At 44.0% G+C, this 53,892-nt stretch carries 48 protein-coding genes, 1 rRNA gene and 1 riboswitch; of the genes, 39 read left to right on the forward strand and 10 right to left on the reverse strand.

Features of this window, described 5'->3' with window-relative positions; translation table 11 throughout:
* From rrf to purD, 15 genes are all read left to right on the forward strand, one after another.
* Window positions 1-75: ribosomal RNA gene (rrf, locus tag AC3WTL_RS22245) — 5S ribosomal RNA — on the forward strand; the annotation flags it as partial.
* 548 nt (window positions 76-623) lie between these two features.
* Entirely contained in the window at window positions 624-1,166 is a 543-nt protein-coding gene (locus AC3WTL_RS22250) for a DUF2179 domain-containing protein (RefSeq protein WP_053433027.1), read from the forward strand.
* Window positions 1,163-1,369, forward strand: a complete 207-nt coding sequence (locus AC3WTL_RS22255) for an NETI motif-containing protein (protein ID WP_061792197.1) — start codon at window positions 1,163-1,165, stop codon at window positions 1,367-1,369. Before AC3WTL_RS22250 ends, AC3WTL_RS22255 begins: the two co-directional genes overlap by 4 nt.
* 88 nt (window positions 1,370-1,457) lie before the next feature.
* Window positions 1,458-1,559, forward strand: a riboswitch (purine riboswitch).
* Window positions 1,560-1,698: 139 nt separating this feature from the next.
* Entirely contained in the window at window positions 1,699-2,187 is a 489-nt protein-coding gene (gene purE / locus AC3WTL_RS22260; RefSeq protein ID WP_222499775.1) for a 5-(carboxyamino)imidazole ribonucleotide mutase, read from the forward strand.
* Window positions 2,174-3,328 (forward strand): 5-(carboxyamino)imidazole ribonucleotide synthase, encoded by a 1,155-nt coding sequence (gene purK / locus AC3WTL_RS22265; RefSeq protein ID WP_252220634.1) that lies wholly within the window; start codon window positions 2,174-2,176, stop codon window positions 3,326-3,328. The genes purE and purK overlap by 14 nt, the downstream gene beginning before the upstream one ends.
* 3 nt (window positions 3,329-3,331) lie before the next feature.
* Complete coding sequence (purB, locus tag AC3WTL_RS22270; RefSeq protein ID WP_048010482.1) at window positions 3,332-4,624, forward strand: adenylosuccinate lyase; 1,293 nt, start codon at window positions 3,332-3,334, stop codon at window positions 4,622-4,624.
* A gap of 102 nt (window positions 4,625-4,726) precedes the next feature.
* Window positions 4,727-5,452, forward strand: a complete 726-nt coding sequence (gene purC, locus AC3WTL_RS22275; protein ID WP_048010481.1) for a phosphoribosylaminoimidazolesuccinocarboxamide synthase — start codon at window positions 4,727-4,729, stop codon at window positions 5,450-5,452.
* Entirely contained in the window at window positions 5,440-5,694 is a 255-nt protein-coding gene (purS, locus tag AC3WTL_RS22280; RefSeq protein ID WP_009336741.1) for a phosphoribosylformylglycinamidine synthase subunit PurS, read from the forward strand. Before purC ends, purS begins: the two co-directional genes overlap by 13 nt.
* Window positions 5,691-6,377 (forward strand): phosphoribosylformylglycinamidine synthase subunit PurQ, encoded by a 687-nt coding sequence (gene purQ / locus AC3WTL_RS22285; protein ID WP_197249210.1) that lies wholly within the window; start codon window positions 5,691-5,693, stop codon window positions 6,375-6,377. Before purS ends, purQ begins: the two co-directional genes overlap by 4 nt.
* Window positions 6,361-8,577 (forward strand): phosphoribosylformylglycinamidine synthase subunit PurL, encoded by a 2,217-nt coding sequence (purL, locus tag AC3WTL_RS22290; RefSeq protein WP_492370058.1) that lies wholly within the window; start codon window positions 6,361-6,363, stop codon window positions 8,575-8,577. Before purQ ends, purL begins: the two co-directional genes overlap by 17 nt.
* On the forward strand, window positions 8,562-9,959 hold the full coding sequence (purF, locus tag AC3WTL_RS22295; RefSeq protein ID WP_222499781.1) for an amidophosphoribosyltransferase: 1,398 nt from the start codon (window positions 8,562-8,564) through the stop codon (window positions 9,957-9,959). The genes purL and purF overlap by 16 nt, the downstream gene beginning before the upstream one ends.
* 149 nt (window positions 9,960-10,108) lie before the next feature.
* Window positions 10,109-11,134, forward strand: a complete 1,026-nt coding sequence (purM, locus tag AC3WTL_RS22300; RefSeq protein WP_222499783.1) for a phosphoribosylformylglycinamidine cyclo-ligase — start codon at window positions 10,109-10,111, stop codon at window positions 11,132-11,134.
* Between the two features lie 13 nt (window positions 11,135-11,147).
* Window positions 11,148-11,729, forward strand: coding sequence for a phosphoribosylglycinamide formyltransferase (gene purN, locus AC3WTL_RS22305; protein WP_222499785.1), 582 nt, complete (start codon window positions 11,148-11,150; stop codon window positions 11,727-11,729).
* Window positions 11,730-11,763: 34 nt separating this feature from the next.
* Entirely contained in the window at window positions 11,764-13,299 is a 1,536-nt protein-coding gene (gene purH / locus AC3WTL_RS22310) for a bifunctional phosphoribosylaminoimidazolecarboxamide formyltransferase/IMP cyclohydrolase (protein WP_048010475.1), read from the forward strand.
* A gap of 87 nt (window positions 13,300-13,386) precedes the next feature.
* A complete protein-coding gene (purD, locus tag AC3WTL_RS22315) occupies window positions 13,387-14,655 on the forward strand; it encodes a phosphoribosylamine--glycine ligase (RefSeq protein WP_492370059.1) in 1,269 nt (422 codons plus the stop codon).
* Here purD and AC3WTL_RS22320 read toward each other — a convergent pair.
* A complete protein-coding gene (locus tag AC3WTL_RS22320) occupies window positions 14,633-14,746 on the reverse strand; it encodes an EYxxD motif small membrane protein (RefSeq protein WP_323805933.1) in 114 nt (37 codons plus the stop codon). The genes purD and AC3WTL_RS22320 overlap by 23 nt on opposite strands.
* A 209-nt stretch (window positions 14,747-14,955) precedes the next feature.
* The gene (locus AC3WTL_RS22325; RefSeq protein WP_197212445.1) at window positions 14,956-15,240 is read right to left on the reverse strand and encodes a YgaP family membrane protein; all 285 of its coding nucleotides are present in this window, start codon (window positions 15,238-15,240) and stop codon (window positions 14,956-14,958) included.
* A gap of 200 nt (window positions 15,241-15,440) precedes the next feature.
* On the opposite strand from AC3WTL_RS22325, the gene AC3WTL_RS22330 reads away from it, so the two are divergent.
* From AC3WTL_RS22330 to AC3WTL_RS22370, 9 genes are all read left to right on the forward strand, one after another.
* Complete coding sequence (locus AC3WTL_RS22330) at window positions 15,441-17,183, forward strand: adenine deaminase C-terminal domain-containing protein (protein WP_492370060.1); 1,743 nt, start codon at window positions 15,441-15,443, stop codon at window positions 17,181-17,183.
* 93 nt (window positions 17,184-17,276) lie between these two features.
* A complete protein-coding gene (locus AC3WTL_RS22335; RefSeq protein WP_222499791.1) occupies window positions 17,277-18,332 on the forward strand; it encodes a DUF3048 domain-containing protein in 1,056 nt (351 codons plus the stop codon).
* Between the two features lie 40 nt (window positions 18,333-18,372).
* Window positions 18,373-18,681, forward strand: a complete 309-nt coding sequence (locus AC3WTL_RS22340) for a YerC/YecD family TrpR-related protein (protein ID WP_048010470.1) — start codon at window positions 18,373-18,375, stop codon at window positions 18,679-18,681.
* A gap of 363 nt (window positions 18,682-19,044) precedes the next feature.
* Window positions 19,045-19,731, forward strand: a complete 687-nt coding sequence (gene pcrB, locus AC3WTL_RS22345; RefSeq protein ID WP_048010469.1) for a heptaprenylglyceryl phosphate synthase — start codon at window positions 19,045-19,047, stop codon at window positions 19,729-19,731.
* Between the two features lie 77 nt (window positions 19,732-19,808).
* The gene (gene pcrA / locus AC3WTL_RS22350; protein WP_492370061.1) at window positions 19,809-22,040 is read left to right on the forward strand and encodes a DNA helicase PcrA; all 2,232 of its coding nucleotides are present in this window, start codon (window positions 19,809-19,811) and stop codon (window positions 22,038-22,040) included.
* Window positions 22,041-22,081: 41 nt separating this feature from the next.
* Window positions 22,082-24,088 (forward strand): NAD-dependent DNA ligase LigA, encoded by a 2,007-nt coding sequence (gene ligA / locus AC3WTL_RS22355; RefSeq protein ID WP_226620163.1) that lies wholly within the window; start codon window positions 22,082-22,084, stop codon window positions 24,086-24,088.
* Window positions 24,089-24,103: 15 nt separating this feature from the next.
* Window positions 24,104-25,273 (forward strand): CamS family sex pheromone protein, encoded by a 1,170-nt coding sequence (locus AC3WTL_RS22360; RefSeq protein WP_222499795.1) that lies wholly within the window; start codon window positions 24,104-24,106, stop codon window positions 25,271-25,273.
* 505 nt (window positions 25,274-25,778) lie between these two features.
* Window positions 25,779-27,326 (forward strand): L-glutamate gamma-semialdehyde dehydrogenase, encoded by a 1,548-nt coding sequence (pruA, locus tag AC3WTL_RS22365; protein ID WP_222499797.1) that lies wholly within the window; start codon window positions 25,779-25,781, stop codon window positions 27,324-27,326.
* Window positions 27,327-27,442: 116 nt separating this feature from the next.
* Window positions 27,443-27,994 carry a cysteine hydrolase family protein gene (locus tag AC3WTL_RS22370; protein ID WP_048010916.1) on the forward strand — a complete coding sequence of 184 codons (552 nt, stop codon included), beginning with the start codon at window positions 27,443-27,445 and terminating at the stop codon, window positions 27,992-27,994.
* 62 nt (window positions 27,995-28,056) lie between these two features.
* Here AC3WTL_RS22370 and putP read toward each other — a convergent pair whose 3' ends face one another.
* Together putP and AC3WTL_RS22380 are read right to left on the reverse strand one after the other, a co-directional pair.
* Window positions 28,057-29,526: a sodium/proline symporter PutP gene (gene putP, locus AC3WTL_RS22375; protein WP_261391558.1), complete on the reverse strand. Its 1,470-nt coding sequence runs from the start codon at window positions 29,524-29,526 to the stop codon at window positions 28,057-28,059.
* Between the two features lie 443 nt (window positions 29,527-29,969).
* Window positions 29,970-30,809: an STAS domain-containing protein gene (locus tag AC3WTL_RS22380; protein WP_492370062.1), complete on the reverse strand. Its 840-nt coding sequence runs from the start codon at window positions 30,807-30,809 to the stop codon at window positions 29,970-29,972.
* 304 nt (window positions 30,810-31,113) lie between these two features.
* Between AC3WTL_RS22380 and aceA the strand changes: the two genes are divergently transcribed.
* Together aceA and AC3WTL_RS22390 are read left to right on the forward strand one after the other, a co-directional pair.
* Window positions 31,114-32,403, forward strand: a complete 1,290-nt coding sequence (aceA, locus tag AC3WTL_RS22385; RefSeq protein WP_492370063.1) for an isocitrate lyase — start codon at window positions 31,114-31,116, stop codon at window positions 32,401-32,403.
* Between the two features lie 206 nt (window positions 32,404-32,609).
* Window positions 32,610-33,044 (forward strand): YueI family protein, encoded by a 435-nt coding sequence (locus AC3WTL_RS22390; RefSeq protein WP_048010911.1) that lies wholly within the window; start codon window positions 32,610-32,612, stop codon window positions 33,042-33,044.
* Window positions 33,045-33,222: 178 nt separating this feature from the next.
* On the opposite strand, the gene AC3WTL_RS22395 is transcribed toward AC3WTL_RS22390, so the two are convergent.
* Window positions 33,223-33,579 (reverse strand): cupin domain-containing protein, encoded by a 357-nt coding sequence (locus tag AC3WTL_RS22395; RefSeq protein ID WP_248349431.1) that lies wholly within the window; start codon window positions 33,577-33,579, stop codon window positions 33,223-33,225.
* A 222-nt stretch (window positions 33,580-33,801) separates the two neighbouring features.
* On the opposite strand from AC3WTL_RS22395, the gene gatC reads away from it, so the two are divergent.
* The 5 genes from gatC to AC3WTL_RS22420 all read left to right on the forward strand — a co-directional run bounded on the left by gatC (window position 33,802) and on the right by AC3WTL_RS22420 (window position 39,032).
* Window positions 33,802-34,092, forward strand: coding sequence for an Asp-tRNA(Asn)/Glu-tRNA(Gln) amidotransferase subunit GatC (gene gatC, locus AC3WTL_RS22400; RefSeq protein WP_009335962.1), 291 nt, complete (start codon window positions 33,802-33,804; stop codon window positions 34,090-34,092).
* A gap of 13 nt (window positions 34,093-34,105) precedes the next feature.
* A complete protein-coding gene (gene gatA, locus AC3WTL_RS22405; RefSeq protein WP_248349430.1) occupies window positions 34,106-35,563 on the forward strand; it encodes an Asp-tRNA(Asn)/Glu-tRNA(Gln) amidotransferase subunit GatA in 1,458 nt (485 codons plus the stop codon).
* A gap of 12 nt (window positions 35,564-35,575) precedes the next feature.
* Window positions 35,576-37,003: an Asp-tRNA(Asn)/Glu-tRNA(Gln) amidotransferase subunit GatB gene (gene gatB, locus AC3WTL_RS22410; protein ID WP_252220637.1), complete on the forward strand. Its 1,428-nt coding sequence runs from the start codon at window positions 35,576-35,578 to the stop codon at window positions 37,001-37,003.
* A gap of 381 nt (window positions 37,004-37,384) precedes the next feature.
* Window positions 37,385-37,945: a thioredoxin family protein gene (locus AC3WTL_RS22415; RefSeq protein ID WP_252220638.1), complete on the forward strand. Its 561-nt coding sequence runs from the start codon at window positions 37,385-37,387 to the stop codon at window positions 37,943-37,945.
* 19 nt (window positions 37,946-37,964) lie between these two features.
* The gene (locus tag AC3WTL_RS22420; RefSeq protein WP_492370064.1) at window positions 37,965-39,032 is read left to right on the forward strand and encodes an NAD(P)H-dependent flavin oxidoreductase; all 1,068 of its coding nucleotides are present in this window, start codon (window positions 37,965-37,967) and stop codon (window positions 39,030-39,032) included.
* Between the two features lie 445 nt (window positions 39,033-39,477).
* On the opposite strand, the gene AC3WTL_RS22425 is transcribed toward AC3WTL_RS22420, so the two are convergent.
* Window positions 39,478-40,410 (reverse strand): manganese-dependent inorganic pyrophosphatase, encoded by a 933-nt coding sequence (locus AC3WTL_RS22425; protein ID WP_048011107.1) that lies wholly within the window; start codon window positions 40,408-40,410, stop codon window positions 39,478-39,480.
* A gap of 165 nt (window positions 40,411-40,575) precedes the next feature.
* Between AC3WTL_RS22425 and AC3WTL_RS22430 the strand changes: the two genes are divergently transcribed.
* The gene (locus tag AC3WTL_RS22430; RefSeq protein WP_197249220.1) at window positions 40,576-41,340 is read left to right on the forward strand and encodes a metallophosphoesterase family protein; all 765 of its coding nucleotides are present in this window, start codon (window positions 40,576-40,578) and stop codon (window positions 41,338-41,340) included.
* Between the two features lie 119 nt (window positions 41,341-41,459).
* Here AC3WTL_RS22430 and AC3WTL_RS22435 read toward each other — a convergent pair whose 3' ends face one another.
* The 3 genes from AC3WTL_RS22435 to plsY form a co-directional block, all read right to left on the reverse strand.
* Window positions 41,460-42,485, reverse strand: a complete 1,026-nt coding sequence (locus AC3WTL_RS22435; protein WP_252220640.1) for an STAS domain-containing protein — start codon at window positions 42,483-42,485, stop codon at window positions 41,460-41,462.
* A gap of 108 nt (window positions 42,486-42,593) precedes the next feature.
* Window positions 42,594-43,253 carry a DUF421 domain-containing protein gene (locus AC3WTL_RS22440; RefSeq protein WP_197249222.1) on the reverse strand — a complete coding sequence of 220 codons (660 nt, stop codon included), beginning with the start codon at window positions 43,251-43,253 and terminating at the stop codon, window positions 42,594-42,596.
* Between the two features lie 100 nt (window positions 43,254-43,353).
* A complete protein-coding gene (plsY, locus tag AC3WTL_RS22445; protein WP_048009749.1) occupies window positions 43,354-43,980 on the reverse strand; it encodes a glycerol-3-phosphate 1-O-acyltransferase PlsY in 627 nt (208 codons plus the stop codon).
* Between the two features lie 363 nt (window positions 43,981-44,343).
* Between plsY and AC3WTL_RS22450 the strand changes: the two genes are divergently transcribed.
* From AC3WTL_RS22450 to AC3WTL_RS22475, 6 genes are all read left to right on the forward strand, one after another.
* Window positions 44,344-44,703, forward strand: a complete 360-nt coding sequence (locus AC3WTL_RS22450) for an anti-sigma factor (RefSeq protein WP_197249223.1) — start codon at window positions 44,344-44,346, stop codon at window positions 44,701-44,703.
* 366 nt (window positions 44,704-45,069) lie between these two features.
* Window positions 45,070-45,327, forward strand: coding sequence for a hypothetical protein (locus tag AC3WTL_RS22455; RefSeq protein ID WP_048009747.1), 258 nt, complete (start codon window positions 45,070-45,072; stop codon window positions 45,325-45,327).
* 49 nt (window positions 45,328-45,376) lie between these two features.
* Entirely contained in the window at window positions 45,377-45,994 is a 618-nt protein-coding gene (locus AC3WTL_RS22460) for a TetR/AcrR family transcriptional regulator (protein ID WP_197212643.1), read from the forward strand.
* Window positions 45,995-46,245: 251 nt separating this feature from the next.
* Window positions 46,246-47,181 (forward strand): diacylglycerol kinase, encoded by a 936-nt coding sequence (locus tag AC3WTL_RS22465; protein WP_197212640.1) that lies wholly within the window; start codon window positions 46,246-46,248, stop codon window positions 47,179-47,181.
* 300 nt (window positions 47,182-47,481) lie between these two features.
* Complete coding sequence (rlmD, locus tag AC3WTL_RS22470) at window positions 47,482-48,861, forward strand: 23S rRNA (uracil(1939)-C(5))-methyltransferase RlmD (RefSeq protein ID WP_492370065.1); 1,380 nt, start codon at window positions 47,482-47,484, stop codon at window positions 48,859-48,861.
* Between the two features lie 107 nt (window positions 48,862-48,968).
* Window positions 48,969-50,432, forward strand: coding sequence for a PAS domain-containing sensor histidine kinase (locus AC3WTL_RS22475; RefSeq protein ID WP_197249226.1), 1,464 nt, complete (start codon window positions 48,969-48,971; stop codon window positions 50,430-50,432).
* Window positions 50,433-50,516: 84 nt separating this feature from the next.
* Here AC3WTL_RS22475 and AC3WTL_RS22480 read toward each other — a convergent pair whose 3' ends face one another.
* A complete protein-coding gene (locus tag AC3WTL_RS22480) occupies window positions 50,517-52,430 on the reverse strand; it encodes an alkaline phosphatase family protein (RefSeq protein ID WP_492370066.1) in 1,914 nt (637 codons plus the stop codon).
* A 258-nt stretch (window positions 52,431-52,688) separates the two neighbouring features.
* Between AC3WTL_RS22480 and AC3WTL_RS22485 the strand changes: the two genes are divergently transcribed.
* Window positions 52,689-53,792, forward strand: a complete 1,104-nt coding sequence (locus AC3WTL_RS22485; protein WP_248349422.1) for an SH3 domain-containing protein — start codon at window positions 52,689-52,691, stop codon at window positions 53,790-53,792.
* The last annotated feature ends 100 nt before the right edge of the window (window positions 53,793-53,892 follow it).

Below are 53,892 nucleotides of genomic sequence, written 5' to 3' on the forward strand. Positions count from 1 at the left end.
AACACGGAAGTTAAGCTTCTCAGCGCCGATGGTAGTTGGGGGCTGTCCCCCTGTGAGAGTAGGACGCTGCCGGGCAATTGAAAGAGCACCTGATGGGTGCTCTTTTTTGTGTGTAATTATAGATATCTGAATCAACTGGCCTCTTCCTTTTATTGAAAAATGCAGATATGCGTCACTTTTTTCTGGTTATGCTTCACTTTGATACGTATTTGCATTACTTTTAGGCATATATACGTCAGGCTCAATTTTTATGCGCCACTCCTTATTCCGCCGACTGTTTTACAAGTTAAATCTGTTCTCTTCAAAGACAAATTACCCAAATGTAAGATAAACTTCACGATATGTTAGATAAAAATGAAAACTTGTTAGATAAAAGTCCATACATGCTAGATAATCTCCAAAACCTGCTAGAAAACCTGTTACGAACCTCTTTCCTTCATATAGCCTCAATAAGATCCATAAACAGATAAGCCGTTTCATTCCACACGAAAAAGGATAACCTATACACAAAGAATCAATTTTTGAAAAAAGGTTATCAAAAACCAATTTCTTTTGTACAATAGTGACTTAATGGGGAGAGGACACTCATTTGCCTCTTAATTCCCTATGAAGGAGGACTTGCATTGCTGGAAAACAGTTTTATTATGGTCGCTATTATTCTGATCATTAATATCGTATATGTATCATTTTTTACCATCAGGATGATTCTGACGCTTAAGGGACAGCGTTACCTAGCAGCTTTTATAAGCACCATCGAAGTTGTTATCTATGTCATTGGACTGGGGCTGGTTCTGGATAACCTGAATGAAATACAAAATCTGATTGCTTATGCAGTCGGTTATGGAATCGGCGTTATTGTCGGCATGAAAATTGAAGAGAAGCTGGCTCTTGGCTATATTACCGTAAATGTAATTACAAAGGAATATGACAGAGATCTGCCAAAAGCTTTAAGAGATAAAGGGTATGGCGTCACAAACTGGGCTGCCAATGGACTTGAAGGCGATCGGATGGCCCTGCAGATCCTGACACCAAGAAAATATGAATTGAAGCTTTATCAGACGATTAAAGAACTGGATCCTAAGGCCTTCATCATCGCTTATGAGCCAAAAACAATTCATGGCGGCTTCTGGGTGAAATCTGTTAAGAGAGGAAAGTTATCTCAATGAGCAAAGGCAAGAACAAAATGTCATTCGAAGTTCAGGAAAATGAAACGATTGACCAGTGCCTGGAAAGAATTAAAAAGGCAGGATATATACCTGTTAGAAGGACTGAGAAGCCTATTTTTAAAGAAGTTAAGACAGGCGGAAAGGTCGATTATGAGCCGGCTGGCCGGCAGATTGTTTTTGAAGCAAAACTAGTAGAAGATTAAAACACGAACATTAATTGTCTGACTTTTAGTATTGTTCGATTTTTCAATTGACAGAGTATCAGGTATGTTGTTAATATGGTGGTAGTTAATAAAACGTGAATAAACCCCTCGTATAATAATGGGAATAGGGCCCATAAGTTTCTACCCGGCAACCGTAAATTGCTGGACTATGAGGGAAAGCTGATATGCCCGGCATGTAGAAGGAATGGTTCCTGCCGTTTGCAGGTGTCTTCCTTACGGTTCTTTTTAGCCCGGACAGATTACTTTCTCTCATATTAAGAGAAGGGTCTGTGCGGGTTTTTTATATTGGACGATTTGGAGGAGAAGGAATGAGCGCACAAGCAGCAGTCATAATGGGAAGCAAGTCAGATTGGGAGACAATGAAGCACGCTTGCGGAATTCTGGAAGAGCTTGAAATCCCCTATGAAAAAAAGGTTGTTTCAGCCCATCGGACTCCAGATCTTATGTTTGAATATGCTGAGCAGGCAAGAGACAAAGGAGTCAAGGTAATTATTGCGGGTGCAGGCGGAGCGGCGCATCTGCCTGGAATGGTAGCAGCGAAAACAACACTTCCTGTCATTGGAGTACCAGTGCAATCAAAGGCTCTAAACGGACTGGATTCATTGCTGTCCATTGTTCAGATGCCAGGAGGCGTTCCGGTTGCAACCGTTGCGATTGGAAAAGCAGGAGCCGTTAACGCCGGATTGCTGGCAGCACAAATACTTGGCGCTTTTGATGCAGCCATTGCAGAACGTCTTCAGTCAAAAAGAGATAAAACAAAACAGGAAGTACTGGAAAGCAGTGATGAACTTGTCTAATACAACCATTTTACCAGGACAAACAATTGGAATTATTGGCGGGGGGCAGCTTGGCAGAATGATGGCCCTGGCAGCTAAGGCAAATGGCTTCAGGATTGCCGTTTTGGATCCGGCAGAAGATTCTCCTTGCGGCCAGGTTGCCGATATTAAAATCATTGGCGAATACGGTCATTTAGATTCTATAAAAAAGTTAGCTGACGTCAGTGACGTGGTGACATATGAGTTTGAAAATATCAGTGCGGAAGCTCTTGAGTGGCTATGTGCAAATGCGCATGTCCCGCAGGGGAGCGAGGTGCTGGAGATTACCCAGGACCGGACAAAAGAAAAAGCAGCCATCCAAAAAGCTGGCTGCGTGGTAGCGCCATATGCGGTCATTACTACTGAAAAAGACATTTATGATAATATAGAAAAGCTTGGCTATCCAGCAGTCTTAAAGACATCCAGAGGCGGATATGACGGAAAAGGGCAAGTTGTGATAAAGAGCGGGCAGGATATTAAGAAAGCTGCAGAGCTTCTTGATAATGGCGTGTGTGTTCTTGAAAAATGGATCGCTTTCGAAAAGGAAATATCGGTTATTATCTGCCGGAATATTTCGGGTGAAAAAGCGGTATTCCCAGTCGGGGAAAATGTCCATAAAGAAAACATTCTGCACCAGACCATTGTGCCGGCCATGATCACAGCTGATGCTGAGGAACGGGCAGTAAAGGCAGCAAACCGGCTGGCAGAAGCTTTAAGCCTTGTAGGTACACTGGCAGTCGAAATGTTTCTGACAAAAGACGGACAGATTTACATTAACGAGCTTGCGCCTCGTCCGCATAACTCAGGCCATTATTCCATTGAAGCTTGCGAAACCTCCCAGTTTGAACAGCACATCCGTGCGGTTTGCAATTGGCCGCTTGGCAGTACGGAGCTATTAAAACCGGCTGTTATGGTAAACATACTAGGAGAGCACCAGGAGCCTTTAATTAAGAAAATTCCTGAATTGGATGACTGGAAGATACACTTGTACGGAAAAAAGGATGCCAAATATAAACGCAAGATGGGCCATGTCACGCTTTTGCGGAACTCAGCCGAAGAGGCAATTGAAGAAGCAGAAAAAAGCGGCATTTGGACCCCTGTGAAGGAAAAGATCGGAGGATAAAACATGATTGAACGTTATACGAGACCGGAAATGGGAGCTATCTGGACAGAAGAGAACCGCTTTCAGGCTTGGCTTGAGGTGGAAATTCTTGCTTGTGAAGCTTGGGCGGAATTAGGAGATATTCCGAAAGAAGATGTTCAGAAAATCCGTGAGAATGCTTCTTTTAATATTGACCGCATTAAAGAAATCGAAGAGGAAACACGACATGATGTTGTCGCTTTTACTCGCGCGGTATCTGAATCTCTTGGCGAGGAGCGCAAATGGGTTCATTACGGGCTTACTTCCACAGATGTGGTTGATACGGCGCTTTCCTACTTAATCAAGCAGGCGAATGATATTCTTCTAAAAGATATTGAACGCTTTGTGGAAATCCTGAAAAACAAAGCACAGGAACATAAGCATACAGTGATGATGGGCCGTACGCATGGTGTTCATGCAGAACCGACTACATTCGGTTTGAAGCTTGCACTATGGTATGAAGAAATGAAACGTAATCTTGACCGCTTTAAAGAAGCAGCCGCTGGTGTGGAATTCGGTAAAATCTCTGGTGCCGTCGGAACATATGCAAACATCGATCCGTTCGTTGAAAAATATGTGTGTGAAAAGCTGGGCATCCAGCCAGCGCCAATTTCTACACAAACACTTCAGCGTGACCGTCATGCACATTATATGGGTGCGCTTGCGCTTGTGGCCACTTCAATTGAAAAATTTGCGACGGAGATCCGCGGCCTGCAAAAAAGCGAAACGCGAGAAGTGGAAGAGTTTTTCGCCAAAGGCCAAAAGGGATCTTCAGCAATGCCGCATAAACGCAATCCAATTGGTTCAGAAAATATGACGGGTATGGCAAGAGTGATCCGCGGCTATATGATGACTGCGTATGAAAATGTAGCATTATGGCATGAGCGCGATATTTCTCACTCATCAGCTGAAAGAATCATCCTGCCTGATGCAACGATTGCGCTGAACTATATGCTGAATCGTTTTGGGAATATTGTTAAGAACTTAACCGTTTTCCCTGAAAACATGAAACGCAATATGGACCGTACACTGGGGCTGATTTACTCTCAGCGTGTTCTTCTTGCCTTGATTGACAAGGGTATGACTCGTGAAGAGGCATATGACACTGTTCAGCCGCGGGCCATGGAGGCATGGGAAAAGCAGGTACAGTTCCGCAGCCTGATCGAGCAGGACGAGACCATTACATCAAAGCTATCCGAAGCAGAAATAGATGACTGCTTTGACTATAACTACCACATCAAGCATGTGGATACCATTTTTGACCGTCTGGGTTTATAAAAAAATAAAGAGGTAAAGAGCAGTCTTTACCTCTTTATTAACGGGAAAATTCCCAATCTTCTTAAATTAAGTCCGATATCTAAATAAGGGAGGCTCTCCGCAATGGAAAAAGGAGCATTGTTATACGAAGGCAAAGCCAAAAAGGTATATCAGACAAACGATGAAAATATTGTCTGGATTGAATATAAAGATTCTGCAACAGCCTTTAATGGGGAGAAAAAAGCGAGCATCAGCGGCAAGGGCCGGCTGAATAATGAGATTACCAGTTTGCTATTTTCAAAGCTTCAGGAGCTGGGGATTGATTCTCATTTTATTAAAAAGCTTTCGGAGACAGAACAGCTTGTGAAAAAAGTGGATATCATTCCGCTTGAAACAGTGGTCCGTAATGTTGCGGCGGGGAGCTTTTCTAAGAGATTGGGAGTTGAAGAAGGGAAAGAATTATCAAGACCGATTGTTGAGTTCTACTACAAAGATGATGAGCTTGGTGATCCGCTGCTGACAGAAGATCATATTGAAGTTCTTCAACTGGCTGATAAGCAGGAAGTTACCCTTTTACAAGAAAAAGCACTACAAGTTAATGCCGTTTTAAAAGACTTTTTCAAAGACCTGGGCATTAAACTAGTAGATTTCAAGCTGGAGTTTGGTAAAGATGAATCTGGCAAAATTTTGCTGGCTGATGAGATTTCGCCAGATACCTGCAGGCTTTGGGATATTGAAACAAATGAAAAACTGGATAAAGATGTTTTCCGCAGGGACCTTGGAAATTTAACAGATGCATATGAAAATATTTTAGCGCGACTGGGAGGCCAAACAGTATGTACAAAGTAAAAGTTTTCGTCACATTAAGAGAAAGTGTTCTAGATCCTCAAGGAACAGTTGTAAAAAATTCTCTGCATTCCATGAATTACAGCGAAGTGTCTGATGTGCGCATTGGAAAATACATGGAACTGACAGTGGAAAAAAGCGACCGTCCTGTTGAAGAAGCTGTGAAGGAAATGTGTGAGCGCTTATTAGCTAATGTAGTGATTGAAGATTACCGCTTTGAAATTGAGGAGGCTGTTGCTCAGTGAAGTTTGCTGTGATCGTATTTCCAGGATCCAATTGTGACATCGATATGTACCATGCTGTAAAGGATGAGCTCGGAGCGGAAGCCGAATATGTCTGGCATGACGCGGAAAGCTTAGACGAATATGACGGAATTCTTCTTCCCGGCGGTTTCTCTTACGGAGATTATCTTCGTTCGGGTGCTGTCGCACGCTTCAGTAACGTCATGAAAGAAGTTGTGAAAGCGGCTGAAGCAGGAAAGCCAATTCTGGGCGTCTGCAACGGATTCCAAATTTTATTGGAAGCGGGTCTTTTGCCAGGGGCGATGAGAAGAAATGACAGCCTGAAATTCATCTGCCGCACGGTTGAGTTGAAGGTTGAAAACAATGAAACGATGTTTTCATCCTCATACGAAAATGGCGAGGTAATCAATATCCCAATCGCCCATGGCGAAGGTAACTATTATTGTGACGAAGCAACTTTAGAGGCTTTGAAGGCAAATAATCAGATTGTCTTTACTTATAACGAAACAAACCCTAATGGCAGCCTGGAAAACATCGCAGGCATTGTCAATGAAAAGGGAAATGTACTCGGCATGATGCCGCACCCTGAAAGAGCAGTTGATGAGCTTTTAGGGGGAGCAGATGGCCTGAAACTTTTTCAATCAATCGTAAAACAATGGAGGGAAGCACATGTCGTTAATGCTTGAGCCAAGTCCGGAACAGTTAAAGGCACAAAAGGTATACAAAGAGATGGGATTGTCTGATGACGAATTTGCGATGATTGAAAAGATTATCGGGCGTTTGCCAAATTACACAGAAATCGGTTTGTTTTCGGTTATGTGGTCAGAGCATTGCAGCTACAAAAACTCAAAGCCCGTGTTAAGCAAGTTCCCGACAACAGGAGAGAAAGTACTTCAGGGGCCAGGGGAAGGAGCTGGAATTGTTGATATCGGCGATGGGCAAGCAGTTGTTTTTAAAATCGAAAGCCATAACCATCCGTCTGCAATCGAGCCTTACCAGGGGGCAGCAACAGGTGTCGGCGGGATTATCCGCGATGTATTTTCAATGGGCGCAAGACCGGTCGCGCTCCTCAACTCTTTACGCTTTGGAGAATTGGATTCTCCTCGTGTACGGTACCTTTTTAAAGAAGTAGTCGCAGGCATTGCAGGTTACGGAAACTGCATCGGCATTCCAACAGTTGGGGGAGAAGTGCAGTTTGATTCTTCCTATGAAGGAAATCCGCTTGTAAACGCGATGTGTGTCGGCCTAATCGACCATAAGGATATTAAAAAAGGCCAGGCCCATGGAGTAGGCAACACAGTCATGTATGTTGGTGCAAAAACCGGCCGTGACGGTATCCATGGTGCTACTTTTGCATCAGAAGAATTAACAGACCAATCAGAATCAAAACGCCCGGCTGTACAGGTTGGCGATCCATTCATGGAAAAGCTTCTGCTTGAAGCATGTCTTGAACTGGTCCAGTCTGACGCACTTGTAGGCATTCAGGATATGGGAGCTGCGGGACTTACAAGCTCTTCTGCTGAAATGGCCAGCAAGGCGGGATCCGGAATTGAAATGAATCTTGACTTTGTTCCTCAAAGGGAAACAGGCATGACTGCATATGAGATGATGCTTTCCGAGTCTCAGGAGAGAATGCTGATTGTCGTGAAAAAAGGACGCGAGCAGGAGATCGTTGATTTATTTTCCAAATATGGCCTGGAAGCAGTTTCTGTTGGAAAGGTAACAGATGATAAAATGCTCCGCCTGACGCATCAGGGAGAAGTGGTAGCTGAGCTGCCGGTGGATGCGCTAGCAGAGGATGCACCAGTTTATCATAAGCCATCAAGCGAGCCGGAATATTACCGTGAATTCCAGTCAAGGGAAAATGAAATTCCTAGGGTTGAAGATTATAAAGAAACATTGGTAAAGCTCCTCCAGCAGCCGACAATCGCCAGCAAGGAATGGGTTTATGACCAGTACGATTATATGGTCCGCACAAATACAGTAGTGGCACCTGGATCAGATGCTGCAGTCATTCGCATCCGCGGCACCCGCAAAGGATTGGCCATGACGACAGACTGTAATTCGCGTTATATGTATCTTGATCCTGAAACAGGCGGAAAAATTGCTGTGGCTGAAGCAGCAAGAAATATCATTTGCTCCGGCGGTCAGCCTTTGGCAATCACAGATAATCTGAACTTCGGAAATCCGGAGAAGCCTGAAATCTTCTGGCAGATCGAAAAAGCGGCAGACGGAATCAGTGAAGCATGCCGCACATTAAATACGCCAGTTATCGGCGGAAACGTCTCTTTATATAACGAAACAAACGGAACAGCTATTTACCCAACGCCTGTCATTGGAATGGTCGGGCTTGTAGATGACATTGATCATGTGACAACACAATCCTTTAAAGCATCTGGTGATCTTATTTATCTGGTTGGCGAAACAAAGGATGAGTTCGGCGGCAGTGAGCTGCAGAAGTTAACATATGGCAAGATTTTCGGAAAAGCGCCTGAGCTTGATCTCGAAAAAGAAGAAAAGGCGCAGGAACAAATTTTAAAAGCCATTCGTTCGGGACTTGTAGCATCTGCCCATGATGTGGCAGAAGGCGGTTTAGCAGTAGCAGCTGCGGAAAGCCTGATCGGTTCAAAAGGTCTGGGAGCGGATATCAAGGTAACAGGAAATGCGACTTCAGCTCTATTCAGTGAATCACAATCCCGTTTCTTGCTATCTGTAAAAAAAGAAAACCAGGAAGCGTTTGAAAGTTTAGTAGATGCGAAACTAATCGGTGAAGTAACAGAAGCACCTATACTTTATATCTCCAATGAAGAGGGCCTATTGCTTGCCGAACAAGTTGACGTTCTAAAGCAGGCCTGGAAAGGAGCTATCCCATGCTTGCTGAAATAAGAGGACTGAATGAAGAGTGCGGTGTTTTTGGAGTCTGGGGGCATCAGGATGCTTCCCAGATCACGTATTACGGACTTCATAGTCTGCAGCACCGCGGCCAGGAAGGCACAGGAATGGTTGTTACCGATGGCAAAAAGCTGAAAGGCATTAAAGGTGAGGGGCTTGTAACGGAAATTTTCACAGCAGATGCCATGAAGGAACTGGAAGGAAAAGCAGCAATCGGACATGTACGCTATGCGACTGCCGGAGGAGGCGGATATGAAAATGTCCAGCCTCTCTTGTTCAACTCACAAAGCGGCAGTCTTGCTCTTTGCCATAACGGAAACCTGGTGAATGCGACTGCATTGAAGCATCAGCTTGAAGGGCAGGGCAGCATTTTTCAAACGAGCTCGGACACAGAGGTGCTGGCTCACTTGATTAAGCGTGCAGGGTTTTCATCCCTAAAGGACCGTGTCAAAAATGCGTTATCCATGATTAAAGGAGCTTATGCTTTTCTGATTATGACCGAGACAGAACTGATGGTTGCGCTTGACCCGAACGGCATGAGGCCGCTCTCACTTGGCAAGATTGGCGATGCTTATGCGGTTGCATCTGAAACCTGTGCTTTTGATGTGGTCGGGGCAGAGTTTATCCGCGACATTCTGCCGGGAGAGCTGCTGATTATTGATGATAATGGATTCCGATCCGAAATGTTTGCCATGGCCTCTAATATTGCCATGTGCACAATGGAATATGTTTATTTCTCCCGTCCGGACAGCAATATCAACGGGATCAATGTGCATACTGCCCGGAAAAATCTTGGGAAGCAGCTGGCTCTTGAAGTGCCGATTGAAGGTGATGTTGTTACTGGTGTGCCGGATTCCAGTATTTCAGTTGCGATTGGATATGCTGAAGCGTCTGGCATTCCATACGAGATGGGTCTGATTAAAAACCGCTATGTGGGGCGCACATTTATCCAGCCATCCCAGTCGCTGCGTGAGCAGGGTGTGAAAATGAAGCTGTCTCCGGTACGCGGAGTGGTAGAAGGAAAGAGAGTCATCATGGTGGATGACTCGATCGTCCGCGGAACAACAAGCAGACGGATCGTTACCATGCTGAAGGAAGCTGGTGCGACTGAGGTGCATGTGCTGATCAGCTCACCGCCGATTAAGAATCCATGCTTCTATGGGATCGATACATCGACAAAGGAAGAATTGATCGCCGGCAATCATTCTGTTGAGGAAATTAGAGAAATCATTGGTGCAGATACCCTTACCTTCTTAAGTACAGAGGGAATGGTCAAAGCAATTGGACGAAAAGACGGACAATGCCTGGCATGCTTTACAGGACAGTATCCGACGGAGATTTATCCGAGCACTTTGCATCCTTATGAAAAAGTATAAATATGAAACTTGGCCGGTATTTTGCTCTTTTTGGCCGGTAAATATAAAGAATTGGCCGGTAAATCATCATTTTTGACCGGTAAAAGCACAATGTTGGCCGATAAAATACAAAATCGGCCTTTATTTTTCCAACCAAGAGGTGAAAAGGAATGGCAAATGCATATAAACAGGCCGGAGTAGATATTGAAGCTGGCTATGAAGCAGTTTCCCGCATGAAAAAACACGTACAGAAGACGATGCGTCCTGGTGTGCTTGGCGGTTTAGGCGGATTTGGCGGCATGTTCGATCTTTCAGAACTGAACCTGAAGGAACCGGTTTTAGTTTCGGGTACAGATGGTGTCGGCACGAAGCTGATGCTCGCTTTTATGATGGATAAGCATGACACGATTGGGATTGATGCCGTCGCCATGTGTGTAAATGATATCGTTGTACAGGGAGCAGAACCTCTTTATTTCTTGGATTATATCGCCTGCGGAAAAGCGGCGCCAGAACGGATTGAGGCGATTGTTAAAGGTATTGCGGATGGATGCGAACAGGCTGGATGTGCACTCGTAGGCGGTGAAACAGCCGAAATGCCTGGCATGTACAGTGAAGAAGAATATGATCTTGCCGGATTTGCGGTCGGTGCCTGTGAAAAATCCAATCTGATTAATGGTGCGGACATCAAGGCAGGAGATGTGCTGATCGGTCTTGCATCCAGCGGAATCCACAGCAATGGCTACTCACTTGTCCGAAAGCTGTTTTTCGAGAAAGCGAATTTGTCCTTAACAGATCATGTAGAAGAATTAGGCTGCACTTTGGGGGAAGAACTGCTTCGACCTACAAAAATTTATGTAAAGCCGCTTTTATCAGCTATGAAGCAATTCAAGCTGAAAGGCATGGCACATATTACAGGCGGCGGATTTATTGAAAATATCCCGCGCATGCTGCCTGAAGGTCTTGGCGCCCAGCTTACTGAAAGCAATTGGGAAGTGCCGCCGGTATTTACGGTGATGGAGAAGATCGGTGGACTTGAGCGCAAGGAAATGTACAACATTTTTAATATGGGAACAGGCATGGTGATTGCAGCGGACAAAGATAATGCTGATGAACTGATCGCCTATTTTAATGAAATTGGTGAAACAGCCTATCTGATGGGGACAGTAACGGATCAGGAAGGAATTGAAATTCTGTAACTTGGAGGAAGTCATGAAAAAAATCGCAGTGTTTGCTTCCGGAAGCGGAACGAACTTTCAGGCCATTGCCGATGCTGTAAACAAAGGTGATTTGCAGGCTGAGATCGTCTTGTTTGTCTGTGATCGGCCAGGTGCATATAGCATCCAGCGTGCACAAAACGAACAAGTTCCGCAGTTTGTTTTTTCAGCTAAAGACTATGCTGGCAAAGCAGAGTATGAAAGAGCGATTTTGCAAAGGCTGCAGGAGAGCGGTGCCGAGTATATTATTCTCGCAGGTTATATGAGGCTGATTGGCCCGACGCTTTTGAAACAGTTTGAAGGCAGGATTATTAATATCCATCCTTCTCTTCTTCCCGCTTTTCCAGGTAAGGATGCAATTGGCCAGGCGTTATCTGCCAATGTGAAGGTAAGCGGTGTGACGGTTCATTTTGTCGATGAAGGGATGGATACTGGGCCGATTATTGCTCAGGCGCCAGTTGAAATAAATGCGGGTGAATCGCTGGAAAGCCTTCAAAAGAAGATACATGAAGTCGAGCATAAACTATATCCGCAGGTTTTGCAAAATCTTTTCTATGCTAAAATGGTAGAGAGTTAAAGTATATCACTCAACAGAGTCAGGGGGAGCGAACATGAAGAAACGTGCATTAATCAGTGTTTCCGACAAAAATGGCATAACAGAATTTGCTCAGCAGTTAAGTGAACTGGGTTTTGAAATTATCTCAACTGGCGGTACAAAAAAAGCACTTGAAGAGAGTGGAGTCCCTGTTATCGGCGTAAGTGATGTGACAGGCTTTCCGGAAATTTTGGAAGGGCGTGTAAAAACATTAAATCCAATGATTCATGGCGGGCTGCTGGCTAAGCATGGCGAAACAGGCCATAAACAGCAGCTTGAGGAACATGGGATCCAGCCTATCCAGGTTGTGTGCGTGAATTTGTATCCGTTCCAGCAAACCATCGCTAAACCGGATGTGACAGTGGAGGATGCGATAGAGAATATTGATATCGGCGGCCCGGCCATGCTGCGTGCTTCCGCCAAGAATCATGAATATGTAACGGTTGTGGTGGATCCAGTCGATTATGAAACAGTTCTTTCACAGCTGAAAGAAACCGGAGAGGTTCAAAAGGAAATCCGCCGCAGACTTGCTGCAAAGGTATTCCGCCACACAGCTGCCTATGATGCGATGATCGCTGAATATATGACAGATTTGGCAAATGAAGAAACGCCTGAAAAATTAACGGTTACGTATGAACTAAAGCAAACCTTGAGATATGGGGAGAATCCGCATCAAAAGGCTGCTTTTTACCGTAAACCGCTTGGTTCTGAATTTTCGATTGCGAACGCTGAACAGCTTCACGGCAAGGAGTTGTCTTACAACAATATCAACGATGCAGATGCAGCTCTCCAAATTGTAAAAGAATTCTCAGAGCCTGCAGCAGTTGCTGTTAAGCATATGAATCCTTGTGGAGTGGGAACCGGAGAAAATGTTTTTGATGCTTTTTCAAAAGCTTTCGCAGCTGACCCTGTTTCCATTTTCGGCGGAATCATTGCCCTAAACAGGGAAGTGGATGCAGAAACAGCTAAAAAGCTTTATGAGATCTTCCTTGAGATCATTATTGCGCCATCCTTCTCAGAGGAAGCGCTTGAAATTTTAAAAGGGAAAAAGAATCTGCGCCTGCTAACCATTCCTTTTGAAGGCAAAAAGAAAGCGGAGATGAGATTGTCCGCTATTGAAGGTGGCTTACTGACGCAGGAGTATGATCTATTCACTCTTAAAGATGCCGAAGTAAAAGTAGCAACAAAGAGGGAGCCGACAGAAGAAGAGTGGAAAGCACTGAAGCTGGGCTGGAAAGTCGTCAAGCATGTGAAATCCAATGCGATAGTCGTCAATGATTCAAACATGACACTTGGAGTTGGTGCCGGGCAGATGAACCGCGTAGGCTCTGCCGAAATTGCGCTTGAACAGGCAGGAGAAAAAGCGAACGGAGCTGTAATGGCATCGGATGCCTTTTTCCCAATGAACGATACCGTTGAAGTCGCAGCCAAAGCAGGCATTACAGCCATCATTCAGCCGGGGGGCTCCATCCGTGATGAAGACTCCATCAAAAAGGCCGACGAGTACGGAATTGCCATGGTCTTTACAGGCGTACGGCATTTTAAACATTAAACGAAAAGCGGAAGCGCCTCGATCAGGAAGGCGCTGAGCTAAAATAATACGAAAAGTGGAAGCCGACATTTTACGGAGGTGGGCGTAATGAAGGTATTGGTTATTGGAAGAGGCGGACGTGAACATGCAATTTGCTGGAAGATGAATCAAAGCCCTTCAGTTGAACAGGTTTTTGCGGCTCCGGGAAATCCGGGAATGGAAGATTCAGCACAGCTGGCTGCCATCCAGGAAAACGATCAGGAAAAGCTTGTGCAATTTGCTCAGGAAAATGAAATTGACTTGACTGTAATCGGTCCGGAAGTGCCGCTGCTAGAGGGGCTGGCAGACCGATTTGAAAAAGCCGGGTTAAAGGCATTTGGACCAAAAAAAGCTGCAGCTGAAATTGAAGGCAGTAAGTCTTTTGCCAAAGAGCTTATGAAGAAATATGCTATCCCTACTGCCGAATATGGAGTATTCAGCAACTATGAAGAAGCGAAAGCCTATATAGAAGCAAAGGGCGCTCCCATTGTTCTGAAAGCAGATGGGCTAGCAGCCGGAAAAGGCGTAATAGTGGCCATGACTATGCAGGAAGCATTGTCCGGGATTGAGGAGCTATTATTAAATGAAAAGTTTGGCCAGGCTTCTTCTACAGTTGTAATTGAAGAATTCCTTGAAGGGGAAGAATTCTCTTTAATGGCCTTTGTGAACGGAGAAACGGTCGTTCCGCTGGAAATTGCCCAGGATCACAAGCGTGCTTTTGATGGAGATCAGGGCCCGAATACAGGCGGAATGGGTGCTTATTCACCCGTACCGCATATTGGTGATGAAACAATTGCAAAGGCTGTTGAACAAGTTTTGAAGCCGGCAGCGAAAGCAATGGTTCAGGAAGGCCGAAGTTTTACCGGAATTTTATATGCAGGTCTGATTAAAACAGCAGCAGACCCGAAGGTAATCGAATTTAATGCCCGCTTTGGAGATCCTGAAACACAGGTGATTTTACCGCGGATGAATTCGGATCTGGCGGAGGTAATGCTGGCAGTCCTAAATGGGGAGCAGCCTGAAATCGAGTGGAGTGAGGAAGCAATTGTCGGAGTGGTTGCTGCTTCAAAAGGCTACCCTGAGGCATACGAAAAAGGAGCTGTTCTGCATGGACTGCATTCGCTTAAAGATGTTCTTGTCTTCCATGCCGGCACTGATCGAAACAGCTCAGGTGAGTATGTGACAAATGGAGGCCGCGTGCTGCTGGCAGGCGCCAGAGCGTCTACACTGAAAGAAGCGCAGCAAAAAGTATATTCCGAACTGGAAAACCTTCAGTGCGAAGGTGTCTTCTACCGCAAAGATATTGGCGATAAAGCTATCGCGCACGTCCTTTCTTAGTCTTCCGGATATACACAAACAGAAGTGCTACAATGCTTCCGATTATAGCTGTCAGCACAAATGTCATATCCATTACGTATTCCCAGAACATATTGTCAGCTCCTTTCTATAGTACAGCCCCCAAATAGGGGGCTGTATTTTTTATAACATTGAATTTATATCTTTGCACTTCGAGAACTGTCTAGCTCGAGCGCCTACCCCCTCGAGGTCACAAGCCACTCCTCCCAAAAAGGCAAAGGACGCCTTTCCGGGAGGATCGTCTTGTGCTTGTCGGGGGTGGGCAAGGCGCTTCCGCTTTTCTTAAGACGGGTTATAAGGCAGAATCTCCTCAACAGCCTCATCATTATTACTGTGATTGTCTCTCTTTTCCTGAACCATGTCCTGGCCTCTTTCAAAAAGAGCTGTCAATGGGCAAAAGCGGACAATCCCCTCAGCCACTTTCATGCCTCCAAGCATAGCCATCACCAGATATGAGTCCCGCCAAGGTCTCTTTACAAGCTTTGAAGTGCTCCAGGCCAGTACGGTTAATCCGACTGTTATGCGTATTAAGGCATTTACAATGCCGATATTTGATTTTACATGCATAGGTCCCACCACTTTCACGAAATTTTTACAATCTTTTACTGATTCTTTAATGCGTTAAACAGTGAAATATGTTACTATAGTAAAACAAGAGAAAATGAAAGGGCTTTCTTTATTGATATAAAGCCATTTAACTCATTGTATTCATACTAAAAACAGAGTCTTTATATATAGATATAGATATCAACAAGGGAGGGAGTATAGTGCTGGAACAGCGTTACCGTTGGAAAAACAGGCACTTGCGTGAACATGTTTCCGTATTGGACGGGAAACTTTCACCGACGATATTACTTAAGAACGCGCGTTATCTGAATCAGGCGCTTCGCAAATGGATAACAGGAAATATATGGATTTATGGCGACCGTATTGTTTATGTGGGCGAAAAGCTGCCGGAAAAAACAGATCAGTGTGAGGTCATTGATTGTACAGGACTTACGCTCGTACCCGGATATATTGAGCCGCATGCCCATCCATTTCAATTATATAATCCCCATTCCCTGGCGAGCTATGCATCGCAGTTTGGGACAACAACTCTGATTAATGACAATATGGTGCTTGCTTTACAGCAGGATAAAAAGAAAGCGTTTTCTTTTTTGAAGGAAATGAGAAACATGCCTGCAACAACCTATTGGTGGTGCCGATTTGATGCTCAAACAGAGATCCAGCACGAAGAATCTGTTTTTTCCCATGGAAACGTTAAATCGTGGCTGGAACATGATGCGGTGCTTCAGGGAGGTGAGCTGACAGGCTGGCCGAAGCTATTGGATGGCGATGATATGATGCTTCATTGGATTCAGGAAACAAAGCGGATGAGGAAAAAGATTGAAGGCCATTTTCCGGGTGCATCCGAAAAAACGCTGGCAAAGCTTATGCTGCTTGGTGCTGATTGTGACCATGAGTCAATGACAGGAAAAGATGTCTATAATCGCCTTTTACAGGGATATACTGTATCTCTCAGATATTCTTCCATACGTCCGGATCTGCCAGTTTTATTGGAGGAAATGCATGAAATGGGCATTGATCAATATGATCGGATGGTCTTCACAACAGACGGTTCCTTTTCTTCCTTTTATGAGCATGGAATTATTGACCATATGATCCGCATTGCCATAGATAAAGGAGTGCCGGTAATTGATGCGTATAATATGGCAACCATTAATGCGGCCCGTCATTATGGAATCGATTATTTACATGGCTCCATTGCGACAGGAAGGGTTGCCAATATCAATTTCCTCTCAGATGAAAACGAACCAACTCCTATATCCGTTATTGCCAAAGGGGAATGGGTGAAGAGAGATGGTGAAAACCAGCATGCCTATAAGCCTGTAGCATGGGAAGATTACGGCTTTGAACCGCTGGAGATTGATTGGGAGCTGACGGCAGATGATATGCAATTCTCCATGCCTTTCGGGATAAAGCTCGAGAATGCTGTTATTACCAAGCCATACTCCATCACGATTGACGTATCATCCGAAGAGCTGGAGAAAGATCATGATGAATGTTTCTTCATGCTTGTTGACCGGAATGGAAAATGGCGAATAAATACCATTCTTAAAGGCTTCTCGCAAAGCCTGGATGGAATGGCAAGTTCATTTTCCAATACCGGTGACATCATCTTAATCGGCAAAAGCAAACAGGAAATGCTGAATGCTTTTAACCGGCTGAAAGAAATTGGCGGAGGCATTGTCATATCTGAGGGGGGAAGGATTGTCCAACAGATGGAGCTCCGCTTAAAAGGTGTAATGTCCCATAAAAATGTGGAGGAATTAATGCAGGAAGAGAAACAGCTTGTGCATTATTTGCGTGATCAGGGATACAGACATGAAGATCCAATGTACACGCTGCTCTTTTTCTCTTCAACCCATCTGCCTTATATCAGGATTACCCAGCAGGGAATGTATGATGTCATGAATAAAACGGTACTCTTTCCAACGATAATGCGTTAAAATATGAAAGAGGTATAATAGATAGAGATTAAAACTGCTCAAGGGAGCTAACATAGAATCCGCATCAAAAGCAAAAATCACACGGGGTGGAAAATGTTAAAAAGATGGATAGCTGTATCAGCAGCGGCAATGCTTCTCGTTTCTGGATGCAGTAAAGAAAAAGCAGAGGAGCCGGCAAAGCAGGAGACGGAAAAAGCGGAAGAAGCCACAAAAGGTGTCAGCTCTGAAAAAGAACTTCCATTTCAATATCCGCTCACAGGCTCCGGATCGGAAACCGAAGTAAATGGAAGAGCTGTAGCGGTGATGATCAATAATCATCCGAAAGCCCGTCCGCAATCAGGGCTTAACCAGGCTGATGTCGTCTATGAAATGCTGGCAGAAGGGGACGTGACTCGTTTTCTTGCTATTTTTCAAAGTGAGCGGCCCGAAATGATAGGGCCTGTCAGAAGTTCCAGGGATTATTATATTGAGCTGGCCAAAGGCTATGACAGCCTCTACATTGCTCACGGCTACAGTCCGGAGGCCAAAGAATTGCTGGATCAGGGGTATGTTGATAACCTGAACGGAATGCAGTATGACGGTACATTGTTTAAAAGGGAAAGCTTCAGACAGGCTCCGCATAATTCCTATATTTCTTTTGACAATGTGCTGAAAGGGGCAAAAGAAAAAAATTATGCGATGGAGGATGAGCCGAAATCTCTTGAATTCCTTTCGAAGGAAGAGGTAAAGGCAATTCAGGGAGAGAAAGCAGACTCTGCCATGATCTCCTACCTGGACAATGAATTATTCAATGTCATCTATGAATATGATGCAGAACTTGAGAAATACAAAAGATATTCCAATGGCGAGCTTACAGCTGACTACAAATCCGGGGAACCTGTATTACTCGATAACATTTTCATTGCAGAAGCAGACCATCAAGTGGTTGACAGCGCAGGCCGCCGTGATATTAACTTAACTACTGGAGGAAAAGGATATCTCCTTCAAAAAGGAAAAGTGACAGAGTTGCAGTGGGAAAATATTGACGGGCGAATCCTTCCTGTCTTGAATGGCCAGCAGGCTGGCCTGGTTCCGGGGAAAACATGGATCAACATCGTTCCATCAAACCCGGGCCTGGAGCAAACGGTTTCCTTTGAAGCTAAACAATAATGATTGAAAATACTATTTAAACAAAGGGGTATGCAAATATATGCAAATTGATAAGCTAAGAGGCAAAGAACTGGATCAGTTATTTAAGTCTGTTTTATCTTTAAATGACCTGGAAGAGTGCTACCGATTCTTTGACGACTTATGTACAGTGAATGAAATACAATCCCTGGCACAGCGCCTGGAAGTGGCACGCATGCTTCGTGAAGGAAAAACGTATCATAAAATCGAAACAGATACGGGTGCCAGCACGGCAACCATTTCACGTGTGAAACGCTGCCTCAACTATGGAAATGATGCCTATGAAATGGCATTGGAAAGAATCAAAGAAGAAGAAGCTGAAAAGGCGTAAATATTCGTTTTGCTTAAACCGATGGGGCTGCATCCCGCGGTTTTTTCTTTGTCTTCTATTAATTTTTTCCACCCAATACAACACCCTTTCAGGTCAGTGGATTAAGTCAAAAAACGACTTCATTCACTGGCCTTTCGACGTACAGTATGTACTAGTGCCGACGTTGCCACAGGACGTGGCGTTTTTAGTCGGCCAGCGTTTGTCTGACTTGCACAGGACGTGCTGGCGTCAACGTTCGCCACAGGACGTGGCGGCTTTTAGTTGACGTTCATCCCTTCAAAAGGCGCTTCAGCTTTTATTTTTTATTCCCAATCTTAAATGATATAATGATGAAATGGAATGATAGAATGGAGGCAATTTTGCATGTATGATGTTCGCGAATGGAGCCATGTATTCAAGCTCGATCCGGATAAAAATATATCAGATGAAGACCTGGAGAAAATTTGCGAGTCAGGGACCGATGCGATTATTGTGGGCGGAACAGACGGGGTCACATTGGAGAAAGTGCTGGATTTAATGGCCCGCATCCGCAGATACACGGTTCCCTGTGTGCTGGAGGTTTCGTCCATTGACTCAGTTACACCGGGCTTTGACCTGTATTTTATCCCGACAGTCCTTAACAGCCGGGATGTAAAGTGGGTTACAGGCCTTCATCAGGAAGCTGTAAAGGAATATGGGGATATTATGAATTGGGAAGAAATCCTTGTTCAGGGCTATTGCATTTTGAATGAAGAATGTAAAGCCGCGCAAGTCACCAATTCACGCACAGATCTATCTCTTGATGAGGTTAGGGCATATGCAATGATGGCCGAGAAAATGTTCCGCCTGCCAATCTTCTATCTCGAATACAGCGGAAAGTACGGAGATCCAGAAGTGGTTGCAGAGGTGAAAAATACGCTTGAAGATACCGTATTATTTTACGGAGGCGGCATCCTGAGTGCAGATCAGGCAAAAGAAATGGCTGAGCATGCGGACGTCATTGTGGTCGGAAATGTTATTTATGATGATCTGCAGGCTGCATTGGCCACAGTCGAAGCTGCTCGTGCTTAATTCAGGTTGCTGATGGCTAGAAAACAAGATAAGATAGAATATAAGAACATACGTTTCTATGGTGGTGAAGAGAAGGAATGCAATTTTTAACAGATAAATTATTGAACGGACTAAACCCGCAGCAGCAAAATGCGGTAAAAGCAACTGACGGACCACTTCTTATAATGGCAGGAGCGGGAAGCGGAAAGACAAGAGTTCTTACGCACAGAATTGCTTACTTAATGGTAGAAAAGGGTGTAAACCCCTACAATATTCTGGCAATCACTTTTACAAACAAAGCTGCCCGTGAAATGCGTGACCGTATCCATAACATGATGGGCGGAGCAGCAGATGATATCTGGATTTCTACGTTCCACTCGATGTGTGTGCGGATCTTAAGAAGAGATATTGACCGGATTGGCTATAACCGCAATTTTACGATTCTGGATGCAACGGACCAGCAATCAGTTATTAAATCGATCCTAAAGGATAAAAATCTGGATCCCAAGAAATTTGACCCACGTGCAATTTTGGGTTCAATCAGCTCGGCAAAAAATGAATTGATCACTCCTGAAGAGTATGCGAAAACAGCTGGAGATTATATTCAGCAGGTTGCCAGTGATGTATATACAGAATACCAAAAGAGATTGAGACGCAATCAGGCGCTCGATTTCGATGATCTTATTATGATCACGATTCAGCTGTTCCAGCGGGTTCCGGAAGTGCTGGAATATTATCAGAGAAAATTCCAATATATTCATGTGGATGAATATCAGGACACAAACAGAGCCCAGTATATGCTTGTAAAGCTAATGGCAAGCCGATTTAAGAATCTTTGTGTAGTCGGTGACTCGGACCAGTCTATTTATAAATGGCGCGGTGCGGACATTGCCAACATTCTTTCCTTTGAAAAGGATTATCCTAATGCGCAAACCATCATGCTTGAACAAAATTACCGCTCAACAAAAAGGATCCTGCTGGCTGCGAATGAAGTCATCAGCAAGAACCTGAACAGAAAGCCGAAAAATCTCTGGACCGAAAACGCAGAAGGCAATAAGATTTTTTACTATCGTGCCGATAGCGAACAGGGAGAAGCTCAGTTTGTTGCAGGTAAAATCAAGGAATACATCAGCACCGGCCAGCGAAGCGCTTCGGATATCGCGATCTTATACCGCACCAATGCACAATCCCGTGTAATGGAGGAAGTGCTGTTAAAGTCGAACATAGAATATTCCATTGTCGGCGGCATCAAGTTCTACGACCGCAAAGAAATCAAGGACATCCTTGCTTATCTGCGCCTGATTGCCAATCCGGATGATGATATCAGTCTTCAGCGTGTAATTAATGTGCCAAAGCGAGGAATCGGCTCCGGTTCGGTTGATAAAATCGCCAACTTTGCACAGCTTCATGAAATGAGTATGTTTGAAGCACTTGAATCCATTGAACTGATTGGCTTGAGCCCGAAAATTACAAAAGGGGCCATTGAATTCAGGGACCTGGTTAAAAACTATACACAAATGCAGGAATACCTTTCTGTAACAGAACTTGTGGAAGAGCTATTGGAGAAATCAGGCTACCGTGATATGCTGATTTCCGAGAAATCCATTGAAGCACAGAGCCGTCTGGAAAACATTGATGAATTCCTGTCCGTTACCAAAAACTTTGAAGAAGCAAGCGAAGACAAAACGCTTATCGCATTTTTGACTGATTTGGCTCTTGTAGCTGACATTGATAAATTGGATGATGATGGAGAAAAAGCCGAATCTGTTGTTCTTATGACACTTCACTCAGCAAAGGGCCTTGAATTCCCTGTTGTCTTTTTACTGGGTCTTGAGGAAGGTGTATTCCCGCACAGCCGTTCTTTAATGGAAGAGTCTGAAATGGAAGAGGAGCGGCGCCTTGCTTATGTGGGAATCACGAGGGCCGAAGAGGAGCTTTTCATTACGAATGCTCAAATGCGTACTTTATTCGGACGCACGAATATGAATCCGCCATCCAGGTTTATTAAAGAAATACCTGCTGATTTGCTGGACGGCCTTGAACCTGCTAAAAAACCGTCTCCATTTGGATCATCACCATTTGGTTCTCCGTCTGCTTCAAGAGGAGTACAGCCTCAGCGGAAAGCGGTGATTCGTCCATCTGCATCGAACACAGGAGGAGACGATATTGCCTGGAAGGTCGGCGACAAAGCCCAGCACGGAAAATGGGGAACAGGTACTGTTGTTAGTGTGAAAGGATCCGGCGAGGGAACAGAGCTGGATATTGCGTTCCCAAAACCAGTTGGCATTAAGCGTCTGCTGGCCAAATTTGCACCGATTACAAAGGCATAATTCCGCTGCATTTTCAATGGATTATAGAAAGGGTTGAATGTATGGACCTTCAATTGGCAGAAAAAAAGGTGAAAGATCTGCACAACCTTTTGAATCAGTATAATTATGAGTATCATGTTCTTGATCAGCCGTCTGTTCCAGATGCTGAATACGATAGGCTGATGAGGGAACTGATTGAGCTTGAAGAACAATTCCCTGAACTGAAAACAGAGGATTCTCCCACACAGAGGGTTGGAGGGGAAATCCTCGATATGTTTGAAAAAGTGGAGCATCAGTCGCAGATGCTCAGTTTGGGAAATGCCTTCAACGAACAGGATTTAAGAGACTTTGACCGCCGTGTCCGCCAGGGTGCCGGAGAAAATGTTTCTTATGTATGTGAATTGAAAATTGATGGGCTGGCTGTTTCCCTCCGCTATGAGGATGGATTATTTATTCTTGGTGCCACACGCGGTGACGGCTCCATTGGCGAGAATATTACCGCTAACCTAAAGACTATCCGTTCGATACCTCTCCGGCTGAAAGAGAACGTCACGATGGAAGTCCGCGGTGAGGCCTTCATGCCCCGACGCTCTTTTGAGAAATTGAATAAAGCAAAAGAAGAGAATGGGGAGGAGCCGTTTGCTAATCCAAGGAATGCCGCAGCAGGTTCCTTAAGGCAGCTGGATCCGCGCCTTGCAGCAAAGCGCAATCTCGATATTTTTGTCTATGGCATAGCGAATGCGGGGAATACAGGGATTGTATCCCACAGTGAAGGTCTGGATTTTCTGGATAGCCTCGGATTTAAAACAAATAAAGAACGCAAAAGATGTGAAAGCATTGAGGAAGTAATTGAATATGTACAGGGATGGACCCACAAACGTCCGGATCTGTCCTATGACATTGATGGTATTGTAATCAAAGTCGATTCACTGGAGGAGCAGGAGCAGCTGGGCGCTACGGCGAAAAGCCCACGCTGGGCCATAGCTTATAAATTCCCTGCAGAAGAGGTTGTTACTACACTTAGGGATATAGAATTGAGCGTTGGGCGAACGGGCGTAGTTACGCCAACTGCGCTTCTGGAGCCTGTCCGTGTTGCCGGGACGACTGTCCAGAGGGCTTCACTTCATAACGAAGATTTGATCCGCGAAAAAGATATTAAGATTGGCGATCAGGTGGTTGTGAAAAAAGCGGGAGATATTATCCCCGAAGTTGTGAATGTACTGGCAGACAGGAGAACGGGTGAGGAACAGGATTTTAATATGCCGACACATTGTCCGGAATGTGAGAGCGAACTGGTCCGTCTTGATGGTGAAGTGGCTTTGCGCTGCATCAATCCAAAGTGCCCGGCACAAATCAGGGAAGGCCTTATTCATTTTGTTTCCCGCAACGCCATGAACATTGATGGCCTTGGTGAAAAGGTGATCAGCCAATTATTTGCCGAAAATCTGATTAAAGATGTGGCAGATATCTACAAATTAACGTATGAACAGCTTATCCAGCTCGAACGGATGGGTGAAAAATCTGTAAACAATCTTCTTCAGGCGATTCAAAACTCCAAAGGGAATTCTCTTGAAAAGTTGTTATTTGGCCTGGGAATCCGCCATGTGGGAGCGAAGGCAGCCAAAACGCTTGCCCAGGAGTTTAGCCATATGGAGGCACTTGAAAAAACATCCCGGGACGATTTAACAGCAATAAATGAAATTGGTGAAAAAATGGCGGACTCCATTGTTTCCTTCTTTGAACAGGAGGAAGCCCATGAACTGATTGCCGAGCTGAAAGCAGCCGGAGTCAACATGGCTTATAATGGGCCAAAGCCAGTTTCTGCCGAAAGCTCAGATAGCTTTTTTGCAGGGAAAACGGTCGTTCTGACAGGAAAGCTTGAAATCATGAGCCGAAATGAAGCAAAAGATAAAATAGAGGCGCTTGGCGGCAAAGTATCCGGAAGCGTCAGCAAGAAAACGGATGTTGTAATCGCCGGAGAAGAAGCCGGATCTAAACTGACGAAGGCCCAGGAGCTGGGTGTAGAAGTTTGGAACGAGGAGAGACTGGTTGAAGAATTAAATAAGTAAGAGGGTGTAAGCTCCGTGAAAAAACTCTTAATGCTTGCTTTATCCCTAACCCTTCTGCTTGCAGGCTGTGCGCCTAATTTTAATAAGCAGGAGGAAGTCGTTCAGGAAGATAAGAACGAAAAGGATAAGGCAATCATTCCGAACTATAAAATTTCAGACAAGTATTATCGAACGCTGCTGCCGTTTGAACCAAGTGAGTCCAGAGGTCTTGTGGTCAATAATATAAGCACTAAATATGACATTAATGAATTTGAGACCGGATTAATGCGTGTGGCACAAAACTCATTTGATCCGGATAAATACTTATTCCAGGAAGGCCAGTATTTAAAAAGAGGAACAGTCCAGGCCTGGCTTAACCGCAAATTTACTGACGATCAGCTGAAGGAACGCGAGCTGAAAGCCGAAGACAACATTGGCTTAAATCCAATGATTGCAGATGGCGGAGATATTGATAAAAATAATGAAAAAAGCCCGATATACCTGGCACATATACTTGAGCACAACTATCTGCTGAAAAACGATGATGGAAAAGTGGGTCTTGGCGGAGTTGTGATAGGTCTTGCCATGAACTCTGTTCATTATTATCAGAAAGAACAATATGGCGCGACTTTTGAAACCGATATTAAACGGGATGTTCTTGAACGGGAAGGCAAAAAGATGGCTGAAGAAGTCCTTCAGAGAATACGGCAAATCAAGGGTCTGAAGGATGTGCCGGTAACCATTGCTTTGTTTGAACAGCAGGCAAGAACTTCGGTTGTGCCGGGAAGCTTTTTTGCATATGCTAAGGCAGACAAAGGAAGCAATAAGCTAGGCGGATGGGAAGGGATCAGCGAGAAATATGTCCTGTTCCCTTCAAGCGCAGCTGAAAAAAATCATCGTGATGATTTAACCGCTTTTCTTAACTTTAAACAGGATGTGGAAACATACTTCCCTAACTTTAATGGAGTTATCGGGAAAGCTTTCTATGCCCAAGATCAATTGCAGGAAATCAACATTGATATCCCAATCCAATTTTATGGGAAAGCAGAAGGTATTGGATTTACCCAATATGTAACAGGTCTTGTTGTCAAACACTTCCCTGAATACATCTCAGTCCAGGTAAACATCTCATCAGTCAACGGCCCGGAAGCGATTGTAGTCCGGAAAGCAGACCAAAGCGAGCCTTTTGTCCATATTTATCATTAGAACCAGGTACCCAGAAGTGCATGAGAAGCACCTTCTGGGTTTTTTTGTTTTGAGAGCGATGGCTTTGTTGTGATGGCGAAAAAGGAAAGGGGGGATGGTCGCGAAAGAGTCTTCATGGCGCCCAAAAAGGAAGAGTCTCGAGGAAAATGGTGCCGTAGAGCCAACATGCCGCCCAAAAAGGAAAAAGTACAAGGAAAATGGTCTTCCCCGCCTGAAAAATAAAAATCACTCCCAATACAGCATTAAAAAGTTATATATAACAGTTTTATCCAACCCTGCCCAATAGGGCTTCAACTCCTTATCCTTCTAAGTGAAACCGCAACTCTGCCCTTTAGATGTTAATATATAACATCTACGGAGAATGTTTGAAGATAATGTTATTTTCGTGTTAATATAGTCTTTGGATGAAAACGTTTTAAGAGAATAGCGGACCTTGTTCCAGCATGTAAAGAGCGGGGCGCTAGTATCTGACGTTTGATATTTGTACACTCAGGAGGCGGTAAAAATGGTACAACCTTATAAGCATGAGCCATTCACGAACTTTAAAGAAGAAGAACATCGTGAAGCATATTTAAAGGGTTTACAAACTGTAGAAAGCTATTTGGGCCAGGATTATGATCTATTAATTGGCGGAGAGCGCATTTCTACTGAAGATAAAATTGTATCAATCAATCCTTCTAATAAAGAAGAAGTCGTTGGCCGTGTTTCAAAGGCAAACCGCGATCATGCGGAAAAAGCGATGCAAGCTGCTGTGGAAGCATTCAAAACATGGAGAAAAGTAAAGCCGGAAACACGCGCAGATGTTTTATTCAAAGCTGCTGCGATTATCCGCCGCCGCAAGCATGAGTTCTCTGCTCTTTTAACAAAAGAAGCAGGAAAGCCTTGGAACGAGGCAGATGCTGATACTGCGGAAGCGATTGACTTCCTTGAGTACTATGCACGCCAAATCTTAGAAATCAAAGACGGAGTTCCAGTCAACAGCCGTCCGAATGAATATAACCGTTATGACTACATTCCATTGGGAGTGGGCATCATCATCTCTCCTTGGAACTTCCCGCTGGCGATCATGGCCGGCACAACTGTTGCTGCGATCGTAGCAGGGAACACAGTTCTATTAAAACCAGCTTCTACAACACCGGTTGTGGCAGCTAAATTCGTAGAAGTGATGGAAGAAGCAGGCCTTCCAAAGGGCGTTCTAAACTTCGTGCCGGGAAGCGGTGCAGAAGTGGGCGACTACCTGGTTGACCATAAAGACACCCGCTTCATTTCCTTCACAGGTTCACGTGATGTGGGTCTTCGCATCAACGAGCGTGCATCTAAATTAAACGAAGGCCAAATCTGGCTGAAGCGTGTCATCGCTGAAATGGGCGGTAAGGACACAATCGTTGTCGACAAAGAAGCAGACCTTGAATTGGCGGCTACTTCCATCGTGGCTTCTGCTTTCGGATTCTCCGGACAGAAGTGTTCGGCATGTTCACGTGCGGTTATCGTAGAAGATGTATACGATCAGGTTCTAGACCGTGTGGTTGAACTGACGAACGAATTAACGCAGGGCAACCCTGAAGACCAGAGCAATTACATGGGTCCAGTCATCGACCAGGGTGCATTTGACAAGATCATGAGCTACATTGAAATCGGCAAAGAAGAAGGCAAGCTGATGACAGGCGGAGAAGGGGACAATTCTAAGGGTTTCTTTATCAAACCGACTGTATTCGCTGACCTTGCACCAGACGCGCGCTTAATGCAGGAAGAAATCTTCGGGCCTGTCGTTGGTTTCACAAAGGCAAAAGATTTCGACCATGCGCTTGAAATTGCCAACAACACGGAGTACGGCTTAACAGGAGCAGTGATCACACAGAACCGTGAGCACATCCAAAAAGCGCGTGAAGATTTCCATGTTGGAAACCTATACTTCAACCGCGGCTGTACAGGTGCGATTGTTGGATACCAGCCATTCGGCGGATTCAACATGTCAGGAACTGACTCCAAAGCGGGCGGCCCTGACTACATTCTTCTGCACATGCAGGCGAAGACTACTTCTGAAATGTACTAATAGATCTCCACTCGGAGGCGGGAACAGCAACTTGGTTGCTGTTCCTTTTTTAGTTGGATATTCAGCCCGCTGAGGTATATGATGAAAGAAGAACTGCAGATTGGAGTGATGAAAAAATGCCAATTAAAGCCCTGATCAATATTGATTACACAAATGATTTTGTTGCTGAAGACGGTGCCCTGACATGCGGCAGGCCTGGACAGCTATTGGAAAAGAAAATCTCAGAGCTCACACAAGAGTATATCGCTAGCGGGCATTACACTGTTTTTGCCATTGATGTTCATGATAAAGGAGACATCCATCACCCGGAAACAAATTTATTCCCGCCACATAATATCAGAAACACGGAAGGAAGAAATCTTTACGGCTCATTGCAGGAGGTTTATGAAACGAACAAGGAAGCTGAAAATGTTTATTTCATGAACAAAACCAGGTATTCTGCATTTGCAGGAACCGACCTGGAGATAAAACTGAGAGAACGTGGTATAGAGGAAGTGCACCTGGTAGGTGTATGTACGGACATATGCGTCCTGCATACAGCTGTTGATGCTTATAATAAGGGCTTTAGAATTGTGGTTTATAAAGATGCTGTTGCATCATTTGACCAGGATGGCCACGAGTGGGCCTTAAGGCATTTTGCAAAGACCCTTGGAGCGGAAGTAATATAAATCTTTATAATTATGGGAAAATACCCAAAAACCCTCTCCACATAGGAAGAGGGTTTTTGCAATTATTTTTTAAGGACTGATTTATATCGATCGTACTGCTCCTGAACTTCTGCTGATGGTGACTTATCCAGAAGACTGACAACGATAATCGCCAGAGCTGCAAATAGGAAGCCAGGCGCTAACTCATAAAGGTCAAATAGTCCGCCGGTAAGCTGTGCCCAAACAATTACTGTTACAGCACCAACAATAATACCGGCTAGAGCGCCATTACGAGTCATGCGCTTCCAGAACAGGCTCAGGATGATGACAGGTCCAAAGGCTGCACCAAATCCGGCCCATGCATAACTGACAAGTTCCAATACCTTGCTTTCGGGGTTATACCCTAAGAAGATAGCGATAATGGCAATGCCCAATACAGCAATTCTGCCAACAATCATTTCTTCCTTTTGGGAAGCATTTCTTCTAAAGATGGATTTATAGAAATCCTGTGCCAGCGCACTTGAAGAAACGAGCAATTGTGAGTCAACTGTGCTCATGATTGCTGAGAGAATGGCTGCTAATAGGAATCCGGCTACCCATGGATTAAAGAGTACTTGGGAAAACATAATGAACACTGTTTCAGAATTGGCAAGCGGTGCATCTGCAAAGTACGCTATTCCGGCAAAACCTACAAACAGAGCTCCGAACAGTGACAGTACCATCCAGGTCATACCGATCAACCGGGCTTTAGGAACATCATTTGTTGATTTTAATCCCATAAAGCGGACAAGAATATGTGGCTGTCCAAAGTAGCCCAGCCCCCATGCCAGCAGGGAAACAACGCCCACAAACGTGGCTCCTGAAGCAACATCCAAATGAGTTGGATCTATTGCACTGATCTGATTTAATGTTTCATTCCATCCGCCGAGTTCCTGAATCGCGACAATTGGAATAATAATTAAAGCTAAGAACATTAGTATACCTTGGATAAAGTCAGTCCAGCTGGCTGCCAGGAACCCGCCAAATAATGTGTAGGACAAAATGACTGCAGCTCCGACCCAAAGCGCGAGTGTATAATCCATTCCAAATGAATTTTCTAATAGAATAGCACCGCCCACTAGACTTGAAGAAGTATAGAAAGTAAAAAAGATTAATGTAACGATTGCCGAAACAACACGCAATATTTTTGAAGTATCATGGAATCGGTTTTCAAAATATCCGGGTACCGTTATAGAATCGTTGGCTACTTCCGTGTATACACGCAGTGGTTTGGCCACAAACTGCCAATTTAAATATGCGCCGACAGCCAAGCCGATTGGAAGCCAAATCTCTCCCATACCTCCGAGATATACGGCACCAGGCAATCCGAGCATCAGCCATCCGCTCATATCGGATGCCCCTGCACTCAAGGCTGCAACGCCAGGTCCCAGCCCTCGGCCGCCTAATACATAATCAGATAAATCTTTAGTCATTCTGGCTGCAAGCACGCCAATCAGCAGCATGCCGACCAGATACACAATAATCGCAATTAACGTTGGTATATTTATATCCATACTTACTTATTCTCTCCTTTCAGCAAAATATGAGATGCCTGATAGTACGATTAATAATGGCATTGGAATAAGAAGCCAAAGCCACGTCGCCATAGTGAGATCCATTTGTTCACCTCCATTTTTCTCTTAGTATCCCCATAAAATAATTCGTAGGAAAATCACCTTTTATACAGTGACATACAGTTTTGTGTTTGTTAAAAAAATTGTTTGGGGAAAGGTCCAATTCGGAAAGACGTTTATTATCATAACATAATAAAGGTTGGAGGACAAAAAATCTAAAAAACTATAAAGATACAAATGTATAAAAATTCGATATTTCGCATTAATTTGCTGTTATATCTCATATAACAACATAACTATACATCAAAATTAATAAAATTAAGTTGGTGACCTGAAGGGTTTATAAATAAAAAAAGACCTAATTGTCATAGGTCCCGGAAAAATTACAGATTTAATTTTCTGAACATTTTCTCTAAAGAGTTTTCCGTTGTAATATCCTTAAAGTCAATTCCGAGCTGGATGGCTGTCTGTGCGACTTCAGGACGGATGCCGAGCAAGGTTGACTGAACACCGATAAGTTTTAATGAGCTGATAACCTGGAAAATTTGGTGCGCAACCATTGTGTCGACCATGATGACACCCGAAAGGTCAATGATTAAATGAGTAATCCCCAGCTTTACACTCTGCTGCAAAGTAGATTCCATAATAAACTTGGCCCGTTCTGTATCAATATCCCCAATTAGCGGCAGCAGCCCAACTTTTGAGGAAAGCGAGATAACCGGCGTGCTTAGTTCTTTTATTAATAGAGATTGCGCGCTTAATCGGCTCAGCAATATATCCATAAAGTTTTCGGTGAAGGTTTCCATTACATAATCCAGCGTATAATCAATAACTTCCTGCCAATGAAATATATCTCCTGCTTTAATATCCAAGTCGGCAGTTTCGGCAAAACGTTTTATATGCATCCAATAAACCTTTCGGAATATGGAAAGATTTCTCTGAACATCGACAAGGGAGGTTCTGGATTTAACCCGATCAGCGGACGTCTGCTTTGTCCAGTTGGCTATCGTTTCCTTCATTTCTTCTTCTGTCTGAAGCAGCGATTTTGCTACAGTCCTGAAATACTTTGTATTTTGCTCCTCAACTTTCCTTGCCCTTTCCAGCGGGGCATCGGCGGAATAGTCGGAACCAGCCTTTACGACCTGAAAACTTCTCCAATCCTTCGTCATATCAGGGGCTTTTTCAACTAGATAATTATATAAAGATCGATTTTTATCTTCCATAAATTCTCCTTCATCCATCAGAATGATCAAAAAAACAACTAATCTCTATATCATAACACAGAGAGTGAAGGTGAAAAGGAGCGGAATGTTATATTCAGTAAATTTTAAATTTTTTAATTAAGGGGTTCCCATTCCGGATTAACTGTTATATAATACAAAACATAGATATTTAATTGTCTTATAACAACATAGAGTAATAATATAACAGGATTATATTATTAGTACTGTTATGTTACAGAGTGTTTTGCAGCCGGGATCTTGCTGAAATGATGATTTTTCTAAATTAAAAGGAGGATTTAATCAAATGGCAGATGAAAGAGTGCGTCAGTTGCAGGAAAGCTGGGAAATGGATGAACGCTGGAATAGAGTAGAAAGACCGTACACCGCTGAGGAAGTCATTAAGTTAAGAGGATCAATTGATATCGAACATACATTAGCTCGCCGTGGTGCAGAGAAGCTATGGAAGCTTGTGAATGAAGAAGATTTCGTCAATGCATTAGGGGCGTTAACGGGAAACCAGGCTGTACAGCAGGTTAAGGCTGGGTTGAAGGCCATTTACTTAAGCGGCTGGCAGGTTGCTGCCGATGCGAACCTGTCCGGAAATATGTACCCGGACCAAAGCCTGTATCCAGCCAACAGTGTTCCAAGTGTAGTAAAAAGAATTAATCAGGCCCTTCAGCGTGCTGATCAGATTCATCATATGGAAGGGGATCATTCCATTGACTGGTTCGCTCCAATTGTAGCAGATGCTGAAGCAGGGTTCGGTGGCCAGCTTAATGTATTTGAACTTATGAAAGGCATGATTGAATCGGGTGCCGGCGGAGTACACTTCGAGGACCAGCTTTCTTCTGAGAAGAAATGCGGCCATCTAGGCGGAAAGGTATTGCTTCCAACGCAGACGGCTGTTAAGAATTTAATTTCTGCAAGGCTGGCAGCAGATGTTATGGGAGTGCCGACTGTTATTGTCGCCCGGACTGATGCTAACGCAGCTGACTTGATTACAAGCGATGTAGATCCATATGATGCACCTTTTATTACAGGGGAACGCACTCCAGAAGGATTCTTCCGGACAAAGGCAGGACTCGACCAAGCGATCGCTCGGGGATTGGCGTATGCTCCTTATGCAGATCTGGTATGGTGTGAAACATCTGAACCTGATCTTGATGAGGCCAGGCGCTTTGCTGAAGCCATTCATGAAAAATTCCCTGGCAAGCTGTTAGCGTATAACTGCTCTCCATCATTTAACTGGAAGAAAAAGCTCGATGACGAAACGATTGCAAAATTCCAGGTAGAGCTCGGCAAAATGGGCTACAAGTTCCAGTTCGTTACTTTAGCTGGATTCCATGCGCTGAACCACAGCATGTTTGAATTGGCACGAGGCTATAAAGACCGTGGCATGGCTGCGTATTCTGAACTGCAGCAGGCCGAATTTGCCAGCGAAACACATGGCTACACGGCGACAAGACATCAGCGAGAAGTAGGCACCGGCTATTTCGACCAGGTTTCCATGGTCATCACTGGCGGGACTTCCTCGACAACCGCTTTAAAGGGATCAACCGAGGAAGACCAGTTCACTGAAAAGCAGGAAGCTTAGTTTCTACCCTATGTAATTTGATTTTTTATCTTGTATATTCTCCTAATTTACACCTCTCTTCCTTGGAAGGGAGGTATTTTTTACTTATCAGGCAAGCACAGTACCTCTTTCGAAAACATACATATTATATAGGCTAAATTTGAAATAGGGCATAATACTGAATACAATGAAAGCACTGAGGTCAAATAAGGACGGAGGATGTACAATTGGCTGAAAATATAGATGATTATCTTCAACAGGGGATTCATGGACAGAAACAGACCAAGCCTGATGAGCGCCGCAAATTTCTTGGCTCGCTTCGGGAGAGGGTTATCATTGCCTTGAAGCAGCCGCAGATGAGGGAGGATGGAATCTATCCGCAGGTGGAAGAGGCCCTTAAAGCCAACAGCAAAGCTCATCTTTATCTGAATGGAAATATGAGCTACTCCTATTTATCAAAATATATTAAATTGGCTTCAGGCTATAAGGTCGAATATACAATCGTTACCAACAAAGAACATAATTCTGAGATCGGGCTGGTTCTAGCCTATGATTATGCAATTGATAAACCGGAAATATTTGTGGATAGGAAAACGGTCAAAGCAGAAGCGAAAAAGGCGAAAAAAGGCGGCCTATTTGCCAAACTATTTAAGCGGAAATGAGCAGCGTCTGGCGCGCTGCTCTATTTTTGGGGGTAAAGCATCACAATACCGGCCGAAATGTGGAGTTTACGGGCCAAATTTAAAAAATACCGGCCGAAATACAGGATTTACCGGCTAAATATAATAAAATACCGGCCAAACTTCTGCTTTTACCGGCCAATGCCAATTGTTCCGCTTTCTATTCCAAAGGCTTCAGATACTTATGCGGGTCCAAATCAGGACCTTCAATCACAATTGCAGTCATGCCAAGGTAAGAACCTGATTCATGTTCCTCGCCTTCAGACCAGTAAACAGCGGTTCCTTTTTGGACTGCAACCTGCTCACCGCCAGCGGTTTTAACCCATCCTTCGCCGTCAGCGATGAGAAATAGCTGGGGACATGCTGCCGGATGCATCCCTAAAACACTATTATCCTTAAGATGGATACACCCAACTGTAGCTGTTTTGTTTCTGATAATCGGGCTGATGCTGGCATTGTGGCTGCTAAATTGACTAATTTCCCTGCTGACATCCAAATCAAATCGGAAAAATTCCATAATCTTACCTCCTGTACTTATAATCGCATCCCCATTAATTCGGTTTTACTTTTCATATATCCTCTAGAGAAAGACACAAACACACATTTCTCCCTCAACTCATGGTAAAATAAGCAGAAGATTGCTGAAACAGCCCGCTCTCGCGTGTTGCTTTAACGCGTGAAAGTTTGGTATGATCATAATAATTGTGCATAGAGAGTATCATTTTTGGAGGTGGCATTAATGTCGAGAATTTCAATAGATCAGGTTAAGCATGTTGCGCACTTGGCGCGACTTGCCATGACTGAAGAGGAAGCTGTAGCTTATACGGAACAGCTGGACAAAATGATTTCATTTGCAGAACTTTTGAATGAGCTTGATACAGATCATGTTGAACCAACATCCCATGTTCTTGATATGAAAAATGTATTGAGGGAAGATAAGGCGAATAAAGGGCTTCCACAGGAAGAAGTTTTGAAAAATGCGCCGGAACATCAGGATGGCTATATAAAAGTGCCGTCTATCATTGAGTAGGGAGGGGAAAATGGTGAGTTTATTTGATCATAAGGTATCTGAGCTTCATCAGCTTTTACATAAAAAAGAAATAACGGTTACTGATCTTGTCAGTGAATCGTACAAGCGAATCGGTGAAGTAGAGGACAAAGTACAGGCTTTCTTGACGCTTGATGAGGAAAGAGCCCGAGAAGCAGCAAAAAAAATGGATGACAAAATTGGAACGGACGAAGCAAAAGGCCTTTTGTTCGGAATGCCGATCGGAGTTAAGGATAACATCGTAACGAAGGGACTGCGGACCACAAGTGCGAGTAAAATTCTTGAGAACTTTGACCCGATTTATGATGCAACCGTTGCTTCCAAATTACATAATGCTGAAACCATTACAATCGGCAAGCTGAATATGGATGAATTTGCTATGGGATCATCCAATGAGAATTCAGGTTTTCAGGTAACCCGAAATCCCTGGAATCTTGAAAGAGTTCCCGGCGGGTCTTCCGGCGGCTCTGCTGCTTCTGTTGCAGCAGGAGAGGTTTTATTTTCTCTTGGATCAGATACAGGCGGCTCAATCAGACAGCCTGCTTCTTATTGTGGAGTTGTTGGGTTAAAGCCAACATATGGAAGAGTATCCCGTTTCGGACTGATAGCATTTGCCTCATCTTTGGACCAGATTGGACCAATTACCCGCACAGTTGAAGATAACGCCTATCTGCTTCAGGCTATTTCAGGTGTGGACCCAATGGATTCTACTTCAGCAAATGTAGATGTCCCAAGCTATGCTGAAAGCTTAACTGGCGATATTAAAGGGTTGAGAATCGCCGTACCAAAAGAATATTTGGCTGAAGGTGTAGATGAAGATGTACGCCAGTCAGTTCTGGAATCCCTGAAGGTGTTAGAAAAACTCGGGGCATCATGGGAGGAAGTTTCCCTGCCGCACTCCAAATATGCACTGGCAACGTATTATCTGCTGTCCTCCTCAGAGGCATCGGCAAACCTGGCTCGCTTTGATGGCGTACGCTATGGCTATAGAACAGCGGATCCTGAGAGTTTAATCGATTTATACAAAAAGACCCGTGCAGAAGGCTTCGGGGATGAAGTAAAACGCCGTATTATGCTTGGGACATTTGCTTTAAGCTCTGGCTACTATGATGCTTACTACAAAAAGGCACAAAAGGTGCGCACACTAATTAAACAGGACTTTGAAAATGTTTTTGAAAAATATGATGTCATTATTGGGCCAACAGCACCAACTCCTGCCTTTAAGATTGGTGAAAATACATCTGATCCGCTGACTATGTACGCAAACGATATTCTGACTATTCCAGTAAACCTTGCCGGCGTGCCTGGAATCAGCGTACCTTGTGGATTCGCGGATGGATTGCCGCTTGGCCTTCAGATTATCGGAAAGCATTTTGATGAAAGCAATGTTTACCGCGTAGCGCATGCTTTTGAGCAGGCTACAGAATTCCATAAGCAAAAACCGGGACTGTAAGGGGGGAAATTCATGAAATACGAAACGGTTATCGGACTTGAAGTACATGTTGAGCTAAAAACAGATTCAAAAATATTCTCGGCAAGCCCAAACCATTTTGGGGCGGAGCCAAACTCCAACACAACAGTAGTCGATCTCGGCTACCCTGGAGTGCTGCCTGTCATTAATAAAAAAGCAGTTGATTTCGGAATGAAGGCTGCGATGGCGCTGAACTGTGAAATCGCACCTGTTACAAAATTTGACCGGAAGAACTATTTTTACCCGGATAACCCAAAAGCCTACCAGATTTCGCAATTCGATAAGCCGATTGGCGAGCACGGGTGGATTGAGATCGAAGTCGACGGCTATAAGAAAAAAATCGGCATTACGCGGATTCATCTTGAAGAGGATGCAGGCAAGCTGTCTCATGCTAAAGGTTATTCACTTGTAGACTATAACCGTCAGGGTACTCCTCTGATCGAGATTGTTTCTGAGCCGGATATCCGCACACCTAATGAAGCATACGCATATTTGGAGAAGCTAAAGTCCATCATCCAGTATACTGGTGTTTCTGACTGTAAAATGGAGGAGGGTTCACTTCGCTGTGATGCGAATATCTCCCTTCGTCCTGTCGGCCAGGAGGAATTTGGCACAAAAACAGAGCTTAAGAACCTGAACTCGTTTAACTTTGTCCGCAAAGGGCTCGAGTACGAGGAGAAACGGCAGGAAGAGATTCTAAGTTCTGGCGGAACAATCCAGCAGGAAACATTGCGCTATGATGAAGCAACCAATAAAACGATCCTAATGCGGGTAAAAGAAGGTTCGGATGATTATCGTTATTTCCCTGAACCTGATTTACTTGATATCCATATTGATGAAGAGTGGAAAGAGCGCATCCGTGCAGAGATCCCTGAACTTCCGGACCAAAGAAAGAACCGCTATATTGAAGAACTTGGGCTCCCGGCTTATGATGCAGCTGTCCTGACAGTCACAAAAGAAACATCTGATTTCTTTGAAGCGGCTGTAAATAAAGGAGCAGACGCCAAACAGGCTTCCAACTGGGTAATGGGTGAATTGTCAGCTTACTTGAATGCTGAACAAAAAGAGCTAACCGATATAGCTTTGACACCTGAAGGACTTGCCGGCATGATTAACCTGATCGAAAACGGCACGATCTCTTCCAAAATTGCCAAAACAGTTTTTAAAGAGCTGGTTGAAAATGGCGGGGATCCGGAAACAATCGTAAAAGAAAAGGGCCTTGTCCAAATTTCGGACGAAGGCGCACTTCTTAAGATTATCGGTGAAACACTTGATGCGAATCCGCAATCCATCGAGGATTTCAAAAATGGAAAGCAAAAAGCAATCGGCTTCCTAGTCGGCCAAATTATGAAAGCCACTAAAGGACAGGCCAACCCGCCGCTTGTTAACAAATTATTGCAGCAGGAAATACAGAAAAGATAAAAGGTGAGCTGATGGGAATCCATCAGCTTTTCTTGTATGAATGTATAAACTTTTGAATATCGATAACTGTCTAGCTCCAGCGCCTACCCCCTCGAGGTCACAAGCCAATCCTTCCAAAAAGGCAAAGAGCGCCTTTCCGGAAGGCTCGTCTTGTGCTTGAGGCCCCCAGGATGGGGGTCATGCAGACGTTGCCACAGGACGTGGCGCTCCTAGTCTGCTTTCCTTAGTGAGCAAGGCGCTTGCGCTTTTCCTGTATTCGACAAAAATAATCTCTATTTCCCAGGAAAAGATTTGGTTTTACAAAGTGCTGCAGCAAATGCAGGAATGAAAGCGGATAATAAAGAATAAACACTAAAGATATCGAAAAAAGGGAGTGGGTTTATGGAATTAATGGATTGGTTTGCAAAGGGTCTAAGTACGCAGAATTATATAGAAGCGATGCAAGTTAACAAAGAAGAGATGAATAAAATCTATAATCTTTTTTCATTATCCGATGACGAAAAAACAAGATTGGCAGAGCTTAAGGATGCTGACATGAAAGTAATTGCCCTCACTGAGGATTGGTGCGGTGATGCGATGCTGAATAATCCGATTCTATTAAAAATCGCAGAGGAAACCGGCATGGAAGTCCGTTTTGTTTTGAGGGATCAGAACCTTGAGCTTATGGACCAGTATTTGACTAACGGAACATCCAGAGCGATACCGATTTATATCTTTATTGATAAAGAAGGGGATGAATTTGCTGTTTGGGGACCGCGTGCCAAACAGATTCAGGAACTGGTGGATAGTGAAAGAAGCAAGCTTCCTGCACAGGAAGCTGAGGACTTTAAGGAAAAACAAATGAGCATGTACAGGAAACTAACCTCTTCCTATCAGGAGGATTCGAAGATTTGGCATACAGTTGCTGATAGTATAATAGATGTTCTTGTTTCGGGAAAATAAAGGGGGAAGGGTGTTTTAAATGGGCTGGAACCGAAATTCCATCACTGCGAAACTGGATATAAAATACCCTGTTTTCCAGGCTCCCATGGCTGGAGGGATGACAACGCCGCAATTAATCAGCGAGGTATCAAATTGCGGCGGGCTTGGAAATATGGGTGCCGGCTATATGAGTCCGGATGAAATAAGAGAGAATATAAAACAGATTCAGAAATTGACTGATCGGCCATTTGGCGTCAATCTCTTTGTTCCGGATAGTGAGGCTTCGGCGGATACAGAGGACATCAGCAGCATGGGGGATGTGCTTGAACGATACAGCAGTGAACTTGGTATGGCGGGAAAACCAGCTCTTCCGGATAAGGATTATGCTGCTTTATACAAAAAACAGCTTGATGTTTTGATGGAAGAACGTGTGCCTGCTTGCAGCTTTACGTTTGGCATACCCGATTCGGCCATTATTTCTGAATTGAAGAAACAGGGTACGCTGATTATTGGAACTGCAACGAATGTCAATGAGGCAGTGGAATGGGAAGAGGCGGGCGCAGATATCATTGTTGTTCAGGGGTCAGAAGCAGGGGGGCACCGCGGAACTTTTCACAAGGAAGAAAGCGGGATGATCGGTTCCATGGTTCTCATACCGCAGGCGGCAGATGCAGTAAGCTGTCCTGTGGCTGCAGCAGGGGGAATCATGGATGCACGGGGTATTGCTGCTGCCATGATCCTTGGAGCAGAAGGAGTCCAGCTTGGAACGGCTTTTCTTACATGCAGGGAAAGCGGGGCTCACCGGTTGTATAAGCGAGCTCTAGTAAATGCAGGGAATGACCAGACAGCTGTGACGAAAGCATTCTCAGGAAAGCCTGCAAGAGGGATTCGCAACAGGTTCATGGAAGAAATGAAAGGCAGGCAGGTGTTGCCTTATCCATTGCAGAATGATATGACAGCTCCTATCCGGAAGCATGCAGCGAAGCTTGAGCGGACGGAGTTTATGTCCTTATGGGCCGGACAGGGAGTAGGAATGGCTGAAGAGGTGACAGTGAAGGAACTGATGACCAGGCTTGTTAAGGGGACAGAATTATTATTGGATAAGTAAAAAGCAGTGCCAAGTGTGGCACTGCTTTTATCTTATCGCAGTCTAACGAGCAGTAAGACCCCCACTTCAAGATTCAGAGGAATCAACGGAGGATAAGTGGGGGTCAAACTGCCCGTAAGGCCCGATTGGTGAGATACAGTGAAACTTGCCGACGCGCATGCAGAGGCTTAGTTGAACCAATCGGGTTCGTAGTGTCGATTGATCGAAGCGCTAGCGGAGATCTTAGCGACACTAGAACGCGACTAACAATCAGTGGGGGATAAGGAAAACCCCACTGATTGAAGTTTCACTTTATCGCAGTCTAACGGGCAGTAAGACCCCCACTTGAAGACTCAGAAAGAATCAACGGAGGATAAGTGGGGGTCAAACTGCCCGTAAAGGCCCGATTGGTTCAACTAACAATCAGTGGGGGATAAAGAAAACCCCCACTGATTGAAGTTTCACTTTATTTGCCGGCCAATACGTTTGTAAGAGGCGGTACAATTTGCTTTTTGCGTGAAACAACGCCCTTCAATACGGCACTGTTGTTTTCAAGTGTTACATCATAAGCTTTTTCAACTGCTGCAGCTTCTTTGCCAAGAGAAATGGCAACTGAGTCGTTGTTAAGGATATCAGTTAAAACAAAAACAAAAAGATCCAGCTCTTTGTTGTTAATGTTTTCAGTAATTACAGCTTCCAATTCTTCCTGGCGGCTTAGTACGTCATTCAGGTCCACAGCATTAACCTGAGCGATTTCTGTTTTATAGCTTCCCATTTGGAATTCCTTTGCGTCAAGGGAGATTAGCTCTTTCACACTCTTCTTGCTTAGGTCTGCTCCTGCTTTCAGCATTTCCAGACCATATTCTTCAGCGTTTACTCCCGCAATTTCAGCAAGTTCGCGTGCTGCTGCAACGTCCTGGTCTGTGCATGTTGGAGATTTGAACAGCAGGGAATCGGAAATGATGGCAGAAAGCATAAGGCCAGCAGTTTCCTTGCTGATTTCCACTCCGTTTTCTTTGTACATTTTGTTCAGAATGGTTGCTGTACAGCCAACAGGCTCTGCACGGTAGTAAAGCGGATCGCTTGTTTCAAAATTCGCAATGCGGTGGTGGTCAATAACCTCCAGGATTTTCACATCTCTGATATCATCAGCGCTTTGCTGGAATTCGTTGTGGTCTACAAGAATTACTTCGCCCGCTTCCTTGGATACTGCTTCAACAAGCCGGGGAGCTTCAGTCTTAAAATAATCCAGGGCATATTGTGTTTCCTCATTTACCTTGCCCAGGCGGATTGGCTCTGCATCAACGCCTAATTTGTTTTTTAATTCTGCATAAGCAAGTGCTGAACAGATTGAGTCAGTGTCAGGGTTTTTGTGTCCAAATACAAATACTTTTGACATAATTCCTACTCCTTCTATATGTAATGTTGGTTTTTGCATGCTGTTATTTTACCATATTTCTAATGTAATGGCGGTACGGGGAAAAATCAAATTTTGTTTTTTTCAATTGTTGGAGGAAGCTTGAGTGTTTTGGAGAAATATAAAAAAAGTAAGGAGGAGACAAACATGGGAAAAGTAGCCGTAATATCTGACATTCATGGAAATATCACAGCTCTGGAGGCTGTTCTGGACAATATCCGTGAACGCGGAATAGAGAATATTTTTTGCCTTGGTGACTTAATAGGAAAAGGACCCAATTCTCTTAAAGCTGTTGAATGGATTAAAGAGACCTGTGAAGTGGTCCTCCTTGGGAACTGGGATGACTTTATGCAGAAGCCGCTGGATTTTGAAGAGGGGCAGTGGCATCAGAGACAGCTGGGTGAAGAGGCCCTGTCCTACTTAGGCACGCTTCCGTTCCATCACGATTTTTATATGAGCGGAAAATATATCAGACTCTACCATGCTTCAGCCAAAAGCATTTATCACCGGGTTGTGCCGATGAGGGATTCGTATGAAGAAAAACTGGCTATGTTCGAGAATACAGAGAATATTACTGCCGGAGAGGATGGCAGGATTCCGGATGTTATCGGGTACGGGGATATTCACGCAGCCCTGGTTGAACCGATTCATCCGCAAAAGACACTATTCAATGCGGGAAGCGTCGGGAACTCCCTTGATATCCCTCAGGCTACCTATGCAATTTTGCATGGGGAATACTTATCAAAAGAGGACGCGCCTTTTTCCATCGAGATTGTCAGGGTTCCATATGATATTGAGAAAGAAATCAGTATGGCCAAAGATATGGGAATGCCGAATCTTGAGGCCTACGCGCTGGAGCTGCGCGAAGCGAAATATAGGGGGGCGCCGAAGAAAGTGCAGGCAGAGAAATAGGAGCCACCGGTCCTGAAGGCACATAAAAAATGCTAATCCTCACTGAATTTACGAATGCAGCCATAAAAACAACCCAAAAAGCTGACTTACGTCCAATGCGAAGTCAGCTTTTTGTATGATTAAAAGATTTTCCTGCCTTTTTTGGAAAGAGCGTAATAAATGCCGTGCTGCAGGTTTGTGAAGCAGTTAAATTTAGAGAGGTTAAAATTCGTTTCCGTAATTTTAGTGCCAAGTTCCGGAGAAATGCCAACCAGGATCGTTTCGGTGCCGATCAGATTAGCTGCAGCAGCCAGTTTGCTTAAGAATTCCACCGTATAGGCACTGATGGACTGATTTAACCCGGTCAAGTCCAGGATTAGGCAATCTGCCTGGTGCTTCGGAAGGCTATGAAGAGTTTTATCGACGAGTTCTTCAGAGCGGAATTCATCATATCTTCCCAAAAGAGGAACAACAACAATTCCATCAAGGACAGGAATAACCGGTGAAGAGATTTCTTTAACAAGCTGTTTTAATTCAATCGTCCGGTCCTCCACTAACTTTTCAAGCTCGCTGATTTTTTTTGATTCTTCGCGCCTCGCTAAAGCGTGTATATTTTCCTCAACAGTAACGCTTGAAGGGAAGTAATCCAGCTCTGTATAGTCCTGTCCGGCCAACTGGTCTGCTGCCTTTTTATACCAAAGGCTTGTGCCAAACACAGCGGAAAAGATTCCTGCAAAATGTCCCGGCAGGAATGTTCCAGACTCGTTTTTCCCTTGTTCTTTGTTAATCTTATATTCCCAGCTGTCAAGTGCTCTGACCCTGGCGGTTTTCGCAGCAGGATCTAAATCAGTAATGATATATTTTCCCCAGCCGGCAGAAGCATATATTCTGGGGATGATATTGGCCACTTCTTCTATGGGAAGTCCTAAATCCTTGAAGAATGTTCCTACTACCATTCCCTGCCTGAAGCCGGTGGTCTCAAGTACAATGCTGGAAGTTTCCTTTCCAGAGATCTCTTCAATAGTATCGAAGAAGCTTTTCATGGCGGATTTTATCCAAAATAAGACCGCATCATCGCCTTCAAAATTAAACAGACCTTTTTCAAGGTCCCAATTAAAATCAAAACCATCAATTTTCGTTTCAAGCACTAGGCTATTTTCTGTCATACCATTACCCCCTGATATTGATATGTATAGTTAAATCACTTTTATTTGTCTAGTAAGTAACCAATTTTATATACCCTCAGCTTCAAACCCTAAACCTATTTTAGAAAATTATCTGCGTCTGTTTATATTCAATTTCTTTGACTTTTCATTCACATAAGCGTACATAATCTCTTTCTCATTCAAATGGTTTTTTCGAAGCTGGTCTAATAGCCAATCCTTAGTCTGTCCGAGCAGCTCGAGATTACGCGCTTGAATCCTGCCATCCACAATCACTGCAATCGGGAGCCCCTCATCCTGAATAGGGATCTTTAAATGCTCAACTGTTACAGGCGTATTGGCCACTTTCGGTATGATGCTCACTTCACCGATTGGCTCGAGAATAGCGTAATCAACATCCGCAATCTTGGGGTAGCCTTTGCTTCTTAAGATGGACAGCAGCTGAGACATGGAAAGATGGGACTTCTCCAGATTGTCTTCAAGGATTTCCCCATTTTTAATCAGCATCGTCGGCTCACCAAGAAAAAAACGGTTGCCAATCTGGTTTAAAGTCAAATATGAGAAAAGAATGTGGAGGCCCACAAGAATGGCCAATGCTATTAATGTCGGCAAGTATTCTGTGCTAATGAGAGGCTCAGAAGCAACTGTGCCAACGATAATAATGGCGACAAGGTCATAAGGTGTCATCTGGATAATCGTAGATTTCCCCATCAGTCTCATAATCATGATAGTGATTAAGTAAAGACTCGCTATTTTTAAGATCAAGAACATATGTAAGCTCCTTTGAACGCACTTTATTCAAAGGTTTTGCTTAAAGAGCTGCTTATATGTGAAAAATAATAAAAAACCCGAATGCAGATACGGGTTTCAATCAGGCTCGCTTTTTATCATCTCTTGGAGGGATGCGGTCATCTTTTAAGCGCTTATCATTGATTTTAGGCTCATTATTATCAATAAAGTTCTTAATGTTTGAGCGATGCAGGAAAATCAGAAATAATAAGAAAATAGAAAAGATAAGTTCATGTTCAGTGCCTTCAGTAAATAAGGAATAGACAAGCAAGGATGCACCCACCGATAAAGAGCCGAAAAAAACATACTTGGTCAGGAAAATGACAGCCACAAAAGAAATATAGGCGATTAAAAACATCCAGATATTTGCAGCAATCAATACGCCAGCTGTGGTTGCGATGGCTTTTCCTCCGCGGAATCCTGCAAAGATCGGAAAGCAGTGGCCGGCAACTGCGACCATCCCGACTATTAGCGGATCAGCTTCAGCATTCAGAATGACAGGAATTGCCGCAGCGGCGGCACCCTTGCCCACATCGACCAGCAGAACCACGATAGCCGCTTTTTTGCCAAGAACCCTTAATGTATTAGTCGCACCAGGATTATTGCTGCCATGATCACGAATGTCAATTCCAAAGGCAAATCTGCCAAATAATAAGGCAGTAGGAATTGATCCTATTAAGTATGCTGCCAGGTAAATAAGAAGAGTCATCGTATTCATCCTTTTTCATCAATATATTCAGTTGTTAATTAGAGTTGTCCATTATTTGAAAATTTTTTACTAGCCTCCTCTGCATGTAGTCATCGCTTACAGTTTACCATATAATGGTTTAGTGAAGAGGGAGAATTAATCATTATCCAGAATAGAAAATTCTGTAACTTATTTAGTGAGAGATTATTATAAGTAAGGTATTGAATTATTCCATTCTCTAAATTATGATTGTTTCGGCACTCAAAAAGATAACATGTAATTCGAATAGTTATAAGGATATGTTTGATAAAAATAATACCCTGCAGGATATTATTTGTGTTTCAAAGCACGACCTGTAAGGAACTTTGGAAGGAGATGATTTTCATGGAGCATTTTTCATTGGAGGAATGGCGGAAATATGCAAAAAATGAACTTTCTGAACCTGAGCGTGAACTCTATGAAAATCATCTATATATATGTGATCAATGTCTGGAAGTGTACCTTGAAGCGATGGACGAGGAGGAGGACTCTTTGCCGGCAATGCCGGGGGAAGAGGACTTTACAACTCTTGTCATGGCTCAGATTACAGGCGAAATTCCCGAAGAAGCTTCTAAGGAACAGAGTGGGCTGCCAACTAAAGGCTCTTTGTTTGAGCGCTGGTTTCCTCTTGCCTTTGCCGGCTTTATGCTCATTGGGGGATTAGTAACCATGTACCGGGAGAAAAATCAAATAGATCAGGAGTAACTCTTAACGGAAGTTAGGAGTTTTTTATATTGGCTCTGTTATAGATTATTGTTGTTTTTTTAGCATCCTGTTGATTGGAGCGGAAGGCACGAGATCCTCGAAAATGCATTCGCATGTTCTTCGTGCGGTGTTTACTCAAGGAAGCTTATTCAAAGTCCTGAAGGAGTGCGAATCAAAGGGAGACCCAGCAGGAGCAAAGCGACGAGGAGGCTCCCGGACCGCCCGCGGAAAGGGAGTGCCTAAAGCGGAAGTCAACAGGCCAATTTAATAGAACTATATGAAAAAATTTGAAAATTCATATAAAAATATTTACAATAAAAAGACCGATCAGTTTATTTTTAATTACAAACCTGGGGAGTGGGAGATATGGGAAGAAGGCAGGTTCCGCAGGAAATGCAAAAAAAGAGCAAGAGTGTACATCTTGAGCAATGGATTTGGGATTTGGCAGCGCAAATGCAGCCGTGCCGTTCAGCAGCTATCAGAGATTTATTTCTCGCTAAAATGAAAGAAGACTTGATAAAAGCGGGATTGGCTGAGGAAAATACGGAAATCACGAGTGAACATGCCAGCCTGTATTCAGAAGAAATTCTGAAAAGCAGTGAAATCAGCCGGAAGTGCTGCTGATAAATTAATAACTAAAAGAGAATAAATCAAATGCCTTGGAGGGACAGAATTGCCGCCAATCGTATCAGAGGAATATAAACGGAAAAAAAAGAAAGAGATCCTGTCGGGCGCCTTGGCCTGCTTTGCCAAAAAAGGATTTCAGGCAGCGACCATAGATGATATTGTCGCTTATTCAGGAATCAGCAAGGGAGCTATCTATAATTATTTTAAAAGCAAGGAAGAAATCTATCTGGAGCTGTTGAATGAGCAGACAGAATCAGCTAATGCAAGACTTGCAGAGAAAATATCGATGTTCTCCTCCGCAGAAGAGAAACTTGAATACCTGTTTGACTTGTACAGGGATATGAGTCCATTCAGCCAGGAACGGAAAGATAGAATAACTGTGCAGCTGGAATTTACGCTCCATTCCTCAAGAGATGAGAACCTGAATCGAATCCTGAATGAGCGTGGAAAGAAGTTCTTTTTAAAGCTTATAACAGATATTATGGAGGAAGGACAGAACACCGGGGAATTCCGTTCCGATGCAGATCCAAACCATGTAGCAGGATTGTTTTGGACTTTTATGGACGGGGCAATGCTTCATAGAGTAATTAATGAAGAATATCCATATAGAACCATTATTGACTACGTTAAGAGCCTTGTTTTGCAAGACCTCAAACAGGAGTAATGCTTAACCTCATCCTGGATAATACTGATTTGAAGCACCTGGCCAAGAAATATAACTTAATTACGATACTTTTTTGCTTAATGAGGGTATAATTCATTTGTGCATCTGTCCACTTGTGAAAACACCAGGAAGTGAATAGAATAGAAACGGTTAGCTGTGAAAATTGCTAAGCCGCGGACTATTCGCTATGATGTAAAAAGATGGAATGAAAAGTATTAAGTTTAGATATTTCAATAATAGGATGATGGGCTATGAAAAGAGCAAGAATTATTTATAACCCGACTTCAGGCCGGGAAATTTTTAAAAGACATTTAGCAGAGGTTTTGCAGAAATTGGAGACAGCTGGCTATGAAACGTCATGCCATGCTACCACAGGTGAAGGGGATGCCATTAAAGCTGCCCGGACAGCTGTTGAACGCAGATTCGACCTGGTCGTTGCAGCAGGCGGTGACGGCACGATTAACGAGGTTGTAAATGGACTCGCTGAACAGGATTACCGTCCGCGCCTCGGCATTATCCCAATGGGCACAACTAATGATTTTGCCCGTGCACTCCATATTCCAAGAGATGTGGAAGCGGCAGCGGATATTATTGTAAAAGGAGATACCATTCCTGTTGATATTGGCCGCATTAATGATAAATATTTTATTAATATCGCTGGCGGAGGAAGGCTGACAGAGCTGACTTACGAGGTGCCAAGCAAGCTTAAAACCATGATTGGCCAGCTTGCCTATTACCTTAAGGGAATTGAAATGCTGCCTTCTATCCGTTCAACTGAAGTCAGCATTGAGTTTGACGGGAAAATCTTTGAGGGTGAAGCCATGCTTTTCCTTGTCGGTCTGACAAATTCAGTCGGCGGTTTTGAAAAACTTGCGCCGGATTCCTGTATTAATGACGGACTCTTCTCCCTGCTGATCTTAAAGAAAACCAATCTCGCCGATTTTATCCGGATCGCGACAATGGCAGTCCGGGGTGAGCATGTAAAGGATCCGAATGTCATCTACACGCAGGCAAACCGCATTAAAGTGCGATCCAAGGAGAAGGTACAGCTCAATCTTGACGGTGAATTTGGCGGGCTTCTTCCTGCCGAATTCGTAAACCTGTACAGGCATTTGGAAGTATTTGTTCCTATCGATCAGATTCGTGAGGAAGACCGCCCGACAGATTGGGAAAGCTCCCATGAATAATAGGAGGTCCGCTCTATTACAGAGCGGGCTTTTATTTTGCAGTAACACAAGAAGTTGTGAACGATGCAAATAGAAAAGTATTACTGCAAATAGAAGTGTGAAAGAGCACATAGACAGGAGAATCCTGCAAATGGACTGGGAAAAATGCAAATACAGGATTCGTTTCTGCAAATAGACATGCTGCGGGGTATGCAGGTCCAAAGGATCTGAAAGATATCCATTTCGTATTTAACCCTATTTTGTGATACAATCTGTCTAGTCAAAATAGGTCACGGAATTAAGCTGAAAAGGAAGAAAATGATGAGCAGAACATTACCTGTGCAAAAAAATGATTATATAGATGTGATATTTGAGGATTTGACCCATGAAGGGGCAGGAGTGGCAAAGGTTGACGGCTACCCGTTATTTGTGCCGGATGGACTTCCGGGTGAGAGAGCGAAAGTTAAAGTAATAAAGGTGAATAAGGGATATGGGTTTGGGCGCTTGATTGAGACCTATGAAAGCAGCCCATACCGGGTGGAAGCACCCTGCCCGATTTATAAGGAGTGCGGAGGATGTCAGCTGCAGCACCTGAGCTATGAAGGCCAGCTAATTGCCAAGGAAAAACAGGTCAGAGATGTACTGGAAAGAATCGGGAAACTAGTGGGCGTCAAGGTGCATCCGGTTCTCGGCATGAAGAATCCGTGGCGCTACAGAAATAAAGCGCAGGTTCCGATTGGCGAGCAGGAAGGCGGTCTGATCGGCGGATTTTACCAGCAGCGCACCCACCAGATCATCGATATGAAGGAATGTCTCATTCAGCAGGAAAAAAATGATGAGGTTGTTCAAAAGGTAAAGGAAATTTGCGGCCGCTATGGTGTCCGAGCTTATGATGAAGGCAGGCATAAAGGTGAGCTCCGCCACGTGATGGCGCGCTATGGTCTTGTGACAGGCGAAGTAATGATTGTCCTTGTTACAAGGACGAACGAGCTCCCGAATAAGCAAAAGATTGTGGAAGAGATTGCAGCAAGTATCGAAGGTGTTAAATCCATCGTCCAGAATGTGAATTCGCGGAAGACAAATGTGATCATGGGAGATGTTACACGAGTTCTCTGGGGCGAAGAAGTGATCTATGATTTTATTGGCGATATCCAATTTGCGATCTCCGCCCTCTCCTTTTATCAGGTGAATCCGGAGCAAACGAAGGTTTTATATGATAAGGCACTGGAATATGCAAATTTAAGCGGAGAAGAAAAGGTTATCGATGCGTACTGCGGAATTGGCACCATTTCTCTTTTTCTTGCACAGAAAGCAAAAGAAGTGTTCGGAGTTGAAATCGTGCCGGAAGCCATTGAGGATGCGAAGAGGAATGCGGAATTGAACCGGATGACAAATGCTTCATTCGCAGTCGGGAAAGCAGAAGAAGTAATTCCTGAATGGTATAAAAAAGGGAACACGGCAGATGTGCTGGTCGTTGACCCGCCGCGCAAAGGCTGTGATGAGGCTCTTTTGAAAACCATTTTAAGCATGAAGCCAAAGAAAGTCGTCTATGTATCCTGCAATCCGGGAACATTGGCAAGGGATCTGCGTATTTTAGAGGATGGCGGATATAAAACCATCGAAGTGCAGCCTGTGGACATGTTCCCACAGACTATGCATTGTGAAGCAGTCGCGGGATTAGAATGGAAAGAGGGCAGCTGACCTGAGGGAAAGCTGCTTTTTTTTTTGAGTTCTAAAGAATCCTCATGCTTTTTTTTATATAATTCTGTAAAATATAGTTTATAGAGTTATTTAATGGGGTGAGGTTAATGGTCAATGATTTCCCGATCCTAGGTAATGATGGTGAATCGATTTATTCCAATCCTGATGAATTGCTTGATTTGTTCCTGAATTGTACGGCAGATGGGGTAGCCATCATAGATATGGAAAACCGTTTTATAAGGGTTAATCATATGTATACGGTGATTTTTGGTTATACCGAAGCGCAGGTTATCGGCAGGAAGTTTACCGATTTTCAGAACCCGGAAGAAGTGAAGGGGATAATAAAACTGGTCAAGCTGGGGAAAGTATACAGCAATGTGATCACAAAGCGCTATCATCAGGATGGTTCGATTCTGGATATATCGGTTTCCTATTCTCCTTTCAGAAATTCCAAGGGAAAAATCATTGCCGTTCTGGCTATATTCCGAGATATGACAGAGTTTAAAAGCATGGAGAGGGAATTAAGAAAAACCAGGGAACTGTACGATTTGATTACGAAGAATACAACAGATATGATCAAGGTCTTCACAAGAGAACAAACGGTGATTTATGCATCCCCATCTCACGAAAATGTATTGGGGTATTCGCCGGTGCAGCTTGTGGGGAAGTCCTGTACCACTATCATATATTCCGAGGAAGAGAGAGAAAAGTTTAACAAAGTCTCTCAAAACCTGCTTGAAACAGGAGAGCCACAGCTCCTTGAGACAAAAATGAATACGGCCAATGGTGATGTCGTTTTCGTGGAGACTAGCATTTCCCCTATTTTCAACGACAGGGGCGAAATTGAATTATTTGTGGCAGTAGGCAGAAACATAACAGACAGAGTGAATAATGATGCTGTTTTGCGGAATTTGGATCGCCTTTCCATTATCGGACAGCTTGCAGCAGGGGTTGCCCACGAAATCAGGAACCCGCTGACTTCTCTAAAAGGTTTTTCAAAACTGCTCCAATCAAGCATTAATCAGGAAAAGCAGGATAATTATCTATCCATTATTATGGAAGAGCTGGATCGAATTGATATCATTGTCAATGAGTTCATGTCTTTGGCAAAGCCTCAGGCAATCGAGTTTGAGAAAGGGAACTTAATGTCCATTCTGGAAAGTACGATTAAGGTGCTTCATCCGCAGGCACTGCTTCATAACGTCCAGATACATCTCAAACATAGTGAGAATGATATCATGCTATTATGTTCACCTCCTCAGCTGAAGCAAGTGTTTGTGAACTTTTTAAAAAATGCAATTGAAGCTATGCCGAATGGCGGAAATGTATATATCAGCATGCAGCAAATAGAGCGCGGGCGTGTAAGGATTGCTTTTGCAGATGAAGGAGCAGGCATTGATGATGAAATGCTGAAGCATCTTGGGACACCTTTTTATACAACAAAAGATAAAGGAATCGGTCTGGGGCTCACGGTCAGCAACAAAATAATACAGGAACACCAAGGGCTGATGACTATCGATAGTTTTATAGGTGAAGGAACTACAGTAACAGTAGAATTGGATTGTATATAGTTTGTTCTGCTCATCTCTTTAGGGGTGGGTTTTTTTCAAAAATGAAACACGGCCTTGCAGCATATAGCAAGGCCGTGTTTTTAATTAAAATGCATCTTTCAGAACTTCACCCTCCAAAAAGTCAGGAGCCGGTATCTCCAGCAGTTTATAAACTGTCGGGGCGATATCCAGTGTGGTAATCGAACCAATTCCGCTGTTACTTTTAAAAGAAGGACCCTGTGCAAAGAATACCGCCTTGAGTTCTTTCCGGTCAGGATTGCCGCCATGGCTGCCAAGTTCTATTGCCGGCATTTGGGGGTCTGTTAAGCTGCTGCCCATCATATAGCCACTTGCACCAAGCAGCAATATGTCTCCCTGGTTAGGGTGCTTATTCTCTTTATTGTTATCATAGGCAATCTGATAAGGCTTTTCTTGTTTCCTGAAAAGGTAATTGGAAAATTGCTTTGCCGTTTGATTAAATTGGCTGAACTTTCCTTCGGCGAGAAAATCACCGGCTTCACCTAAATAGCCCTTAAGGATTTTTGTCTTAAATTCGGGTTTGATTTTATATTCGCTAAAGAGCTTCACCACTTGGTCTGCAGCCTTTTCCTTTTCTCTTTTGGTGAGGTTTTCATTCAGATATATTTGGGCAGCTGATCCGCTGGCTACAGCCATTGCTTTGGAGTTCTCCTCATCCACTTTGCCTTTTTTATCTGTTTTTAAGAGACCTGCTTCTTTCAGAAGTGTGTTTGGAGCCAGAATGGTGTGGACTGACTCCATGCCGTGATCAGATACCAAAAGAAGGTGGTCTTCTTCGCTAAGGCTGTCCATCGTCTGTCCTACTACATCATCTGCAAGCTTGTAGGCCCATTCAATGTATTTCGAATGTCTTTGGGAATTTCCCTCTGAATACCCGGGCTGCCGCGGATCTGTCAGCAGAAAATGATGTGATTCATAATCAATCTGAGGTGTGTAAAACATCAGCAGATCGGGCTGGTATTTTTCTTTAATATAAAGAGACACATCAGTTGCCCAGTGGACAAAACGCGAACCAATTTCCTCGTACTCTTCCCGAGTAATCCACTTTTTTTCAAAAGCCTTTGTATCATCCTGGACGGGGAAAAAGCCGAATTCCGATAGCAGCTCCTCTTCAAATCCTTCTGGACCTTCAATGAGGGCTGATGTAACAGCAGTCCGGTAAATGCTCGCTTTCTCAAGGCTGGTATCAGTCTTCAGCTTAAACCAAAATCCTGCAGATTCACCGTCAGCTTCAACAGGAATTGATCCCCATTCATTGGCATTGACGATAACATCTTCGGAGTCTGCACCACGGTTTTCCGAAAAAATGAAGCGGTTATAACTGGTTTTTCCATCATCCGAAGTGTCTAAAGCTAATATATAGATCTCTTTATTCTGTGCTTTTTTCAAAGGAAGCTTCACTATAGCTTCCTTTGCAGGGCTGAAGCTGTTTTCGGTGTGCTTCCAGCTCTCTGTTTTTTTGAACTGAAGCTTATCGAGTGAGCTCTCTGCCCAGGTTTCCCCATAATAAACTGCATAATCAGCCTGTTCGCCTGCATCAGGGTTTGATCCGGGAAACAGCACGGTGGCCGTTGTTTTGCCATTCTTTTTGGCTTCTGCCCAAAGCGGGCTTTTATCAAGCGGCTGATGAAAAGCGCTTTCTCCATTGGCCAATTCCTTGTTGGGATCCTGCCATTTATTGCTGACCATACCGGTTTCCGATGGAGCTGCACCTGAGGCAATGGCCGCATGGGATGGTGCAGTGAGCGAAGGGGTTACGGTTTTGGAATCCTTGGCAGCCACTCCGTTCTTCATAAGTGATTTAAAATGAGGAAGCTTGCCGTCCTGTATAAACTCTTTTACCAGGTCGTTCCTCATTCCATCAAAGGAGACCAGCACAACCTTGTTTTCCTTCCCAATCGTATCCTCTGCATATCCAGAGGAAGGGAATATAATCGATCCTATTAATAAAATTACTATATGAAAATAGTGCTTGTTCATTATGTTTCCTCCAAGATGTAAGTGAATTGGTACAAGAGTTTATTCCCTGCAGCCCTTATAATTAAACTTTTTCAAAAGGGAAGATATACAGATGCCAAATATACTGACTCTGCCAAATAAGCAAATTCAAACTGATTCAATAGAATCAATAAAATTTTTCCAGTCCCAAAGAGGTAGACTTGAAGTTTGCTAATCTTTATTTTTAGAGTAGTCCGCAAAATTCGACAGAAATAAAATCAGGGATATGGAGGAAAGTGTATGGCAATTTTAAAAGGTTCATATGGAAACAGAGCTATATTAAAAGGCACTGTTGCTGCAGCTATTTTGGCAGGAGGAGTCTTGGCGCCGTCAATTCCGAGCCTTTCAAACGTGGCAGTGGCAGAAGCGGCTTCCGCTACCTACACAGTGGATGCAACCAGTCTGAACGTCCGTTCCGGTCCGGGAACAAATTACAGCCGGATTGGCAGCCTGGCTCAAGGAAGCAGTATTCAGGCGATTGAACGACTTGCAAACGGCTGGTACAAAATTAACTACAATGGCAAAACAGGCTATGTCAGCGGCCAGTATGTCAAAACAAATGAAAAGCTTTACCGGGTGGATGCTACGTCATTAAATGTCCGGAAAGGTCCGGGTACAAATTACGGGAAAATAGGGTCCTTGAAGAACGGATCTATATTGAATGTTATACATAAGGAAAGCAATGGCTGGTATAAAATTTCTTACAATGGCGGAACGGGTTATGTAAGCGGTGAGTATGTGAAAGCCAGTGATGCCCGCCTGTCCAAAATTAATGTGCCGCTCATTGCCCAGCGTCCGGAGCTGCCAAGCGGATGTGAAGTCACTTCCCTTGCGATGGCATTAAAGTTTTATGGAGTTAATGTCAGCAAAACCACCCTGGCAAAAAAAATGCCATATGACTCAACCAAGCTGGTAAGAAATGCAGACGGGTCAATTAAAACCTGGGGGGACCCTGATGTCGGATTCGTTGGAACACCTTTTGGCAACGGACACACGATAAATCCGGGGCCGCTGAAAAAGCTGCTTGATCAATATCGTCCTGGTGGTGTAAATCTGACCGGAAAAGATTTCTCGGAAATAGAAAAGGCTGTTTCAGAGGGTAACCCTGTTCTGGCGTGGTTTACAATCAGCCATGAAATGCCGAATAAAAGAACCTGGAAAACGCCTGCCGGCAAAACTATCAGCGCACCGACACCTCTGCACTGTATTGTCGTAACCGGTGTGGATGCCGATTATGTTTATTTTAATGACAGTGAAGCTGTTAAAAAAGATGTTAAAATGCCAAAAGAAAAGTTCATTAAGATCTACAATGCCATGGGCAAGCGTGCATTAGCGGTTAAATAGCCATAAAGCACCTGCGGAAAAATTGGACTGACCCACAGTTTTGAGACTTAGAAAAAACACCTATGCTGCCTGTCCTCTATATTCGATAGGGGACAGGTAG

The organism is Cytobacillus sp. EB106-05-05-XG126, from assembly GCF_058791715.1.

Coding starts and splice junctions, on each gene's coding strand:
- AC3WTL_RS22450 (WP_197249223.1), top strand. CDS start 44,344: ATGGAGCATTTTTCATTGGAGGAATGGCGGAAATATGCAAAAAATGAA.
- purF (WP_222499781.1), top strand. CDS start 8,562: ATGCTTGCTGAAATAAGAGGACTGAATGAAGAGTGCGGTGTTTTTGGA.
- AC3WTL_RS22320 (WP_323805933.1), bottom strand. CDS start 14,746: ATGTTCTGGGAATACGTAATGGATATGACATTTGTGCTGACAGCTATA.
- purN (WP_222499785.1), top strand. CDS start 11,148: ATGAAAAAAATCGCAGTGTTTGCTTCCGGAAGCGGAACGAACTTTCAG.
- rlmD (WP_492370065.1), top strand. CDS start 47,482: ATGAGCAGAACATTACCTGTGCAAAAAAATGATTATATAGATGTGATA.
- AC3WTL_RS22370 (WP_048010916.1), top strand. CDS start 27,443: ATGCCAATTAAAGCCCTGATCAATATTGATTACACAAATGATTTTGTT.
- AC3WTL_RS22395 (WP_248349431.1), bottom strand. CDS start 33,579: ATGGAATTTTTCCGATTTGATTTGGATGTCAGCAGGGAAATTAGTCAA.
- ligA (WP_226620163.1), top strand. CDS start 22,082: ATGGACCTTCAATTGGCAGAAAAAAAGGTGAAAGATCTGCACAACCTT.
- purL (WP_492370058.1), top strand. CDS start 6,361: ATGTCGTTAATGCTTGAGCCAAGTCCGGAACAGTTAAAGGCACAAAAG.
- AC3WTL_RS22425 (WP_048011107.1), bottom strand. CDS start 40,410: ATGTCAAAAGTATTTGTATTTGGACACAAAAACCCTGACACTGACTCA.
- AC3WTL_RS22420 (WP_492370064.1), top strand. CDS start 37,965: ATGGGCTGGAACCGAAATTCCATCACTGCGAAACTGGATATAAAATAC.
- AC3WTL_RS22325 (WP_197212445.1), bottom strand. CDS start 15,240: ATGCATGTAAAATCAAATATCGGCATTGTAAATGCCTTAATACGCATA.
- AC3WTL_RS22435 (WP_252220640.1), bottom strand. CDS start 42,485: ATGACAGAAAATAGCCTAGTGCTTGAAACGAAAATTGATGGTTTTGAT.
- AC3WTL_RS22380 (WP_492370062.1), bottom strand. CDS start 30,809: ATGGAAGATAAAAATCGATCTTTATATAATTATCTAGTTGAAAAAGCC.
- purM (WP_222499783.1), top strand. CDS start 10,109: ATGGCAAATGCATATAAACAGGCCGGAGTAGATATTGAAGCTGGCTAT.
- AC3WTL_RS22340 (WP_048010470.1), top strand. CDS start 18,373: ATGCAAATTGATAAGCTAAGAGGCAAAGAACTGGATCAGTTATTTAAG.
- pcrB (WP_048010469.1), top strand. CDS start 19,045: ATGTATGATGTTCGCGAATGGAGCCATGTATTCAAGCTCGATCCGGAT.
- purS (WP_009336741.1), top strand. CDS start 5,440: ATGTACAAAGTAAAAGTTTTCGTCACATTAAGAGAAAGTGTTCTAGAT.
- pcrA (WP_492370061.1), top strand. CDS start 19,809: ATGCAATTTTTAACAGATAAATTATTGAACGGACTAAACCCGCAGCAG.
- purK (WP_252220634.1), top strand. CDS start 2,174: ATGAACTTGTCTAATACAACCATTTTACCAGGACAAACAATTGGAATT.
- AC3WTL_RS22335 (WP_222499791.1), top strand. CDS start 17,277: ATGTTAAAAAGATGGATAGCTGTATCAGCAGCGGCAATGCTTCTCGTT.
- pruA (WP_222499797.1), top strand. CDS start 25,779: ATGGTACAACCTTATAAGCATGAGCCATTCACGAACTTTAAAGAAGAA.
- AC3WTL_RS22255 (WP_061792197.1), top strand. CDS start 1,163: ATGAGCAAAGGCAAGAACAAAATGTCATTCGAAGTTCAGGAAAATGAA.
- gatB (WP_252220637.1), top strand. CDS start 35,576: ATGAAATACGAAACGGTTATCGGACTTGAAGTACATGTTGAGCTAAAA.
- purH (WP_048010475.1), top strand. CDS start 11,764: ATGAAGAAACGTGCATTAATCAGTGTTTCCGACAAAAATGGCATAACA.
- putP (WP_261391558.1), bottom strand. CDS start 29,526: ATGGATATAAATATACCAACGTTAATTGCGATTATTGTGTATCTGGTC.
- AC3WTL_RS22475 (WP_197249226.1), top strand. CDS start 48,969: ATGGTCAATGATTTCCCGATCCTAGGTAATGATGGTGAATCGATTTAT.
- purC (WP_048010481.1), top strand. CDS start 4,727: ATGGAAAAAGGAGCATTGTTATACGAAGGCAAAGCCAAAAAGGTATAT.
- AC3WTL_RS22440 (WP_197249222.1), bottom strand. CDS start 43,253: ATGTTCTTGATCTTAAAAATAGCGAGTCTTTACTTAATCACTATCATG.
- aceA (WP_492370063.1), top strand. CDS start 31,114: ATGGCAGATGAAAGAGTGCGTCAGTTGCAGGAAAGCTGGGAAATGGAT.
- AC3WTL_RS22465 (WP_197212640.1), top strand. CDS start 46,246: ATGAAAAGAGCAAGAATTATTTATAACCCGACTTCAGGCCGGGAAATT.
- AC3WTL_RS22480 (WP_492370066.1), bottom strand. CDS start 52,430: ATGAACAAGCACTATTTTCATATAGTAATTTTATTAATAGGATCGATT.
- gatC (WP_009335962.1), top strand. CDS start 33,802: ATGTCGAGAATTTCAATAGATCAGGTTAAGCATGTTGCGCACTTGGCG.
- AC3WTL_RS22455 (WP_048009747.1), top strand. CDS start 45,070: ATGGGAAGAAGGCAGGTTCCGCAGGAAATGCAAAAAAAGAGCAAGAGT.
- AC3WTL_RS22485 (WP_248349422.1), top strand. CDS start 52,689: ATGGCAATTTTAAAAGGTTCATATGGAAACAGAGCTATATTAAAAGGC.
- plsY (WP_048009749.1), bottom strand. CDS start 43,980: ATGACTCTTCTTATTTACCTGGCAGCATACTTAATAGGATCAATTCCT.
- purD (WP_492370059.1), top strand. CDS start 13,387: ATGAAGGTATTGGTTATTGGAAGAGGCGGACGTGAACATGCAATTTGC.
- AC3WTL_RS22415 (WP_252220638.1), top strand. CDS start 37,385: ATGGAATTAATGGATTGGTTTGCAAAGGGTCTAAGTACGCAGAATTAT.
- purE (WP_222499775.1), top strand. CDS start 1,699: ATGAGCGCACAAGCAGCAGTCATAATGGGAAGCAAGTCAGATTGGGAG.
- purB (WP_048010482.1), top strand. CDS start 3,332: ATGATTGAACGTTATACGAGACCGGAAATGGGAGCTATCTGGACAGAA.
- AC3WTL_RS22430 (WP_197249220.1), top strand. CDS start 40,576: ATGGGAAAAGTAGCCGTAATATCTGACATTCATGGAAATATCACAGCT.